The sequence below is a fragment of the Acinetobacter sp. AYS6 genome, from assembly GCF_025630795.1.
Lineage (GTDB): Bacteria > Pseudomonadota > Gammaproteobacteria > Pseudomonadales > Moraxellaceae > Acinetobacter.
This window is the reverse complement of the sequence record NZ_JAOTNV010000009.1, coordinates 1-57,671: the sequence shown is the minus strand read 5'-3', so window position 1 is coordinate 57,671 and position 57,671 is coordinate 1. Positions and strand designations below refer to the sequence as shown.

Annotated in this window: 49 protein-coding genes and 2 pseudogenes (1 of these 51 running past the window's edge); 29 read left to right on the top strand and 22 right to left on the bottom strand. The window is 39.7% G+C overall.

Annotated elements, in window-relative coordinates; all coding sequences use genetic code 11:
* On the bottom strand, nucleotides 1-2,803 hold the 5' portion of the coding sequence (locus tag OD757_RS14720) for a valine--tRNA ligase (protein ID WP_263032320.1). The gene continues 95 nt to the left of window position 1, outside the view; 2,803 of the gene's 2,898 nt are visible here — the first part of the coding sequence; the start codon lies at nucleotides 2,801-2,803; the stop codon falls past the left edge of the window.
* Between the two features lie 195 nt (nucleotides 2,804-2,998).
* On the opposite strand from OD757_RS14720, the gene OD757_RS14715 reads away from it, so the two are divergent.
* The 3 genes from OD757_RS14715 to OD757_RS14705 are packed head-to-tail and all read left to right on the top strand — an operon-like array spanning nucleotide 2,999 to nucleotide 4,991.
* Nucleotides 2,999-3,670 (top strand): hypothetical protein, encoded by a 672-nt coding sequence (locus OD757_RS14715; RefSeq protein WP_263032319.1) that lies wholly within the window; start codon nucleotides 2,999-3,001, stop codon nucleotides 3,668-3,670.
* Nucleotides 3,671-3,695: 25 nt separating this feature from the next.
* On the top strand, nucleotides 3,696-4,502 hold the full coding sequence (locus OD757_RS14710) for an SDR family NAD(P)-dependent oxidoreductase (RefSeq protein WP_263032318.1): 807 nt from the start codon (nucleotides 3,696-3,698) through the stop codon (nucleotides 4,500-4,502).
* A 54-nt stretch (nucleotides 4,503-4,556) separates the two neighbouring features.
* Nucleotides 4,557-4,991 carry a nuclear transport factor 2 family protein gene (locus tag OD757_RS14705; protein ID WP_263032317.1) on the top strand — a complete coding sequence of 145 codons (435 nt, stop codon included), beginning with the start codon at nucleotides 4,557-4,559 and terminating at the stop codon, nucleotides 4,989-4,991.
* Here the strand turns inward: OD757_RS14705 and OD757_RS14700 are convergent.
* The 8 genes from OD757_RS14700 to sdsA all read right to left on the bottom strand — a co-directional run bounded on the left by OD757_RS14700 (nucleotide 4,988) and on the right by sdsA (nucleotide 15,670).
* On the bottom strand, nucleotides 4,988-5,422 hold the full coding sequence (locus OD757_RS14700; RefSeq protein ID WP_263032316.1) for a YbjQ family protein: 435 nt from the start codon (nucleotides 5,420-5,422) through the stop codon (nucleotides 4,988-4,990). The two genes, OD757_RS14705 and OD757_RS14700, sit on opposite strands and share 4 nt — an antisense overlap.
* A 7-nt stretch (nucleotides 5,423-5,429) precedes the next feature.
* The gene (locus OD757_RS14695; protein WP_107881197.1) at nucleotides 5,430-5,780 is read right to left on the bottom strand and encodes a YbjQ family protein; all 351 of its coding nucleotides are present in this window, start codon (nucleotides 5,778-5,780) and stop codon (nucleotides 5,430-5,432) included.
* Nucleotides 5,781-5,889: 109 nt separating this feature from the next.
* Entirely contained in the window at nucleotides 5,890-7,344 is a 1,455-nt protein-coding gene (adeK, locus tag OD757_RS14690) for a multidrug efflux RND transporter outer membrane channel subunit AdeK (RefSeq protein ID WP_263032435.1), read from the bottom strand.
* Nucleotides 7,344-10,520 (bottom strand): multidrug efflux RND transporter permease subunit AdeJ, encoded by a 3,177-nt coding sequence (adeJ, locus tag OD757_RS14685; protein WP_263032315.1) that lies wholly within the window; start codon nucleotides 10,518-10,520, stop codon nucleotides 7,344-7,346. The genes adeK and adeJ overlap by 1 nt, the downstream gene beginning before the upstream one ends.
* Nucleotides 10,521-10,532: 12 nt before the next feature.
* A complete protein-coding gene (adeI, locus tag OD757_RS14680) occupies nucleotides 10,533-11,783 on the bottom strand; it encodes a multidrug efflux RND transporter periplasmic adaptor subunit AdeI (RefSeq protein WP_009389667.1) in 1,251 nt (416 codons plus the stop codon).
* A gap of 23 nt (nucleotides 11,784-11,806) precedes the next feature.
* A complete protein-coding gene (locus OD757_RS14675) occupies nucleotides 11,807-12,433 on the bottom strand; it encodes a phosphatase PAP2 family protein (RefSeq protein ID WP_263032314.1) in 627 nt (208 codons plus the stop codon).
* 184 nt (nucleotides 12,434-12,617) lie between these two features.
* Complete coding sequence (locus OD757_RS14670) at nucleotides 12,618-14,678, bottom strand: site-specific recombinase (RefSeq protein ID WP_263032313.1); 2,061 nt, start codon at nucleotides 14,676-14,678, stop codon at nucleotides 12,618-12,620.
* A 14-nt stretch (nucleotides 14,679-14,692) separates the two neighbouring features.
* Nucleotides 14,693-15,670 carry an All-trans-nonaprenyl-diphosphate synthase gene (gene sdsA, locus OD757_RS14665; RefSeq protein ID WP_263032312.1) on the bottom strand — a complete coding sequence of 326 codons (978 nt, stop codon included), beginning with the start codon at nucleotides 15,668-15,670 and terminating at the stop codon, nucleotides 14,693-14,695.
* A 443-nt stretch (nucleotides 15,671-16,113) separates the two neighbouring features.
* On the opposite strand from sdsA, the gene rplU reads away from it, so the two are divergent.
* The 7 genes from rplU to OD757_RS14630 all read left to right on the top strand — a co-directional run bounded on the left by rplU (nucleotide 16,114) and on the right by OD757_RS14630 (nucleotide 21,901).
* Nucleotides 16,114-16,425 carry a 50S ribosomal protein L21 gene (gene rplU, locus OD757_RS14660; RefSeq protein WP_004639133.1) on the top strand — a complete coding sequence of 104 codons (312 nt, stop codon included), beginning with the start codon at nucleotides 16,114-16,116 and terminating at the stop codon, nucleotides 16,423-16,425.
* 18 nt (nucleotides 16,426-16,443) lie between these two features.
* On the top strand, nucleotides 16,444-16,701 hold the full coding sequence (gene rpmA / locus OD757_RS14655; protein ID WP_002116037.1) for a 50S ribosomal protein L27: 258 nt from the start codon (nucleotides 16,444-16,446) through the stop codon (nucleotides 16,699-16,701).
* A 240-nt stretch (nucleotides 16,702-16,941) separates the two neighbouring features.
* Nucleotides 16,942-17,637 (top strand): outer membrane lipoprotein chaperone LolA, encoded by a 696-nt coding sequence (gene lolA, locus OD757_RS14650; protein WP_009389642.1) that lies wholly within the window; start codon nucleotides 16,942-16,944, stop codon nucleotides 17,635-17,637.
* Nucleotides 17,638-17,753: 116 nt separating this feature from the next.
* Nucleotides 17,754-18,554 (top strand): RsiV family protein, encoded by an 801-nt coding sequence (locus OD757_RS14645; RefSeq protein WP_263032311.1) that lies wholly within the window; start codon nucleotides 17,754-17,756, stop codon nucleotides 18,552-18,554.
* A gap of 117 nt (nucleotides 18,555-18,671) precedes the next feature.
* Entirely contained in the window at nucleotides 18,672-19,943 is a 1,272-nt protein-coding gene (gene serS, locus OD757_RS14640) for a serine--tRNA ligase (RefSeq protein ID WP_009389694.1), read from the top strand.
* Between the two features lie 67 nt (nucleotides 19,944-20,010).
* Nucleotides 20,011-21,384, top strand: coding sequence for a siroheme synthase CysG (cysG, locus tag OD757_RS14635; RefSeq protein ID WP_009389396.1), 1,374 nt, complete (start codon nucleotides 20,011-20,013; stop codon nucleotides 21,382-21,384).
* Nucleotides 21,385-21,427: 43 nt separating this feature from the next.
* Complete coding sequence (locus OD757_RS14630) at nucleotides 21,428-21,901, top strand: tRNA (cytidine(34)-2'-O)-methyltransferase (RefSeq protein ID WP_263032310.1); 474 nt, start codon at nucleotides 21,428-21,430, stop codon at nucleotides 21,899-21,901.
* Between the two features lie 57 nt (nucleotides 21,902-21,958).
* Here the strand turns inward: OD757_RS14630 and OD757_RS14625 are convergent, their stop codons facing one another.
* Complete coding sequence (locus OD757_RS14625) at nucleotides 21,959-22,339, bottom strand: winged helix-turn-helix transcriptional regulator (RefSeq protein WP_009389462.1); 381 nt, start codon at nucleotides 22,337-22,339, stop codon at nucleotides 21,959-21,961.
* A gap of 116 nt (nucleotides 22,340-22,455) precedes the next feature.
* Between OD757_RS14625 and OD757_RS14620 the strand changes: the two genes are divergently transcribed.
* Nucleotides 22,456-23,016, top strand: a complete 561-nt coding sequence (locus OD757_RS14620; protein WP_263032309.1) for a flavodoxin family protein — start codon at nucleotides 22,456-22,458, stop codon at nucleotides 23,014-23,016.
* A gap of 37 nt (nucleotides 23,017-23,053) precedes the next feature.
* On the opposite strand, the gene OD757_RS14615 is transcribed toward OD757_RS14620, so the two are convergent.
* The 6 genes from OD757_RS14615 to rpoD form a co-directional block, all read right to left on the bottom strand.
* Nucleotides 23,054-24,439 carry an APC family permease gene (locus OD757_RS14615; protein WP_009389722.1) on the bottom strand — a complete coding sequence of 462 codons (1,386 nt, stop codon included), beginning with the start codon at nucleotides 24,437-24,439 and terminating at the stop codon, nucleotides 23,054-23,056.
* A 266-nt stretch (nucleotides 24,440-24,705) separates the two neighbouring features.
* Complete coding sequence (locus tag OD757_RS14610) at nucleotides 24,706-25,890, bottom strand: iron-containing alcohol dehydrogenase (protein WP_009389415.1); 1,185 nt, start codon at nucleotides 25,888-25,890, stop codon at nucleotides 24,706-24,708.
* 1 nt (nucleotide 25,891) lies between these two features.
* Nucleotides 25,892-26,425, bottom strand: a complete 534-nt coding sequence (locus OD757_RS14605; protein ID WP_263032308.1) for a hypothetical protein — start codon at nucleotides 26,423-26,425, stop codon at nucleotides 25,892-25,894.
* Nucleotides 26,426-26,505: 80 nt separating this feature from the next.
* Nucleotides 26,506-27,159 (bottom strand): lipoyl(octanoyl) transferase LipB, encoded by a 654-nt coding sequence (gene lipB / locus OD757_RS14600; RefSeq protein ID WP_263032307.1) that lies wholly within the window; start codon nucleotides 27,157-27,159, stop codon nucleotides 26,506-26,508.
* 204 nt (nucleotides 27,160-27,363) lie between these two features.
* Nucleotides 27,364-27,651 carry a YbeD family protein gene (locus OD757_RS14595; protein ID WP_002116017.1) on the bottom strand — a complete coding sequence of 96 codons (288 nt, stop codon included), beginning with the start codon at nucleotides 27,649-27,651 and terminating at the stop codon, nucleotides 27,364-27,366.
* Nucleotides 27,652-27,748: 97 nt separating this feature from the next.
* Nucleotides 27,749-29,629, bottom strand: a complete 1,881-nt coding sequence (gene rpoD, locus OD757_RS14590; protein ID WP_034677868.1) for an RNA polymerase sigma factor RpoD — start codon at nucleotides 29,627-29,629, stop codon at nucleotides 27,749-27,751.
* Between the two features lie 358 nt (nucleotides 29,630-29,987).
* On the opposite strand from rpoD, the gene OD757_RS14585 reads away from it, so the two are divergent.
* Nucleotides 29,988-30,194, top strand: a complete 207-nt coding sequence (locus OD757_RS14585; protein ID WP_002116495.1) for a PA3496 family putative envelope integrity protein — start codon at nucleotides 29,988-29,990, stop codon at nucleotides 30,192-30,194.
* Nucleotides 30,195-30,268: 74 nt separating this feature from the next.
* Nucleotides 30,269-30,793, top strand: coding sequence for a YecA family protein (locus OD757_RS14580; RefSeq protein WP_263032306.1), 525 nt, complete (start codon nucleotides 30,269-30,271; stop codon nucleotides 30,791-30,793).
* Between the two features lie 128 nt (nucleotides 30,794-30,921).
* Here OD757_RS14580 and OD757_RS14575 read toward each other — a convergent pair whose 3' ends face one another.
* Nucleotides 30,922-31,854: a rhodanese-related sulfurtransferase gene (locus OD757_RS14575; protein WP_263032305.1), complete on the bottom strand. Its 933-nt coding sequence runs from the start codon at nucleotides 31,852-31,854 to the stop codon at nucleotides 30,922-30,924.
* 111 nt (nucleotides 31,855-31,965) lie between these two features.
* Between OD757_RS14575 and OD757_RS14570 the strand changes: the two genes are divergently transcribed.
* Nucleotides 31,966-32,451, top strand: a complete 486-nt coding sequence (locus OD757_RS14570; protein WP_009389337.1) for a DUF1289 domain-containing protein — start codon at nucleotides 31,966-31,968, stop codon at nucleotides 32,449-32,451.
* Nucleotides 32,452-32,531: 80 nt separating this feature from the next.
* Here OD757_RS14570 and gltA read toward each other — a convergent pair whose 3' ends face one another.
* Both gltA and OD757_RS18325 read right to left on the bottom strand, forming a co-directional pair.
* Nucleotides 32,532-33,806, bottom strand: a complete 1,275-nt coding sequence (gene gltA, locus OD757_RS14565) for a citrate synthase (RefSeq protein WP_004789414.1) — start codon at nucleotides 33,804-33,806, stop codon at nucleotides 32,532-32,534.
* A gap of 364 nt (nucleotides 33,807-34,170) precedes the next feature.
* Nucleotides 34,171-34,251, bottom strand: a pseudogene (locus OD757_RS18325) (hypothetical protein); the annotation flags it as partial.
* 497 nt (nucleotides 34,252-34,748) lie between these two features.
* On the opposite strand from OD757_RS18325, the gene sdhC reads away from it, so the two are divergent.
* The 5 genes from sdhC (at nucleotide 34,749) to OD757_RS14540 (ending at nucleotide 38,500) form a co-directional block, all read left to right on the top strand.
* On the top strand, nucleotides 34,749-35,150 hold the full coding sequence (gene sdhC, locus OD757_RS14560; RefSeq protein WP_003655453.1) for a succinate dehydrogenase, cytochrome b556 subunit: 402 nt from the start codon (nucleotides 34,749-34,751) through the stop codon (nucleotides 35,148-35,150).
* The gene (gene sdhD / locus OD757_RS14555) at nucleotides 35,150-35,515 is read left to right on the top strand and encodes a succinate dehydrogenase, hydrophobic membrane anchor protein (protein WP_003655454.1); all 366 of its coding nucleotides are present in this window, start codon (nucleotides 35,150-35,152) and stop codon (nucleotides 35,513-35,515) included. The genes sdhC and sdhD overlap by 1 nt, the downstream gene beginning before the upstream one ends.
* A 12-nt stretch (nucleotides 35,516-35,527) precedes the next feature.
* A complete protein-coding gene (gene sdhA, locus OD757_RS14550) occupies nucleotides 35,528-37,363 on the top strand; it encodes a succinate dehydrogenase flavoprotein subunit (RefSeq protein WP_009389358.1) in 1,836 nt (611 codons plus the stop codon).
* Between the two features lie 14 nt (nucleotides 37,364-37,377).
* Entirely contained in the window at nucleotides 37,378-38,088 is a 711-nt protein-coding gene (locus OD757_RS14545) for a succinate dehydrogenase iron-sulfur subunit (RefSeq protein ID WP_005310066.1), read from the top strand.
* Between the two features lie 283 nt (nucleotides 38,089-38,371).
* Nucleotides 38,372-38,500, top strand: a complete 129-nt coding sequence (locus OD757_RS14540) for a hypothetical protein (protein ID WP_002116082.1) — start codon at nucleotides 38,372-38,374, stop codon at nucleotides 38,498-38,500.
* A 20-nt stretch (nucleotides 38,501-38,520) separates the two neighbouring features.
* On the opposite strand, the gene OD757_RS14535 is transcribed toward OD757_RS14540, so the two are convergent.
* Nucleotides 38,521-38,679: a hypothetical protein gene (locus OD757_RS14535; RefSeq protein ID WP_227617080.1), complete on the bottom strand. Its 159-nt coding sequence runs from the start codon at nucleotides 38,677-38,679 to the stop codon at nucleotides 38,521-38,523.
* On the opposite strand from OD757_RS14535, the gene OD757_RS14530 reads away from it, so the two are divergent.
* The 6 genes from OD757_RS14530 (at nucleotide 38,658) to OD757_RS14505 (ending at nucleotide 47,780) form a co-directional block, all read left to right on the top strand.
* Complete coding sequence (locus OD757_RS14530) at nucleotides 38,658-41,498, top strand: 2-oxoglutarate dehydrogenase E1 component (RefSeq protein ID WP_009389715.1); 2,841 nt, start codon at nucleotides 38,658-38,660, stop codon at nucleotides 41,496-41,498. The two genes, OD757_RS14535 and OD757_RS14530, sit on opposite strands and share 22 nt — an antisense overlap.
* Entirely contained in the window at nucleotides 41,498-42,688 is a 1,191-nt protein-coding gene (gene odhB / locus OD757_RS14525; RefSeq protein WP_009389500.1) for a 2-oxoglutarate dehydrogenase complex dihydrolipoyllysine-residue succinyltransferase, read from the top strand. The genes OD757_RS14530 and odhB overlap by 1 nt, the downstream gene beginning before the upstream one ends.
* A gap of 61 nt (nucleotides 42,689-42,749) precedes the next feature.
* The gene (gene lpdA / locus OD757_RS14520) at nucleotides 42,750-44,183 is read left to right on the top strand and encodes a dihydrolipoyl dehydrogenase (protein ID WP_004789427.1); all 1,434 of its coding nucleotides are present in this window, start codon (nucleotides 42,750-42,752) and stop codon (nucleotides 44,181-44,183) included.
* Between the two features lie 147 nt (nucleotides 44,184-44,330).
* Nucleotides 44,331-45,497 (top strand): ADP-forming succinate--CoA ligase subunit beta, encoded by a 1,167-nt coding sequence (gene sucC, locus OD757_RS14515; protein WP_003655470.1) that lies wholly within the window; start codon nucleotides 44,331-44,333, stop codon nucleotides 45,495-45,497.
* 14 nt (nucleotides 45,498-45,511) lie between these two features.
* Nucleotides 45,512-46,402 (top strand): succinate--CoA ligase subunit alpha, encoded by an 891-nt coding sequence (gene sucD / locus OD757_RS14510; protein WP_003655479.1) that lies wholly within the window; start codon nucleotides 45,512-45,514, stop codon nucleotides 46,400-46,402.
* 646 nt (nucleotides 46,403-47,048) lie between these two features.
* A complete protein-coding gene (locus OD757_RS14505) occupies nucleotides 47,049-47,780 on the top strand; it encodes a hypothetical protein (RefSeq protein WP_263032304.1) in 732 nt (243 codons plus the stop codon).
* 281 nt (nucleotides 47,781-48,061) lie between these two features.
* Here OD757_RS14505 and OD757_RS14500 read toward each other — a convergent pair.
* Together OD757_RS14500 and trpS are read right to left on the bottom strand one after the other, a co-directional pair.
* A pseudogene (locus tag OD757_RS14500) lies at nucleotides 48,062-48,223 on the bottom strand (flotillin domain-containing protein); the annotation flags it as partial.
* 346 nt (nucleotides 48,224-48,569) lie between these two features.
* Entirely contained in the window at nucleotides 48,570-49,583 is a 1,014-nt protein-coding gene (gene trpS / locus OD757_RS14495) for a tryptophan--tRNA ligase (protein ID WP_263032303.1), read from the bottom strand.
* Between the two features lie 207 nt (nucleotides 49,584-49,790).
* Here trpS and OD757_RS14490 point away from each other — a divergent pair, with 207 nt between their 5' ends.
* From OD757_RS14490 to OD757_RS14475, 4 genes are all read left to right on the top strand, one after another.
* On the top strand, nucleotides 49,791-50,720 hold the full coding sequence (locus OD757_RS14490; RefSeq protein ID WP_263032302.1) for a DUF808 domain-containing protein: 930 nt from the start codon (nucleotides 49,791-49,793) through the stop codon (nucleotides 50,718-50,720).
* Nucleotides 50,721-50,746: 26 nt separating this feature from the next.
* Nucleotides 50,747-51,646 (top strand): neutral zinc metallopeptidase, encoded by a 900-nt coding sequence (locus OD757_RS14485; protein ID WP_263032301.1) that lies wholly within the window; start codon nucleotides 50,747-50,749, stop codon nucleotides 51,644-51,646.
* Between the two features lie 242 nt (nucleotides 51,647-51,888).
* Entirely contained in the window at nucleotides 51,889-53,391 is a 1,503-nt protein-coding gene (locus tag OD757_RS14480) for a cation:proton antiporter (RefSeq protein ID WP_009389368.1), read from the top strand.
* Nucleotides 53,392-53,848: 457 nt separating this feature from the next.
* Nucleotides 53,849-57,671: Ig-like domain-containing protein (locus OD757_RS14475; protein WP_263032300.1), on the top strand; the 3,823-nt coding region annotated here is incomplete at its 3' end.

Sequence of the window (57,671 nt, the reverse complement as noted above, 5' to 3'; positions counted from 1 at the left end):
CTGGTGCTTTAGATACAAAGCCTTCGTTTGCAAGTTTGCCCGCGATTTGGTCGTGTTGCTTTTGGATTTTATCTAAATCTTTTTGCAAACGAGCAAGCTCAGCTTTAGGGTCGATTAAACCTTTCATTGGTACAAATACCGATGCATGGCTAACAACGCTAGAGCAAGACAAAGGTGGTTCTTGGTCTTTATTCAAGAACTCAATGCTTTCAACTTTAGCCAATGCTTTGAACAATGCTTCAATACGAATGATTTGTTCACGTTCAGCATCAGATGTGTTTTGAAGTAATACTGGCAACAAGCGCGCATTACCTAAGCCTAACTCACCGCGAATGTTACGTACTGCGCCAATCAAACCTTGAAGCCATTGCATATCTGCTTCAGCTTGTTCATTGATTTTTGCTTGCTCAGGAATAGGGTATTGAGCAGTCATAATCGTTGGGCCGCCTTGACCAAGCATTGGTGCAAGAGTCTGCCAGATTTCTTCTGTCAAATATGGCATAAGCGGATGAGCCAAACGTAATGAAGCCTCCATTACTGCAAGCAATACACGGCGTACTTCAGCTTTACGCTCTTCAGACACTTCTGCATCGTTTAGAACTGGTTTAGTTAACTCAACGTACCAGTCACAGTATTCATTCCAGATAAAGTCGTAAATCGCTTGAGCAGCAAGGTCTAAACGATACGTTGCAAACGCTTGGTGTACAGCAGCTTCAGCTTTTTGCAGACGGCTCATAATCCATTGTTCTGGAAGTTCCCATAGATCAGGGCGCGCTTGTTGACCAACAGTTTGACCTTCAACATTCATCAGAACGAAACGGGTTGCGTTCCAGATTTTGTTACAGAAGTTACGATAGCCTTCAACACGTTTTAAATCGAATTTGATGTCACGACCAGTGTTTGCAAGCGCACAGAACGTGAAACGAACTGCGTCAGTACCATAAGCATTGATGCCTTCTGGGAACTCTTTGCGTGTTGATTTTTCAATCTTCGCTGCATCTTTCGGGTTCATTAGGCCAGTCGTACGTTTTGCGACTAAGCTTTCTAAATCAATACCGTCAATCAAGTCTAATGGATCAAGTACGTTCCCTTTAGACTTCGACATTTTTTGACCTTCACCATCACGTACCAAGCCGTGAACGTAAACAGTCTTAAATGGAACTTGCGATGAACCATCTTCATTTTTCATGAAGTGTAGGGTCATCATGATCATACGGGCAACCCAGAAGAAAATGATGTCAAAACCAGTCACCAACACATCTGTTGGGTGGAAGGTTTTTAAGAAATCATTTGCGGCATCTTTTTGTGCGTCGCCAGTCCAACCTAAAGTTGAGAATGTCCAAAGTGCAGATGAGAACCATGTATCAAGAACATCTTCGTCTTGTTTGAGTTCAACGTCAGCCGCGATGTTGTTTTTCGCGCGCACTTCTTCTTCGTTACGACCTACATAGATGTTGCCATTTGCATCGTACCAAGCTGGAATACGGTGACCCCACCAAAGCTGACGTGAAATACACCAGTCTTGAATGTCACGCATCCACGCCATGTACATGTTGCTGTATTGTTCTGGAACAAACTTAATACGACCATCTTGAACTGCTTCAATTGCAGGCTCAGCAAGCGGAGCAATTTTTACGTACCATTGATCAGTCAGTAACGGCTCAATGATCACACCTGAACGGTCGCCGCGTGGAGCTTTTAAATCATACGGTTGGATTTGATCTAACCAGCCTTCAGCTTCAGCTTGAGCAACTAATTTTTTACGTGCTGCAAAACGCTCTAAACCAGCATAGTCCGCAGGTGCAGTAATGGTTTTAGAAATCTGTTCGCCAGCTTTTGCAATATATTCAAACTCACCTAAAACTTCGGCATTTTTGTTGAAGATATTAATGATTGGCAAGCTATTGCGTTTACCTAGATCATAGTCATTGAAGTCATGAGCAGGGGTAATTTTTACACAGCCAGTACCGAAGTCTTTTTCAACGTAGTCGTCAGCAACGATCGGAATTAAACGACCCGTAATTGGCAATACAATGTTTTTACCAACAAGGTGTGCATAACGCTCATCTTCAGGATGAACAGCAACCGCAGTATCACCAAGTAATGTTTCAGGACGAGTTGTTGCAACGACTAAATAGTCTTTGCCGTCTTGAGTTTTAACTGATTTGTCTTCAAAGAAATATTTAAAGTGCCAAAGTGAGCCTTTTTCTTCTTTGCTTTCTACTTCAAGGTCAGAAAGAGCTGTTTGAAGTTTAGGGTCCCAGTTTACAAGACGTTTACCACGGTAAATTAAACCGTCTTCGTGCAAACGAACGAATACTTCTTTAACCGCGTTTGATAAACCTTCGTCCATCGTGAAGCGTTCACGTGACCAGTCTACAGATGAACCTAAGCGACGAATTTGTTTCGTAATTGTGCCGCCAGATTGCTCTTTCCATTCCCAAACTTTTTCGATGAACTTATCACGGCCCAAGTCATGACGAGTCACACCTTGTAAGCCAAGTTGACGCTCAACAACCATTTGAGTTGCAATACCAGCGTGGTCAGTACCCGGTTGCCACAAAGTGTTTTTACCCATCATACGGTTATAACGGGTGAGGGCATCCATAATGGCATTGTTAAAGCCATGGCCCATGTGCAAACTACCTGTGACGTTTGGTGGCGGAATCATGATACAGAATGATTCACCGTGACCAGAAGGTTTGAAGTAACCTTGTTCTTCCCACGTTTGGTACCACTTCTTTTCGATCTCGGTTGGATCGTATGTGGTCGCAATATTTTGAGCGGTTTGAGCGTCAGTCATAGTAGCTTAGATCGAATATGCATAAAAAATTGCACCTATTGTAGCAAAAAAATGCCTCGAAATTAATGTGCTGAAAACAGATAAACGGTTTTGTATTTTTTTCAAAAAACGGTAGATTTATGAAAGATGGATCACAATTTAATCGTGTAGACATACGGCACAAAAATTACAAAAGAATTGAAAAGGATGCTGCTCATGAGTTATGAAGTTTTTTTGAAAATTTCCGATTCAACTTATACCCAATTCGAAACCATTCGACAGAAATTGCATGATGGTGTCAGCCAAAGTCAAGCAAAACCTTTAGGCGATGTACTCTCTGATCTTTCTTGTGAAATTATTGAACAGGTTTTTTCTGTGCTTTTACAGTCAGGAAATGCAACTATGTCTCCAAAACAACAAGCTGAGTCTGAAAAAGTTATTCAGCAGGTTTTAGAGACTTTTCGAAAATACATGCCTTGGTCAGTTTCATTCTTTGGCAATGAGCGTCTTTTACCTTTAGTCGATTACATGACATCTCTGATGAAAGAGCAGGGCCAACAAGTTTATATTACCTATCCGGTTACGCTTCAACTCGTACAGCAAGCTCAAAACCTTACGCAGCAAATTCGTGATGGTAATATGCAAAGTATTACAGCGGCTTTTGAAACATTAATACAAATTGTAGATTTAGGCGTAACAAGCCTAGTACGTGAGCCTAAAAAGCGTTTAAAATTTAATTTAGTTGTCGATAAAACTCTTAACGGAGTAATCAACATGACGACGCATTTGGGCTATAAACGTTTGGAAAAGTTAGGGACACAGGTCGATCAGACCACAGCAACTCATTATATCAACCACTTTTTGGCCTTCATGCATCAAGCAGCATAATTTAAAAAGATAATAGGAACTTCACATGGCCAAACTTGATACTTTGCAAAATAAAGTGGTATGGATTACGGGCGCATCTTCTGGTTTGGGTAAAGCCTTAGCAGGTGAGTTGGCTTTGCAAGGTGCAGAAGTGATTTTGACCTCGCGTCGTTTTGATGAATTAGAAGTGGTTCGAGTGGGTTTATTAAACCCTGATCAACATTTATCAGTGGTTGCCGATATTACTGATGAAAAACAAGTTGAAGAGGCCTATAAGCAGATTTTAAAAGCTAAAGGGCGAATTGACTGGCTCATTAATAATGCAGGCTTAAGCCAACGTGCTTTGATTCAGGACACCACAATGTCAACCGAACGGGCCATTATGGAAGTCGATTATTTCTCACAAGTGGCTTTAACCAAAACTGTATTGCCGACCATGCTAAAACAAAAGTCTGGCCGAGTTGTATTTGTATCGAGTGTCGCGGGTTTATTAGGGACTCAGTACCGTGCAAGTTATTCGGCTGCTAAAGCGGCAATTCATATGTGGGCGAATAGTTTACGTGCCGAAGTCTCAGATCAAGGCGTCGAAGTTTCCGTTATTTTCCCAGGCTTTGTAAAAACTAATGTTTCTTTTAATGCGTTAAATGGTGCAGGTCAGCCTCAAGGTCATCAAGATGAAGCGATCGAGAATGGTTTAGAGGCAGACGTTTTTGCAGAGCAAGCTGTGAAAGCCTTAATGCATGGACAAGAATATATTGTTGTTGGTGGAACAAAAGAAAAACTGGGTGTAATGGTTTCTCGAATGTCACCAAAACTTCTTTATAAAATGATTCGGAAAACAAAAGTAAAATAAAAAACTGATTTTGCCGTGCTAAATTGATGGAAAAACCCGCATAGAAGGTTCACCATGGATCAAGATTATCACCGTATTTTAGAAGTCATTACGCGTTTTCAATTGGTTTTTGACCAGAAAAATTGGGACGCTTTTGATGAGTTATTGGCCGATCAACTTGAGGTAGACTATTTTCAGTTTAGGGGAGAGCCTTTATGTGTTGTGACTTGTCATGAATATAAAGGCTCACGGCAAGAGGCATTGTCGCATCTCAGGCTGCAACATAACTTAAGTAATCCACTTATCCGTATTGAACAAAATCAGGCATGGTTAGAATGTAATTATCAAATTTATCGTTTTTCAGAAAATGATTATTTTCATTCATTTGGTCGTTATTATTTTACTTTGGAAAAACAACAAGAGCGTTGGAAAATTACCGGAATTTGCCAACATTTAACTAAAAATATTGGCAATCCACGCATTCATTTTTCTTGTGTGGGGCAGCATTAATCTTTTACTGCTGTACCGTATGCAAATACTTCAACCATTCCGCCTTGCATTCCTAGTTCGGTTGTACTCAGCCGAACTCCCATAATATGGTTAGCTCCTGCGGTGTACGCTTGTTGTTTTAAGCGAACAATAGCTTCACGGCGAGCGCGCTCAACTACACTCTCATAACTGGTAAGCCGACCACCCAAAACATTCTTAATGGATGCCAGTACATATTTAAAGTAGTCATGAGAAATCACGACATTACTGCTAATAAAATGTCCTAACTGATCACTCGTCGCAAAACGATTGGTATCAATTCTGATATGGGCGAATTGCTGTTCTTTTTCTTGAAGTTCTTTCAAATGTTTTTGTTCAATATGGCGGCCAAAACCCCATCCAATACTGAAAAGAATGAGAAAAATAACAAGCTGAAAAATAAGATTGTCCATTTTCTACCTATGCACTAAATGGATCTGGTAGATGGGATGCTTGAGGTTGAACAACCACAGCCGTACCATATACGAATAATTCAGAAGCACCTTGGGCAATATTTGAAGTTGAAAAACGAATACCAACAATTGCATTCGCACCAAGTTGCTGAGCTTTGGCAATCATACGATCCATGGCTTCTTGGCGGGATTCTTCTAATAATTCGGTATAGCCTGTAAGTTCACCACCTACAATATTTTTTAAACTTGCCATCAAATCACGGCCAACATGCTTACTACGGACTGTACTTCCATAAACAACATCAAGTTGCTTTACAATCTGGTGGCCCGGAACACTTTCTAAATTACTCAGTAACATTGTTTTTTATCAATCTAAATTCTTAAGGTTTCAAGATAAAAAATATTCACATGAGATGCAATAAAAAAGCCCACCGAAGTGAGCTTTTATAAATTAAGTTATTTAAAACTTATTGCTTTTTAAGTTCAGCACTTGATGGCTGATTAACCACTGTATCTGAGGTATTTGCTTTTAAACCACCACCTAGAGTTTTGTATAACTCGATTTGGTTGTTTAAGTTAGCTTGTTGAAGCAACAATAAACCTTGTTCTGCTGAATAAGATGAACGCTGTGCATCAAGAACTGTCAAGTAACTGTCAATACCAGCACGGAAGCGGGCATTTGACAGTGTGTAGTTGCGGTTAGTTGCTTCTACTAGACGTTGTTGAGCTGTTAAACGCTCACCAATATTGGCACGAGTTGCAAGCGCATCATTCACTTCGCGGAACGCAGACTGAACTGATTTTTCATAATCAGACAATGCAATTTTCTGATCGGTTTCAGAAATTTTTACATTGGCTTTACGTGTACCCCAGTCAAAGATTGGTAAGTCTAAGCTTGGACCAATCGACCACACAAAGCCACCAGACTTAAATAGATCACTTAAGTCAGTTGATGCATAACCTGCAGAACCCGTTAAGCTAATTGTTGGGAATAAGCGTGCTTTTGCAGCACCAATATTCGCACCAGCAGCGCTTAAGTTATATTCGGCAGCTTTTACATCTGGACGGTTATTAAGCAAGTCACTTGGTAAACCAGCTGTATATACATTTTGTTGAGTAATGCGTTTTACAGGTTGGGTTGGCAACAAGTTTTGTGGAACAGATTGGCCCACTAACAAGTTCAACAAGTTTTGTGCTTGAGCAATCTGTGTTTTGTAGTTTGCTACATCATTACGCGCAGTTTCTACAGAAATCTGTGCTTGACGTAGTGGAACTTCACTGTCGATGCCCACATCAAAACGTTTTTTGTTGAGATTGTAAGAGTCTAGCTGTGCTTTAAGTGTTTGCTCTGCAAGTCTTAAATTCGCTGTTGCGAAAGAATAGTTCAACCACGCTTGTGCCACTTGACTGATCAGACTGATTTGAGTCGAATCACGTGCACTTTGCGTTGAAAGATAACTATCTAATGCAGCATCTTTTAAGCTACGTACGCGGCCCCAAAAATCAAGCTCATAGGCAGTTACACCCAGACCTACTTGATAAGTAGAGTAGGGGTTATTCGGATCACGGCTTTGAGAAACCTGACGAATTGCACTACCACTTGCTCCGATGGTTGGAAGCTGGTTGTTCTGCGTAATTCGATATTGCTGTTGAGCACGTTCAATATTGAGTGTTGCTGTACGTAAGTCGCGGTTGTTGGCAAGCGCCAAATCAATCACTCCAAGTAAACGAGGGTCAGAAAAGAACTGTTTGTAACCCTGTTCAGCAATAGACGTACCAGAAGCGCTGTTATATGCATAGCTTTGTGGTATATCGGTTTTCACGACTGGTTCTGGGCCGCGCATGCTTTGACAAGCTGCCAAAGCAAGCGCAAGTGCAGATACCGCAATGCTACGACCTGAAATAGACCATACTTTTTGCATCACGATTTATGCTCCTGAGTGTTTATGGTTTTTGGTTTGTACTTAAAGATACTACGAATCCACACATAGAATACAGGGATAAAGAAGATACCTAAGAACGTTGCACTGAGTACGCCACCGAGTACACCGAAGCCGACTGAGTGCTGACTTCCTGCACCAGCACCTGTTGAAAGGGCAAGTGGAAGTACACCGAAACCGAAGGCAAGGGTAGTCATGATAATTGGACGTAAACGCATTTTTGAAGCATGTAAGGTTGCATCAAGCAGGTCTTCACCTTTTTCCTGCAATTCTTTTGCGAACTCAACAATCAAGATCGCATTTTTTGCAGAAAGACCGATGACTGCAATCATTGCGACCTGGAAGTAAATGTTATTTGAGAGATTTGGATCTCCTTTAATAATCATACCCAAGTAAGTCAATACGATTGCACCAATAATACCAAGTGGTACTACAAGTAAAACCGAGAACGGAATAGACCAGCTTTCATACAATGCAGCTAAGCAAAGGAAAACGATTAACAATGAAAGCGCATATAAGAATGGAGCTTGAGCACCAGACTCACGTTCTTCAAGTGATAAACCTGTCCATTCATAGTCGAAACCTTGTAAGCCCATAGATGGTAACTTGGCAATAATTTCTTCCATAGCTTTCATGGAATCACCAGAACTTACGCCAGGTGCAGGAGTACCTTGAATGTTAACCGATGACACGCCGTTATAACGTTCAAGACGTGGAGAACCATATGTCCATTCGCCTGTAGCAAATGCAGAGAATGGTACCATTTCACCTTTGTTATTACGTACATACCACTTGTTTAAGTCTTCAGGCATCATACGGCTACCCGAATCACCTTGAACATAAACTTTTTTCACACGACCACGGTCAACGAAGTCATTAATGTATGAACCACCCCATGCAATACGCATCGTGTTGTTAATGTCAGCAATGCTAACGCCCATGGCACCCGCTTGAGCTTGATCTACATTAATTTGATACTGAGGCGTATCTTCTTGACCATTCGGGCGAACACCCACAAGACGTTTATCTTGTGCAGCTAAACCTAAAATTGTGTTACGTGCGGCAATCAGTTTCTCATGGCCTTGACCACTTGAATCTTTAAGTTGCAAGTTAAAACCAGCAGTTACCCCGAGTTCAGGCATTGCTGGAAGCTGTAATGGCATGATGTAAGATGCGTCTTTAACGATCATATTCAATGCCATACCACGCTGAATTAACGCACCAATTTGAGACTCTGGTGAAGTACGTTCACTCCAGTCTTTCAATTTAACGAAGCCAATACCAGCATTTTGACCAACACCTGTGAATGAGAAACCTGAAACGGTGAAAATAGATTCCACTGTGTCTTTTTCATTCATGAAGAAGTTTGTCATGGTATCAACAACTTTATTCGTACGATCAAGTGTTGCATTCGGTGGTAATTGAACAAGTGTCATAACCACACCCTGATCTTCTTCTGGTAAAAATGAAGATGGGAGTTTCTGGAATAAGAACACCAATAGCGCAATCACTACAGCGTAAAGTACGCCAGAGAAGATTTTGCCTTTAAGCATGCGACTAACACCATTTTGGTAGCTATGCGACATGCGGTCAAAACCGTTGTTAAAGCCTCTGAAGAAACGAGCAAAAATATTATTGCTTGGTTCTTTGTTTGGATCATGCTGTTTTAAAATTGTTGCACAAAGTGCTGGCGTAAAGGTTAACGCTACAATTAACGATAGAACCATTGCTGTTACAAGGGTAATCGAGAATTGACGATAGATCACACCAGTTGTACCGCCAAAGAATGCCATTGGTACGAATACCGCTGTCAATACGCTTGTGATACCAATTAACGCACCAGAAATCTGTTGCATTGATCGTGAAGTCGCCGTGACCGGATCGGTATGCTCTTCACTCATGACACGTTCAACGTTTTCGACCACAACAATGGCATCATCGACCAGAAGACCAATTGCCAATACCATAGCGAACATGGTTAAGGTGTTAATTGAGAAGCCAAAGATATTGATGACAGCAAATGTACCTAATACAACAACAGGTACAGCAAGTGTTGGAATAATCGTTGCACGCCAGTTCTGCAAGAACAAGAACATAACAATGAACACTAAAATTACCGCTTCAATTAATGTGTGTACAACACTTTCAATTGAAAGACGAATAAATGGAGTAGTGTCATAAGCCAGTTTATCTGCAAGGCCTGTTGGATAGTTCTTACGTAATTCAGCTAAACGGTGTTCAACAGCTTCAGCGGTATCAAGTGCGTTGGCACCCGTTGCAATTTTAATTGCAAGACCACCAGCAGGTTTACCATTAAACTTCGAATCGAACTGATAGTTATCAGAACCTAGTTCTACACGAGCAACATCTTTTAAACGAACCTCAGCACCTGATGCTGTGTTCTTTAAGAAGATATTTTTAAACTGCTCAGGTGTTTGCAACAAACTTTGCGCATTCACTGTTGCGTTAAGGACTTGTCCTTGTACCGCTGGTGCACCACCTAATTGACCTACAGCAACTTGTGAGTTTTGCGCTTGTAAAGCAGTCGCAATATCACTTGGTGTTAACTGATAGTTGGTTAGTTTTGCAGGGTCGAGCCAGATACGCATTGCGTATGAACCACCAAAGACTTGTACCTCACCCACACCAGCAACACGGCTAAGCGGTTCTTTAATTGATGAGTTTACGTAGTCTTTAATGTCTGAGTCTGAAAGGCTATTATCTGGTGAATAAAATGCAATAACTTGCAAGAAGCTTGCACCAGATTTGGTAACCGTTACACCTTGGCGTTGAACGTCTTCAGGTAAAAGAGCAGTTGCAGATTGCAGTTTGTTTTGAACCTGAACCTGTGCAATATCCGGATCAATACCTTGTTCAAAGTTTAATTGAATAGAGGCCTGACCGTTACCCGCACTGTTAGATGAAATATAACGTAAACCATCTAGACCATTCATTTGTTGTTCAATGATCTGGGTTACGGTGTTTTCAACAGTCTCAGCCGATGCACCAGGATAAGTTGCAGCAATTGTAACTGTCGGTGGTGCAATCGTCGGATACTGTGCAATAGGCATTTTTGTGAGCGTGAGAATACCCGCCAACATAATGACTAATGCAATCACCCACGCAAAAATGGGGCGATGAATAAAAAATTGTGCCATTCAATCTACCCCTTATGCATTTGAAGATGCTTTCTGTTCTGCTTGAGGTTTACCTGATTGAGCCGGTTTTGTAGCATTTGGAGCTGCACCTTGAGGGTTTGCTGGTTGAGCTTGGTAAGGTTTTGCTGAAACTTCTTGCCCTTCTTTAACTTTGGCAACACCATCAACAATCACTTTATCACCAGCTTTAAGACCGTTAGTCACAATCCAGTTTTGTCCTTGAACACCAGAGGTTTCAACAGGACGACTCTCAACAGCACCTTTTGCATTCACAGTCATCGCCATGGCTTGACCTGTCGGTAAACGGGTAATTGCAGCTTGAGGAATCAGATACGCATTTGGAACTACACCCTGAACAATCTGTGCAGTGGTATACATGCCCGGAAGTAACAGATGATTCGGGTTCGAGAATACGGCACGTAAAGTAACTGTACCTGTATCCTGGTTCACAGAAGCATCAGAGAAAGCAAGTTGTCCTTCGATTGGATAGGTTGAACCATCCTCGAGCTTCAATTTCACTTTCGTGTTGTTACTGTTGTTTAAACTGCCTTTGCTGAGCTGTTGACGTAAACGTAATAACTCGGCACTAGACTGGTTAATATCAACATAGATCGGGTCTAACTGTTGAATCGTCACTAATGGATCTGTTTGGTTTGCAGTGACTAAAGCACCAGCTGTTACAGAAGAACGTCCAGACTGACCAGAAATTGGTGAGCGAATTGTAGAATAACCAAGATCTACATTTGCATTCGTTACTTGAGCTCTCGCAGCAGAAACTTGTGCTTCGGCAACATTAACCTGACCAAGTAAATCGTCATATTCTTGTCTAGATACAGCGTTACTCGAAACAAGTTGCTTATAACGGTTGAGCTTGGTACGTAGTGAAGCTAGATTTGCCTGTTGTTGTAAAAGTGATGCTTTTGCATTTTCAAGCGTTGCACGGTTAGTTCTAGAATCCAGTTCATAAAGAGCCTGACCTTCACGAACATAACTTCCTTCAGCAAACAAGCGTTTTAAAATTACACCACTTGTTTGAGGGCGAACTTCAGAAATTTGATATGCTGAAGTACGGCCAGAAAGCTCAACGCTTTGTTCAACACTTTGTGGTTGAGCAACAATAACACCTACTTCAGCAGGCGGCATTTTCTGAGCAGCAGCAGCTTGCTGTTTCTCATCGGAGCCTTTGCCACAACCAACAAGTGCGATACTTGTTGCTAATGCGCAAGCAGTAAGGGCAGGAGCCCAAAGCTTAGCCGACATCATTGTTCCACCTCGTTAGATAAAATCTAAAAATATATTTGTTTTTTACTTAACCTACTTTGTGTTTGTAATAACCAGAGCCAAAGCAGTGCAATCCAAATAAAACCTATGCCCCAACCGGCGAGTACATCTGTTGGAAAATGAACTCCAGCATATATTCTTGAAAGCCCCATGCAGATAAACCAAAGACAGGAAATCAAAATGATATAAGGAGAGTTAGTGTTGGGCTTATGGCATAACATTATCATTGCCAGACAAGCCAGTGTTGATGCATAAACACTGTGTGCACTTGGGAACGATGCACCGTAACTTTCGACAATATGATATACCTGTGGGGGTCTTGGGCGGTCAACACACCATTTGAGCAGCCAACCCATGGTGATACTGCCAATAACTCCCACGCTAATGAAAATAACAGTAATATATTTTTTATACCATGCCTGATAAATACACACCAGAAAGGATAAAAAACATACAAAAGGCATACCACCTATACGTGCTAGAACGATCGTAATAGAGTTAAGATAATCTGAACGATATTCACTCAATATTTGAACGCTGAGAAGATCCAAAGATTGAAGTCTTGGTACAAAAAGACCAAGCACACCTAATCCTAAAAAAATACAACCAATAAAAAGCAACATATAGGGCATGTATATACCTTTGCTTAATTCAAGCAGTGTCCACTACTGAAAGCCGCTAAAAGTGTACTTGCCAGTACACTTTTTTTCAAGCCTGATAGATCATCGTAAATTCATTTTGAAAATTTTTTAACATTTGGAAAAACAATCACAACAAAATTGACGGAATTCACATTTTGTGTACAAAGCAAAATTCTTAGTGCTCCGTCTTTTTTCCACTATTTGTTGTCGTGTTTTCTTCAAGCTCTAGCGGTTGTTTTGGGGGCCAGAAAAAATCGCTTGGTCGAGTCAGAAAATGAGTCATCACCAGTTTGGCTAAAGGTTTCCATTGTTCAAAGCGAACTCGGCGGGCCCGTAGTGCCACAATAATGGTTAAGGTGAAACTCACGAATAAGTTAGTGAGACCAATACATAACACGCCTAAAAAGGACACAATAATCAGTCCGATATCTGGGCTGCCGTTAATTGTCATTAAACCTTGAATAAAGTTAGCCGAAGCAAAGGCAATATGGCGGATATCTAAAGGTAAACCTAAAATAAAGCCTATGGTGCCCATACTCCCTAACATAATCCCGAATAAGAAATTACCAGCTAAAGCGCCTAAGTTACGCTCAATATATTCAGCAAAACGATTGAGACGATCTTGACCAAACCAGTTTGCTAAACGGCGATGTGCTCTTAAGCGTGGACCAACTTTCCGGTAAACAGCCATGTTATCGAAGTATCCAGCAATGAGGCCGGACAAAAATAAGCAAACTCCGGCTACGGCTGCGTGTGGAATTGCCAAAGAGGTGAAAGGATTTAAGCTGTGCAATAAATAAGTTGCTTTAGTATGAGTTAATAAAGGCTCATCAAGATAGAACTGCCAAGCAAAAGTGATGAGTGCTGCAGTAGGGATCGCAATTGAAATATTGCCTAAAATCGCAATGAACTGTGTTCGAATAATATTAATAATAAGCGCTGCCAACTCTGCAATTTGAGCTGTTTTAGAACCTTTACGCTGTTGTACTGTTGCGGCAAGGGCAGCAGCGGTCATTGCAGGTTGTTTGGTTGCAACGGTGAAATGCAGAACATGAATTAGAATGAATCCTAGAGAATAATTCATACTGAAAGTAAAGGCCTGCATGAGCGGAGCCATTGTCATTCTTGCTGCAAGAATTTTTAAAGATGCCATACAAGCAATAATGACGCCCGCTCCAGCAGCAGCTTTATACATGCCCAAGAAACCTTTTGTATCAGTACTTACATAATGTTCACCTGTTCGGCTAGCATTTTCAGTCACTTGAAATGCAATAAGTTCACTTGTTGTGCTTAATAAAGAGCGAACACTTTTTTCACTGTAGTGTGCTTTGGTCAAATCGGAAATAAGATGTCCTAAAGAGACATATTTTCCTTTAGTGTTATCTACAACCAAATAAAGCAGTAATTCAATTCGATCGAGGCACTGTTCAAGTAATGACAATAAGTAAGTCAAACTTAAGCTGACCCCAATTCTTTTGGTAGCACGGCGAATTTTTAAAACGACATCCCGACACTGTTCCAGCATAACAAATGCTTGTGATGCATCCGGAGGGGAAGTGACCGCAATTTCGTGTTCAAAAAGTTCTTGTTTTTTATATTTCTCGATAAACTCAATAATTTCACGGTTCTGAACTAAAAATGGTGATTCATATTCAGTTAGTTCCGGTTGGGCATTAATAAATTCAGGATAAAGGCCGATTCCACTAATTCGATAAGATAAGACGGTAATTGCTTTAATCATTTCACTTTGAATGACAAGCTTTTCGTCTACATTACTTTGGCTTTGCCCAATAACACTGAATAAATTTGCCCAATCTTCATCATCAATATTATTGAGCCAGATTTTGTCACTTTCTAAATAGAAAATTCTACCAATCAATATTTTGAGTTGGCTTGCATCTTCGATTAACGGTAGAAAATGTGCTCCGAGTCTTTGCCCCAGCTGATTCCAGAAACCATCTAAAGACAAAATTCCGCTGTCGGCATATAAGCTAACTTGTTTATAGCGATTAATCAGACTTAATAAAAAAGTTTGTAGCAGGAAGGGAGCTGTAGGTGTGCGTAATAGGCTTTCAATTAAAGCCTGTATTTTTTGCTTAATCTCATCCGTATTATGAGGATCAGATGGACGAATATCATTGACTAACTCAATGAGTAGATTTTCGTCAATGACAGCTTGAGTATCCTCAAGCTGTTTCTGTATTTTTAAAAAATGATCTGAAAAATTTATATGCATAGGCAAAATAATATCTATTGTATTCGATGTAACGCAAGCTGAGTTAAGTTAATCAAAGCCTGACGATATGGTGTAACGGGTAAGTTTGATAGAGCTTGCAGTGCTGCTTCTGTTTCTTCTTGGGCACGTTGGTGGCAATAATCTAAAGCACCAGACTTCTGTACAATTTCGATGACCTGAGATAATTGGTCTACTCCACCAGTTGCAATACTGCGACGAATAATCGCATGTTCTTCACCTGTTGAGTGCGCTAATGCAGAAATTAACGGTAAAGTTGGCTTACCTTCCATTAAATCATCACCGATATTTTTACCTAATGTTTCAGCATCTGACGTGTAGTCTAAAATATCATCAATAATTTGGAATGCATTACCAAAATGACCGGCAAATAATCTTAATGGTTCACGGTACGCTTCTTGTCCAGCCAGAATAGCAGCGCCTTCTGTAGCCAACTCAAATAGGCGAGACGTTTTACCATGAATAATTTTTAAATAAGTTTCTTCTGTTGTATCAGGTTGATGTTGCGATTGAAGTTGGAGTACTTCACCTTCAGCAATTTCACATGTACCTGTTGAAAAGTCTTTCAATAAAGTCATGTTGTTTAAATCGACCAATAAATCAAAAGCACGTGCAATGAGGAAATCCCCGACTAGTACAGCTGTCTGATTGTTCCATGTCGCATTTGCTGTAGGTCGGCCACGACGAAGCCCGGATTCATCTACCACATCATCATGGACTAATGTCGCGGTATGCAACATTTCAATGATTGCGGCCAGACGCTGTGCGTTTGCCATGTTTTCTAAACCACATGCGCGAGCTGCGAGTAAACACATGATTGGACGCATACGTTTTCCGCCAGCCTCAACAACATGTTTGCTGACAGACATGACTAAACCGACTTTTGAGCTAATTCCTTCATTAATCAAGTGATCCATCGCAGCAAAGTCTGAGGCAACAGGCGCAAGAATATCTTGCTTGAAATCGATGACCATATGAAGAAAAACCCCGTATTGGTAGATAAGTGGCGTTAGTGTATCAACTAAAGATGTGTTGCACAGGTTAACAAGTGGCTGATATTAATCATTTCTATTGTCTTTTAGCGTTCTTTGTTTTTTATTTAAGCAAAACATGATATTTCCGGCAAAACAATAAATTTAATGACATCAGCATTAATACAACTTGTTCTTGTCGCAATTTGTGTCTGGAACTGTATTTTAATTTTCATTCAGAATCAATGAAAACTGCTAATTTCCAATCTAAGGTGTCTGTTGATTTTGTAAAAATAGGGGAATAGACGTCACTGATAAATAGAAAATACTTGTCGTTTGATCAAATTTCACTTAAAATCTGTCGCCTTATATAACCCCAGTGGCGATCGTTTTAAGATCGATATATCCCTTATCGGCACGACGACACGGGCTAATTGGAGTACATTATGTACGCAGTAATCCAAAGCGGTGGTAAACAGCACCGTGTAGTTGAGGGTGAAACCCTTAAAGTTGAATTATTGAAAGCTGAATCTGGCGCGACTATTACATTTGATGATGTATTAATGGTTGTAAACGGTGACAGCATTCAAATCGGTGCTCCAGTTGTAGCTGGCGCTAAAGTAACTGCAGAAGTGGTTGGTCATGGTCGTCACGACAAAATCCGCATTATCAAAATGCGTCGTCGTAAACACTACCGTAAACAACAAGGTCACCGTCAATGGTTCACTGAGTTGAAAATTACTGGTATTTCAGGCTAATCACGAGGAGTAAGAGACATGGCAACTAAAAAAGCCGGTGGATCGACGAAGAACGGTCGTGATTCAAACCCAAAAATGTTAGGTGTTAAAGTTTACGGCGGTCAAGCTGTAACTGCTGGTAACATCATCGTTCGTCAACGTGGTACTGAGTTCCACGCTGGTGCAAATGTTGGTATGGGCCGTGACCATACTTTATTTGCTACTGCTGACGGCGTAGTAAAATTCGAAGTGAAAGGTCAGTTTGGCCGTCGCTACGTAAAAGTTGAAACTGTATAAGTTTTAGCTTCAAAAAAAGCCCACATTTTGTGGGCTTTTTTTATGGAATCTAATCTGGTGTATCTTCATCATGATGAATGAAATTCTACAAACAACATGAATAACATAACAAAATATCTTATTTTCTCAATGATTAGCACAGAGTTTGTCGGTTAATATGAGTCTTGAATTAAGAGCTTGCTAAGTTTCATAACTTTGAAAGATGGCAAGTTGTCTTACAGCAACTAAAAAGGTGATGACATGAATATGCTTCGTAAAACTATGTGTGCTATTACACTCAGCGCGTCAGTGCTTGCTCCTGTAATGAGTACTACAGTGTTTGCTGCGCCTGTAGCAGCACCGGAGCAACAGGCAATTGGGAACCTGGTTAATCAGTTATCAGGTTTACAGCGTTTGACTGCCGATTTTGAACAAACAACTAAAGCCAATACAAAAACTGTGGCACAGAAAAAGAGTTTAAGTGCACAGCATATGAACCAGACATTTAAAGGCTCAATGAAAGTCGAACGTCCGGGGAAATTTTATTGGGAAACAGTAAGTCCGTCTAAACAAACAATTGTAACGAGCGGGAAAACAGTTTGGATTTATGATCCAGATTTACAACAAGCTGTACGCCAAAGTTTAGATGATCAGGTTGCAGATACACCAGCGCTATTACTCTCTGGTAACACCAATCAAATTATGAAGTCTTATCGTGTAACGCAACCCGATAAATCAAAGCTCTATTTCACATTATTTCCTAAAAAAGAAGATGGTGCTTTCCAAAGTTTAACTATTAGTTTTGGAGCAAATAAAGCACCTACGCTTATGGTATTGCAAGACTCATTGGGTCAGACCACCTATGTGCGCTTTAATAACGTGAAAGTAAATGCTTCAATTCCAGCATCAGTCTTTAACTTTACGCCACCAAAAGGCACAGATGTTATTGACCAATAATTAATCCTTCTCAAAAAAGCTACCTTTCACGGTAGCTTTTTTTTATATAAGAGAAATAGATACATTTTTTAACCCCGTCTTATTCTTACGCTTTGTATAGTGATAGAGGTAAATTCATGGGGATTATTATGCGACTTTACGATAAAAAAATTATTTGTATTCTTCCATTAATGGCGGCAATGGCAATTGTGAGTGGTTGCCAACCAAAGTCGGCAGCTAAAGAGGATCAGGCTGCTTCGACTGCAAAAGTTAAAGAAACTAAAGACGCTGGTGTTCCTGTAATTCAGGCAAAAGTAATCCCAGTAAAATTGCCGAAATCAAAAGTTTGTTTAGAAGATGGTTGTACTGAGTATGACTTTCAAACAGTACAAACCAATCAAAAGTGGATTAATGATTACTTTACCAATCGTATAAAGAAAGCAGATCCGAATGCTTTTGCAAATTTAGCTGATCAGCCGGTTGATGTACCTGAGGGTGAACCGCGCTCAAGTCAAAGTGCAATTTATGTTCGCTATTTAGGGCAAAATTATAATCTTGCAACCTTTGCATTCCAGACTTATTCGTACTCTGCTGGCGCAGCACACGGTATGTCTCATCAAGAATTTGTGAATTTTGATTTATTAAATAAAAAGCACATTACTGTTGCTGAACTGATTCAGCCAGATGTCGAAAAACAGTTAGTCGATGCACTTTTTGATGCGAATACAAATTGGCTTCAAGAGCACAATATCAGCCGTGAAAAACTGCAACTCAGCGATAATTTCTACTATGGCGCAAATGGGGTTGTTTTTGTTTACCCAATTTACGAGTTGGCTTCTTATGCAGAAGGGATGACTGAATTAACATTGCCATATTCTGAGGCAGCTAAGTTCATTAAATCTGAGTATTTGCCAAGTGTGCCAAACTATAACTTATAAAATAGGTGATCTATTCTACAATTGTGTGAAAGCTATTCGTTATGAAGATGATCACTATATTTTTTAGTGTTAAGGCCTTACACTATAGCCAGTTTTTTACCCATATTATGATTGATTATGATCGACCCTAAGTTACTCAGAAATAATATTGAAGCTGTTAATGCGGCTTTGGCAAAACGTGGTGTTCAATTAGATGTTCAAGAATGGGCTTCTTTAGAAACTCGCCGTAAAGAATTGCAATCAAAAACTGAAAAATTGCAGGCAGAACGTAATGCCGGTGCAAAACAAGTGGGTCAGATTAAAAAATCCGGTGGCGATGCATCTGAAATCATGGCACGTATGCAAGCGATTGGTGATGAAATCAAAGCTGCTGAAGTTGCCTTATCAGAGCTACAAAACGAGATTGAGCAAAAAGCGCTTAGCATTCCTAACTTACCAGATGAATCTGTTCCTGCTGGTAAAGATGAAGATGATAACGTTGAAATTTTAAAATGGGGTACACCTCGTCAGTTTGATTTTGAAATCAAAGATCACACTGATTTAGGCGAGTGGATGGGCGGTTTAGAGTTTGAAACTGCAACCAAATTAACTGGTTCACGTTTTAGCGTATTAAAGGGTTCTTTAGCGCGTCTACAACGTGCCTTAACGCAGTTCATGCTCGATACCCATACTTTAAAGAATGGCTATACTGAAGCTTATGTGCCTTACTTGGTAAATGCTGATTCACTTCGTGGTACAGGCCAATTACCAAAATTTGAAGAAGATTTATTTAAACTTCAGGGTGAAAAAGAATATTACCTCATCCCGACAGCAGAAGTGCCTGTTACTAACTTCGTGCGTGATGAGATTATTGATATTGAGCGCTTGCCATTAAAATATGCAGCGCATACACCATGTTTCCGTAGTGAAGCTGGTTCTTATGGTCGCGATACTCGTGGTTTAATTCGTCAGCATCAGTTTGATAAAGTTGAAATGGTGCAAATCGTTAAACCTGAAACTTCTATGCAGGCCCTTGAAGACCTTACTGCACATGCTGAGGGCATTTTGCAGGCACTTGGTTTGCCATACCGCAAAATTTTGCTCTGTGGTGGTGATATGGGCTTCGGTGCGACTAAAACTTACGACTTAGAAGTTTGGGTTCCAAGCCAAAATACTTATCGTGAAATCTCAAGCTGCTCTAATATGGGGGATTTTCAAGCACGCCGTATGAAAGCACGCTACAGAATGGATCAAAAGAAGACCGAATTGGTGCATACTTTGAATGGTTCAGGTCTGGCAGTTGGCCGTACTTTGCTTGCTGTAATGGAAAATTACCAACGTGAAGATGGTTCTATCGAGATTCCAGAAGTATTACGCCCATATATGGGTGGTTTAACATTTATTGATTAAGCTTTGCATCTAAATTGTGCACGGTTTTTGCTTAACCAAAATCAGATGATTAATGTAGAGGCTTAAGGTGGATATTTTTCCAATCTCTTTAAAGTTGCAAAAGCAACGTTGTCTGATTGTGGGTGGTGGGCATATTGCGCTGCGCAAAGCAAATCTATTAGCCAAAGCAGGGGCAGTAATTGATATTATTGCTCCAGCAATTGAAGATCAACTTTTAGAGTTGGTTCAGGCGACTGGAGGGCAGTATTTTGCCGAGACCTTTGCCGAAAATTTTTTAGATACACCTTATAGATTAGTCATTGCGGCAACCAACGATGCACAGGTCAACAAAGCTGTTTTTGAGCAATGTGAAGCGCGTAATTTACTGGTAAATAGTGTAGATGATATTCCACACTGCCGTTTTATGGTTCCAGCGATTATTGACCGTTCTCCATTGATCATTTCTGTTGCCTCAAATGGCGCATCACCAGTTTTATCCAGACAACTTCGTACTCAAATAGAAACGATTGTCCCGCACGGTATGGGTAAGTTGGCTGAATTTTCAGGCCAATGGCGTAAGCAAGTAAAAGAAAAAATTATTAACCCAGACGAGCGTCGAATCTTTTGGGAAAACTTATATGCCAGTCCATTAAAAGAACAAGTCTTTAATGACAATCTGGATGTAGCAAATGATTTGATTCAGCAAGCCTTAACAGAATGGACGGCACCCAAAGGTGAAGTTTATTTGGTAGGTGCTGGACCAGGTGATCCTGAACTACTGACATTAAAAGCATTGCGTCTTATGCAGCAAGCCGACGTTGTGATTTATGATCGTTTGGTGTCTGCACCGATCTTAGAGCTTTGTCGGCGTGATGCGACCAAAATTTATGTAGGTAAAGCCCGTTCAAATCACTCTGTTCCACAAGATGGGATCAATGCTTTACTGGTTGAATATGCTCAAAAGGGCAAGCGTGTCTGCCGTCTAAAAGGTGGTGATCCGTTTATCTTTGGGCGTGGTGGTGAAGAAATTCAAGAGTTAGTTGAGGCAAATGTCACTTTTCAAGTTGTGCCGGGTATAACCGCAGCATCAGGCTGTTCAGCTTATGCGGGTATTCCGCTAACACATCGAGATTATGCACAAAGTGTTCGTTTCTTAACTGGGCATTTAAAGGAAGGTTCACCTGAGCTCCCTTGGAATGAACTGGTTTATGAAAATCAAACTTTAGTTTTATATATGGGATTAGTTGGCTTGGAACGCATTTGTGAGCAACTTATTGCTCATGGGCAACGCGCTGATATGCCAGTTGCTTTAATCTCTAAAGGAACTACACCAGAGCAAAAAGTTATTGTTGGAACATTAGCTGATATTGCAACTAAGGTGTCTGAACATCATATCGTAGCGCCGACTTTAACCATTATTGGTGAAGTGGTAAGTTTACGTGAACAGTTAAAATGGCAATAAGTTCATCTGAATTTATTGTTTGCTATTAAAGTCGAGAAAATTTGTGATTCATGTTGTCCTATACGAGCCTGAAATTCCTGCCAATACAGGCAATATCATTCGTTTATGTGCTAATACGGGCGCACAGTTGCATTTAATCAAACCTCTAGGTTTTGAGTTAGATGATAAAAAGCTCAAAAGAGCAGGCCTTGATTATCATGAATGGGCGCGTATGCAAATTTGGGATAACATTGAATTGTGTCTTGCAGATCTAAAAGCCAAAGGTGTTGAACATGTTTTTCCACTCACCACTAAAGGTTCTGCAACTCCGCATACTGTTGATTTAAATAGACCTGTAGCTTTATTGATGGGGCCTGAAACACGCGGTTTACCAGAGCATGTTCGTCTAATGTTTCCGCAAGAACAGTGGATTCGTTTGCCGATGGCAGAAAATTCAAGAAGTTTAAATTTATCTAATGCAACAGCCGTTATTGTTTATGAAGCATGGCGTCAGCAAGGTTTTAAAAACTTGGGATAAGTTGTTAAATTTTAAAATAAAAATAAGGCCAGTAAGGGCCTTATTTTATTAATTTACTTAAGCTTGTTCTAGTACCTTTTCATCATAAACGATTTGAGCTGCTAAAACCTGTTCAATATTGGTTTCGGCCCATTCCTTTAATTGGAACGCCATCGCAGCTACATTTTGTCCTAAGGCAGTGAGTGAGTAATCAACACGAATCGGGGATGTATTTTGAATTTTTCGCTCAATGAAACCGTCTCTTTCCAGCATTTTTAGCTTCTGTGATAAGACCTTAGGGGAAATACCTTGAATATTCTTTTTGAGCAAATTGAAGTGCTGAGTTTCCTCTTCGAGAACATTTAAAATTAATAAAACCCATTTATCTGCAATTTTTTCAAAAAATAGACGAGCAGGGCAATGTTGTTGAAAAATATTATATTTTAGACATTCATTCATACCATTTACCTATAATTTTTTGAAAAATTACACTAGTTACCAGCTAGTAACTAATTGACACCTAGTTTCTAAAATATATCATAAAGTGGAATTTAATAAAACAAAGGTTCTCTCCCATGTCTAACTCTAATATCGCGGTTGTATATTTCTCTGGTTATGGCCATACCAAGGTAGTGGCTGAAACTTTTGCAAACGAAATTAATGCTCAGCTCATCCAGATTGATCAGGAAGGTAATATTACTGAACAGGATTGGCAGGTATTAAATGATGCGAAGGGGATTGTTTTTGGTGCTCCAACATATATGGGTACAGCGCCTTGGCAGTTTAAAAAGTTTGCTGATGCAACTTCTAAAGTGTGGTTTACGCGTGGCTGGCAAGATAAAGTATTTGCAGGTTTCACAAATAGCGCGAGCTTAAATGGGGATAAGCAAGTAACGCTTATTCAATTACAAACTTTAGCATCGCAGCATGGTGGGATTTGGGTAAGTCTTGGTTTATTACCTGCGAATACAAAAACTGCAACACGTGAAGATGTAAATAACTTGGGTGGTTCAGTAGGGCTTTTAGTTCAATCGCCTTCAGATGCAAGTGTAGAAGAAATACCGACAGGTGATCTTGAAACAGCAAAAGTTTATGCTCAACGTGTACAAAGCATTGTGAATAAAATTTACGGTTAATTTGACCATAAAAAAGGCGCTTAAAGCGCCTTTTTTATTACTCATGCTCGTTATGTTGCGGAGCATTATATTTGAAGCCTTTGGTTTTATAGGCAAGATAACCTACACCAATCACGGCCCAAGCTAAGCCAATTTGTAAGGCAAGCTTATCAATCTCTAACCACATCATAAATACACTGGCAAAACCAAGCGTTGGTATAACAATATAATTAATGATGTCTTTAAGCGATTTATTCTTACCATCTCTTAGAGCATAGCGAGAAACCACAGAGAAGTTAACGAAACTAAAAGCAGTTAAGGCACCAAAGCTAATTAAGTTAACAATATGCTCAAGATCTAAAAAGCCAGCAGATAAAGCAACTACACCAACAATAAGAATGTTGTAAGTCGGAGTATGCAATTTTGGACTGATATGACCAAATAATTTCTTGTTGATAACGCCATCGCGTCCCATCACATACATTAAACGTGATACACCCGCATGGGCAGAAATACCTGATGCCATCACAGCGACTACAGCAAAATATAAAACCAAAGTTTTAAACATCAAACTACCAATCGCAGCGACCATCACAGGTTGTGATTCATCTAAAGGATTGAAGTAAGTATTTGGGTTACTTGGGAAATATAATTGGATGAAGTAAGTACTAACAATGAAAATAATACCTGCAAGTAATGCTGTCGAAAAAATAGCTTTTGGTAGCGTTTTTTCTGCATCTTTTGTTTCTTCAGCAAGAGATGATAAAGCATCAAAACCGGTAAAAGAGAAGCAGAGTACAGTCGCGCCAGCAATTAAAGAACTGACAGACGTCATATCGTTCCAAAAAGGAGTGAGTGACCACAATGCAGCTTTATCTGGATTTAAAGTTCCATCTGCATATACACCTTGAGTAAGTAAAATATATACTTGATAAACAAAATAAAAAATTACGCCAAGCTGAATAATAACAATCGTACTGTTAAAACGTGCAACGAACCGTGCACCAAATAAATTAATAACAGTCATAAGCGTTGTTAAACCAATCACCCATAACCAGTTATTTACTTCTGGAAAAAGAGCTCTTAGGTAAATATCTGCCAAGATAATATTAACAAGCGGTGACAGTAAATAGTCTAACCAAGAAGACCAACCCACCATAAAGCCAACATTAGGATGAATTGATTTTTGAGCATACGTATAAGCTGACCCAGAAGAAGGGTAGCGCTTAATCATATGTCCATAACTGATCGATGTTAATAAGATTGCGACTAATGCAAAAATGTAGGAAGTTGGTACATGACCACCACTTCGCTCTGATACTAAACCAAAAGTATCAAATAACGTTAATGGCTGAATGTAAGCTAAACCAATAATAACAATATGCCAAAGCACAAGATTCTTTTGAAGCTTAGCTGTTGGTTTAGTCCCAGATAAATTTGTCAACGGCGTTATCCTCATAATCGTTGATCAAGGATCAGCTTGGTGTTAAGGATCGTTTGAGACGAACGATCCCCCCTACAGAAAAAGATAAAGTGCGCCAATCTATCCTAAATTGATATAAATTGTCAGTACTTTCATCTATTTTTTAGCAAATTTTTTGCCATATATTCCAAATAAAATAATGACTAAAAATTCTTAGTCATAAAAAAGGTCTGATTTAATATATAAATCAGACCTTTATGGAGTTTCTTGAAGTTTGGCTTATTGAATTACCAAGCTTTTTGTAAGATATCTCGGATATCTTTTAAGCTTGCTTCTTTTGGGTTGTAAATAATTGAGCCATCATTTAGTGCTTTTTCTGCCACTTCATCAAGTTGTGCTTCAGTTACTTTGCCTGTTTCACGTAAGGTGCGTGGTAACTTGGTTAAACTAAATAGGCGATCACGCATTGCCAAAATTGTCGCAATTGCTCTATCTGCACGCTGGGTTGCTGGAGTTTGTGCATAAATATCCGCACCAGCGAGTGGTAATAATAACTCACCAATTTTCTGACCATTCACTTGTTTGTTATATTCAAGTACATAAGGTAAGAATAAGTTCATGCATAAACCATGGGGGAGGTGAGCAACTGCACCTAAAGCATGTCCTAAAGAGTGTACAAGCCCTACCATTGAATTAGAAAATGCAATGCCCGCCATAGTTGAAGCTTGTGCTAACTCTAAGCGGCCTTGTGAGTCATTTGGGTTATCTAAGACATGAAATAGATTTTCACTGATCTTTTTAATTCCAGCACTTGCATAAGCATCACTTATTGGATTCGCGCCTAAACATGTATAAGCCTCCACACAATGCGTTAAAGCATCCATTCCTGTCATTGCGGTTAAATGCGGAGGTAGGGTAAGCGTCATACGTGGATCTAAAATTGCAGCATGTGGCATTAAATATGCAGAAGTGAAAGCTAATTTCACATTTCTTTGTATATCGGAAACAACTGCAACCATTGTAACTTCTGAACCTGTGCCTGAAGTTGTTGGAATTACAAAAAATGGTTTTAATGGTTTTGGTAAGTTATGCGCACCAGAATATTGCAGAAGATCATCTCCACCTTCTGAGACTAAAATATTCGTTGCTTTAGAGGTATCAATAACAGAACCACCACCTACAGCAATAATCGCATCACATTTATTGTTACGATAAGCTTCCGCTGCAAGACGAACGACTTCTAAACTTGAATCTGGTGGAACATCATCAAAGATATGACCAATTACAGCATCAGTCGTACTAAATGCAGCTTCAATAGGGTTTAGTAGGCCATTTGCACGGACACCTTTATCGGTAATGATAAGAGGACGCTTTGCACCTAAAGACGCAAGTTCAAACGGAATATGTTCTAACGCAGTATTGCCAGCAATGACTTTTACAGGACAAAAAAATTCGTAATATGGTTTGGCCATGTTATGCGCTCCGCTTGAAGTAAGACTTGGCTACTTTTAAATAAATATTGGCAGCTTCGTTAAATTTTTCTTTTAGGGTGAGTTCGGTTGGGTATTCTTTAACTGCGAGTGATGCTACCAATTTTGGTAAAATAAGAGATTCCATTCTATTTAAGCAACGAACAAAGCGAATCCCTGCTGATACATCTCCATCTGCAATCATACGGTCATGAGCATATGCTTGAGCTGTACTTTCCTGAAAAGAGAAAACCAGAAATGCATGAGTTACATGCTTAAAAGTAATCGTTAAGTCAGGTTTTCTTTCTGGTCTTTTAAGTAGCTCTAACTGTTTGTCTTCTGTCACTCGTGCAAAAAATGCTGGTCCATTCGGGAAAACATTCATTGAAATTACAAAGTGAACTGGAAATTTAGAGATTTCCTCTTGTATTTCACTATCTACTTGACTTGCCATGACTAAGCCACGCCCGATGACATCCATCATCAGCTTAACGTAGGCAAGTTGCAGAGTGGGCTTTACAGCTTTTGTTGAAATCACTTGCTATCCCTTCTTAAAATTATGCAAAAGTAATTTTAGAGTAATTACTCTAATCCATTTTTATTTCATCGCAAAGCGATTTATTCATATTTGACTTTAGGGTCATTAAAGTACCCAGTGCTATTAATATACTCAATAAAGTCTTGGCAAAGTTGACCAAATGATGGATAGGGAGTCACTAAATCTTGTATACGCACCATTTCTAAACCTGCATAACCACAAGGGTTGATAGTTTGGAATCCCTCTAAGGCACAGTCCAGATTTAATGCTAAACCATGGTAACTACGGCCACGACGAATTTTAAAACCTAAGGAACCAATCTTACGGCCATCAACATATACGCCGGGTGCATCGGGCTTGGCGTAAGCTTCAATTTCATATTTTTTCAAAATATCTATCATAAATTGTTCAGCAAAACTGACCAATGTACGTACGTTCCACTTTAGACGATTAAGATCGAACATGAAGTAGGCCACGAGTTGACCGGGGCCATGCCAAGTCACTTGTCCGCCACGGTCGGTTTGTACTACAGGAATGTCTGATGAAATTAGAATGTGTTCTGGTTTACCAGCTTGACCTTGTGTTAAGACATTGTGATGTTGAAGTAACCATAATTCATCAGGCGTATCTTGATCACGCTCATTTGTTAAGAGTTTCATGGTTTCAAATTTGCTTTGATAATCTTGTAAATCGTTCCATTGCCGAATAATCAAGTTTGGTTTATCAAGGCTCATCACAATATATTCCTATAAGTTAGTTTATGCGGCACCCAGTTAATAGCTGCAAGATAGAAGCCGAAAACCTTGTAATTTTAAAGGATTTTATAATAGGAGTTCTAAATATTTATATTGTTTTTTACTGTTGAATTGCTTAAAAATTTCCCAAAAAAATACCACAGTAAGAATATCTGACTGTGGTATTGATTGAAGAACTTAAAATTAAAGCGCAGTTCTAATCTGCGGACAAGCAGCCAAGTCAGCATAAAGTGCGTGAACTTGTTCTAATTCTTCAAAGCGCAATTGTGCTGTTAAAGAATGATACTTGCCGGTGCGAGATTCTTGAACTTTAAGTGTTGAGTGGTCGAAGTCGGGAAAATGTTTTACCAAAATATCAACTACAGCAACACGTAATTCTTCACCCGCATCGCCAATAAGTTTAATTGGATAATCCATCGGAAATACCCAAAGATGTTCTTGTAGTTCGCGAGATGGAGTGCGGTCTAACATAAGTTACCTCATGATTTGAAACGCCTGCATTATCGCAGGCGTTTATAGCTCTTTCTATTAAATGGGGCTTGGTTTTGAAATTTCAAGCTTTCAAAACTTAGTCATTTTCCAAGAAAGAACGTAAGTGTTCAGAACGAGAAGGGTGGCGTAATTTACGCAATGCTTTCGCTTCAATCTGACGAATACGTTCACGTGTTACGTCAAATTGTTTACCTACTTCTTCAAGAGTATGGTCGGTTGGCATATCAATACCAAAACGCATCTTCAATACTTTTGCTTCACGTTCAGTTAAGTTTTCAAGTACTTCGCGTGTTGCTTCTTTTAAGCCTTCTGAAGTCGCAGCATCAATTGGAGAAGTGATGTTTTGATCTTCAATGAAATCACCAAGATGCGAATCTTCATCATCACCAATAGGAGTTTCCATTGAAATCGGTTCTTTCGCAATTTTAAGTACCTTACGAACCTTCACTTCGTCCATTTCTAAACGTTCACCTAATTCTTCAGGTGTCGGTTCACGGCCCATTTCTTGTAACAATTGACGAGATACACGGTTGATCTTGTTAATCGTTTCAATCATATGTACAGGAATACGAATTGTACGAGCCTGATCTGCAATCGAACGGGTAATCGCCTGACGAATCCACCAAGTTGCATAAGTCGAGAATTTATATCCACGACGATATTCAAACTTGTCTACAGCTTTCATCAAACCAATGTTCCCTTCTTGAATCAAGTCAAGGAACTGTAAACCACGGTTGGTATATTTCTTCGCAATCGAAATTACCAAACGAAGGTTGGCTTCTACCATTTCTTTCTTAGCACGGCGTGCTTTCGCTTCGCCAATCGCCATACGCTTAGAAATATCTTTAATTTCAGCAACGCTTAAACTAAGTTCTTTCTCGATATCTGCAATCTTTTGCTGGAATGCTAAAACATCCGGACGAACCTTTTCTAAATGCACCTTGATTTCAGCAGGAGCTTTAGCAATTTGTTCATCTAACCAAGCTGGATTAGATTCTTGCTTAGGGAAAGAAGTACGGAATTGAGTACGATCCATACGGCCACGACGTACTGCATAACGCATAATTTCACGTTCGTTGGCACGAATTTGCTCATGTGTACCACGAATCATTTCAGAGATGATGTCAAATAAACGTGGTGTAAATTTAAACATCATGAATACAGTAGCTAAAGATTCTAAAGCTTCATCTGCTTCTGGGCTGTTACGGCCATGTTTCTCAATAACAGCTTTTGTTTTAGTCCATGCAGATTCAAGTTCATTAAAACGAACTTTTGCAACTTCAGGATCTGGACCAGACTCACCTTCAGAGTCGTCATCGCTTTCTGACTCTTCATCTTCTTCGTCATCGTCAAGCTTAACTTCTTTTGCTGGTGTTGCTGGTGCATCTTCCTCAAGTTCTGTTTCTTCTTCTAGAACCTCAGGAATATCTTCGTCAGTTTCCGGATCAAGATAGCCAGATAAAATATCGGCAAGGCGGCGTTCGCCAGTTAAGAAATCATTATATTCTTTTAATACAACTTCAACAGCATTTGGCCAGTACGCAATTGAATTAAGGACATCACGAATCCCTTCTTCAATACGTTTAGCAATGCTGATTTCACCTTCACGGGTTAACAGTTCAACTGTACCCATTTCACGCATGTACATACGTACAGGGTCTGTCGTACGTCCAGGCTCATTTTCAACCGATGCAAGTACGGCAGCAGCTTCTTCTTCAGCAACTTCATCGGCTGTGTCAGTTGACTCACCGAACATGGTATCGTCAGATTCAGGTGCACGCTCGTGTACAGGAATACCAACGTCTTGAAGCATTTGAATAATGTCTTCAATCTGTTCGCTTTCAGTAATCGAGTCCGGCAGATGATCGTTAACCTCAGCGTAAGTTAAGTAACCTTGTTCTTTGCCTCGGCTAATCAGAGCCGCTACTTGAGAAGTAGGGGAATGCATATCGCTCATCTTTGCTTACTCTTCGTTGAATCTGTGGCAGTGAAAAACCGTGCATGATAGCACAATTTGCTTGAAATGTTTTGGCTTTGGTCGGTAACCGTTAAATAAAAAATATCTTTGAATTCACGTCTGTTTTTTGAATATTGGGCTAAAATCATTTTTTTCAAGCTTAAATCATCGAAAAGATCATAGAATTTTTTCTTGATCAAAAAAATAGTTCAGTTTTATAAATACACAATTTTTCGGGTGAAAAAAAGTACAAATATGCAGTTTAATGAAAAAAATATAAATAAAACTTGACATGATTCTGTAAGAGCGATAAATAGCGCCTAGACCCATTCACATTTTTTCATTAGAGGTAGTTTTAGTGTCTTCTACAGATTTTGAACTAGATGATAACTACGGTGATGATGATGATGTCGGTTTTGATGAGTCATCAGGCAAAATCACTGCAAAAGAATCATTAGAAAAACGTAGATTAATTGATGATCTATTAGCTCAACGCCGTTTAGAGCGTGAGTTGAAAGATTTTGATTATGATTTAGACGATGATGATCTTGATGATGAAGACTAATCAAATCTGAATAGGGCATCGTCAGCTTAAATGCTATGCTATCGTAGATTTCTTTTTTATAGTCAGGTAACACAATGAGTGCGTTAGATTTAGACCAATTAAGTGAATATCTAGATGGAGACCACAATGAGTATGGTCTAGATTTCGCTGCGACTCATGGTTTTCTGTGTGCAATTGCAGTAGGCCCTAAGTTTGACCGTTGGTTAGATGAGCTGTTTGATAATAACCATAAAAAGGTTCCTGCTGAAATTATTCAGCAAATCAAGGCATGGTTAGAATCAATTAGACAAGACTTAGCAAATGAAAATGGAATTGCATTTCCATTTGAAATTGAAGAAGCTGATGTTGAATCTAGCTTAGGCGACTGGAGTGTGGGATTTGTTGATGCAATGTTCTTAAATGAAGAGGCATGGTTTGCCCCTGAATATGAAGAACAGTTAATTGATTTAACTTTACCAATGATGGTATTTAGTGGAATTGATGAAGAAGATCCACAGATGGAATCTTTCCGTCGCAATGGACAGTTAATGGATGAACTGGCAGAAGAAATTCCAGATAATTTGAATGAATTATACTTGATGTATCATACGCCAAATTAAACTTTAAAAATTTAAGTAAATAACGTCCTTTCTAGGGCGTTTTTTATTTAGAAAAATTTAATTATATAAAGATAAAAAAGGCATTTAGAAATCTAAATGCCTTCTGAAAACTTCCTAATAGTGTCGTCTTACAGACGTTTACGCTTTGCAGCAGCAATTTGTGATTGGCGCATACGGAAACCCGCTTTTTGTTTTTCAGTGGTCTTGTCTATGCAATATACGCAAGAAACACCATGTTCATAACTTGGTAAAGCAGACTCTTCTGGAGTTAATGGCCAACCACAAGCGTGACATTTAATATTTACGCCTTCTTCAACGCCATGAGTTACAGCAGTACGTCCGTCAAAAACGAAACATTCACCTTCCCATAAGCTTTCATCGGCAGGGGTTTCTTCTAAATATTTAAGAATTCCGCCTTTAAGGTGATAAACCTCTTTAAAGCCTTCTTGCAGAAGTAAAGACGTAGATTTTTCACAGCGAATACCGCCTGTACAGAACATGGCAATTTTTTTATCTTTATGTTGCTCTAATTCTTTCTTAACATATTCTGGAAACTCACGGAATGTCTCAGTTTTAGGGTCGATTGCCCCTTTGAAAGTACCCGCTTTATATTCATAATCATTACGTGTATCGATTAAAATTACGTCATCACGTGCAATTAAATCATTCCATTCTTTTGGATCAAGATAGTGACCAACTAAGTCACGAGGCTTAACTTCAACACCTAAAGTCACAATTTCATCTTTAAGTTTAATTTTCATTTTGCGGAAAGGCTTGTCAGAGCTATGGGATTCTTTATATTCCATAGAGGCAAAACCTTCATTGAGTAAAAATTGATAAAGGCTATCAATCGCTACACGGTCACCTGCAACAGTACCATTAATTCCTTCACCTGCTACAATCAGAGTTCCACAAAGGTTAATTGTTTTCACTAAGTCTAATAGACGTTGCTGAAGATCTTTAGGATCTTGAACTTCTTTAAATTGATATAGTGCTGCAACAACCCAACCCGCGGTCGCTTGCTGTTCTACAGGTGCAAGCTGTTCTACAGTAGCGTTCATGGAAAACTCCAAATGTATTAAGATATAAATTTAAGGCGCATATTTTAGCGCGAAAATGTGTAATAAGCGAGAAAACCATAAAAAGTATATGGTTTATTTAAGGAGTTTGTTTTGAGTAATGATCATCGAATGCTCTCTCTCACCCCATGTGCAGGGCGTTGTTCAACAGTTTTTGGTGATCAGGTTTGCCGTGGTTGTCGTCGTTTTAACCACGAAGTGATTCAATGGAATACTTATACAGCAGAGCAACGCTTGGCTGTGTGGAAGCGCTTAGATGATCAGTTGAATCAAATTTTAGTACCTATGTTACCTCATGCGAACTTACAGCATGTAGAGGGATTTATTTTAAGTAAGCGTGTTCGGTTGATGGAAGGGGCGAGTAAAGGCCGCAAGCTTTATCATGCTTTGAAAATATGTGAAAAAAATAAGCATCTGGCAACAGAAAGTGGTTTGGGTATTTCAGAGTCTCAAGTCAAAACAATATGGGTTGAATTTGAAAGACGTGTTCTAGCTTTGGCCAAAGCGAGTTATGAGTTGGCTTGGTTGAGGGCTGATGGAATTAGTCATCATTTATTAAGTGTGTTTGACGAAGAATAAGTTTTTAAATTGAATTGAAAATACCACAATAAAAAAGCTGCCAGAAGGCAGCTTTTTTATCATTAATTTTCTTTCGAATATTAACGTTTGATGTCGCGCTGAGTCGGGCCAGTGTAAAGCTGACGAGGACGACCGATTTTGTATGGTGCGCTGTGCATTTCTAACCAGTGGCTGATCCAACCTACTGTACGTGCAAGTGCAAAGATTACCGTAAACATTTCTGTTGGGATACCAATCGCTTTAAGGATGATACCTGAGTAGAAGTCTACGTTAGGGTAAAGTTTACGTTCAACAAAGTACGGGTCGTTCAATGCAATACGTTCAAGTTCCATAGCAAGCGCTAATTGAGGATCATTGATATTTAATGCTTCAAGAACTTCGTCACAAGTTTGTTTCATGACTTTAGCACGTGGGTCGAAGTTTTTGTACACACGGTGACCGAAGCCCATGAGTTTAACTTCTTTGCGTTTTACTTTTTCCATGAACTCAGCAACGTTTTCTACACTGCCGATTTCATCAAGCATCTTAAGAACAGCTTCGTTTGCACCACCGTGAGCAGGTCCCCAAAGCGCAGAAATACCTGAAGAGATACATGCGTATGGGTTTGCACCAGTAGAACCAGCAAGACGTACTGTAGATGTCGAAGCATTTTGTTCGTGATCAGCATGAAGCGTGAAGATACGATCCATTGCGCGAGCAAGAACAGGATTTACTTTGTAATCACGGTCAGCAGGAGTAGCAAACATCATGTGTAAGAAGTTTTCCGCGTAATTTAAGTCATTACGTGGATAGATGAATGGTTGACCTACTGTGTATTTGTAACTCCAAGCAGCAAGCGTTGGAATTTTTGCAATTAGACGAATCGCAGTGATTTCACGGTGATTGATGTCTTCAATGTCAAGATTGTTGTGATAGAACGCAGATAATGCACCAACAACACCAACCATGATTGCCATAGGATGAGCATCACGACGGAAACCATTGAAGAAACGGCTAACTTGATCGTGAACCATCGTATGAGCACGAACTTTGGCATCAAATTCTGTTTTTTGTTCAGCAGTTGGGAGCTCGCCATTTAATAATAAATAACAAGTTTCAAGATAGTCTGCTTGAGTTGCTAACTGATCAATTGGGTAACCGCGGTGTAATAAAATACCTTTGTCGCCATCAATGAACGTAATTTTAGACTCGCATGCAGCTGTCGCCATAAAACCAGGATCGAAAGTAAAATGACCTTCTTTCAATATGCTGCTGACATCAATTACATCTGGACCTAAAGTGCCACTGTAGATTGGTAATCCAATTTCTTTGCCATCAAGATGTAATACGGCTTTTTTGCCATTTGCTTCAGACATTCAATAGATCTCCTGTCCTGGTGAATGTTGATCTGACCCGAAATCCTAATGTTCTCATGTGCGAATCAGACGGTGTCAAAATTTGCTATAAGATTAGTGAGTACTGAAATTTTGTCAATTATACTTATGGATAAAAAATGACGATCCCACAGAGAGTTAGTCATCAAGACCCGAGAAAAAAAGTCAGTAAAATCACTGCATCGGGATGGTATAATAAGTCAATTCAACAACAACGTGCAGAAAAAAAATGAAGTATGAGTACAATTGTAAGCAAATTTTAAAATTAAGATGAGAAATGATAAGGCGGTAGAAAATGCCAATCCAATTAAAAAAATCATAAAACTCATGGTGTAATTTCAAATTGCTAATCAAAAAAAACTCTGTTTTTATTTAGTTGTAACAAAGAATATTGCTGATTTTTTAAGTTTAATTGTATAAAAAATAGCTAATTGAACGGCGTTAAAATAATAATTATTCTTATTTTCGGTAAAAATTGCTTTCCCCATCGTATTTTAGATTGACTGATTTGAGTTGAATATAAGTACCTTCACTTATTCGAATTGTAGCTTTTATTGAAAATATGAGGTGTTACTAACATTTTTTTATTTATATGTTGAATTTATAACTTTATCTTTAGTCTAAAACTTACTTATTTAAAAGAAATTTCAGAAAAAATGAAATTAAATAAAAAGTTATTTTAAACAATAACATGATAGAACTATGTATACCTTTTTAATAGAGTTAATAGGGTGATATCATTGTTAATGATTCTTATTTAATTGTTTTTTGCTTAAATGGTAAAGTGGATTGTTTGTATTTTGATACTTCGCGTTTTATAATTCAGTGTCGTTTATAGGTTAGGCATGAGCTGTGCTTGCCTAACAATGCCAGCTTTCCTTGGAATTAATTCAACAAACTCCGGTCGGAGTTTCTACCTACAGGATGCCCGCTGTGAAAAGCAACAGACCTGTCAATTTGTCCATGGGTCAGGTGTTAGCGGTAAATTTACGCTCACCCGTGGCTATTGCATCAATTTTACACCGTTTATCAGGTGTCATCGTTTTCTTATTAGTACCAGTTCTCTTATGGATTTTAGATAAATCATTATCTTCACCAGAAGGATTTGACTACGTTAAAAATGTCGTGTTTGGAAATATCCTTGTACGTTTTATCGTTTGGGTATTTGTAGCCGGCTTGCTATTCCACTTTATTGCTGGAGTGAAGCACTTACTTGCAGATTTAGGTTTTGCTGAAGAACTGCAAAGTGGTCGTATTGCAGCGACAATTTCATTGATCTTATCTGTGGTAGCTATTATCGCAGCCTTTGTATGGATTATGTTCTAATGAAAAGTGCTACAGGTTTAACTGGTTCAGGTTCTCGTGATTGGTTTATCCAGCGTGTAAGTGCGGTTGTACTAGCAGCCTATACTGTTGTTCTTTTGGGTTGGATTCTCTGCAAAGGTGGATTTGACTATCAACAATGGGCTGGTTTCATGATGACATTACCAATGAAGATTTTTTCTTTATTGGCAATTTTATCGCTTATCGCACACGCATGGATTGGTATGTGGCAAGTTTTTACTGACTATGTCACTACTCGTCAAATGGGTCCTTCAGCGAAAGGTTTACGCCTTGTACTGACGACGGCTGTCATTATTGCAGTGTTTGTGTACGCAATCTGGGGTATCCAGATTTTCTGGGCGAATTGATAGGAAGACATCATGGGCGCGATAACCCCTAAAGAAGATTATTCAAATATTCAAAACCTCACTTTCGATGCAGTTATCGTTGGTGGTGGTGGTTCTGGTATGCGTGCATCTTACCAACTCGCTCAAGCGGGTTTGAAAGTTGCAGTACTCACTAAAGTTTTCCCTACACGTTCGCACACTGTAGCTGCTCAAGGTGGTATCGGTGCGTCGTTAGGTAATATGCAAGAAGATAACTGGCATTTCCATTTTTACGATACAGTAAAAGGTTCTGACTGGTTAGGTGACCAAGACGCAATTGAATTTATGTGTCGTGAAGCACCAAAAGTTGTGTATGAACTTGAACACATGGGTATGCCGTTTGACCGTAACGCCGATGGTACAATTTACCAACGTCCGTTCGGTGGTCACTCTGCTAACTATGGTGATAAGCCAGTTCCACGTGCTTGTGCTGCTGCTGACCGTACAGGTCATGCGTTATTGCACACGCTTTATCAAAGCAACGTGAAAATGGGTACACAGTTCTTCGTTGAGTGGATCGCTCTTGACTTGATCCGTAACGAAGCTGGTGATGTGCTTGGTGTAACAGCGATTGACCAAGAAACTGGTAACATTTCAGTATTCCAAGCAAAAGCGACATTATTTGCTACTGGTGGTGCTGGTCGTGTTTACCGTGCATCAACAAATGCTTATATCAACACTGGTGATGGTCTTGGTATGGCTGCTCGTGCTGGTATTCCATTACAAGATATGGAGTTCTGGCAGTTCCACCCAACGGGTGTTGCGGGCGCTGGTGTATTGTTGACTGAAGGTTGTCGTGGTGAAGGTGCAATCCTTCGTAACAAAGACGGCGAACCGTTCATGGAACGTTATGCACCGACTTTAAAAGACTTGGCTCCACGTGACTTCGTTTCACGTTCTATGGACCAAGAAATTAAAGAAGGTCGTGGTTGTGGTCCAAAAGGTGATTATATCTTACTTGATATGACTCACTTGGGCGCTGAAACAATCATGAAGCGTTTACCATCTGTATTTGAGATTGGTAAAAAATTCGCGAACGTTGATATCACAAAAGAAGCGATTCCTGTAGTACCAACAATCCATTATCAAATGGGTGGTATTCCTACGAATATGCATGGTCAGGTGTGTTTACCTGAAGTGGGTACAGACAACTACACTAAACCTGTAAAAGGTTTCTATGCAATTGGTGAATGTTCTTGCGTATCTGTACATGGTGCAAACCGTTTAGGTACTAACTCACTTCTTGACTTGGTTGTATTTGGTAAAGCTGCTGGTGAGCACATTATCGATTACGTAACTAAGCATCATGGTGATGAATATGCACCACTTCCAACAGATGTATTAGAGCAAACACTAGCTCGTGTACGTAAGTTGGATGACTCAACTTCTGGTGAAAATGCTCAAGAAGTCGCTGATGCAATTCGTGATATCGTTCAAGATCACGCTGGTGTATTCCGTACTCAAGCATTGCTTGATAAGGGTGTAAAAGAGATTCTTGCTCTTGAGCCACGTGTACGTAACATTCACTTGAAAGATAAATCTAGAGTATTTAACACTGCACGTGTTGAAGCGCTTGAAGTTGAAAACTTGTATGAAGTTGCAAAAGCAACTCTGATTTCAGCTGCTGCGCGTAAAGAGTGTCGTGGTGCGCATACTGTAGTTGATTATGAATTACCAGCTGATCACCCAACTTATTCATACGGTCGCCGTGATGATGAGTGGATGAAACATACGTTATGGTATTCATCAGACAACCGTTTGGAATATAAGCCTGTGCGCTTCAAACCGTTGACTGTTGATGCAATTCCGCCAGCACCACGTACATTCTAATCGGGAGTATAAAGATGAGTAGAGGTACTCGTACATTCGAAATCTACCGCTATGATCCTGATAAGGATAAAGCGCCGTACATGCAAACTTTCAAGCTTGAATTGACTGATAAGCACCGTATGTTGCTTGATGCATTGCTTGCATTGAAAGTTCAGGACGAAACGTTAACATTCCGTCGCTCTTGCCGTGAAGGTATTTGTGGTTCGGATGGTGTGAATATCAATGGTAAAAATGGTTTGGCTTGTTTAGAAAACCTAAATGATTTACCAGAGAAAATCGTAATTCGTCCTTTACCAGGTTTGCCGGTAGTTAAAGATTTGGTTGTTGATATGAACCAATTCTATGATCAATATGACAAAATTCAGCCATTCTTGATCAATAACCAACCAGCTCCACCTAAAGAACGTTTACAATCTCCAGAAGAGCGTGAACACTTAAATGGTTTGTATGAATGTATTCTTTGTGCATGTTGTTCAACTTCATGCCCATCATTCTGGTGGAACCCTGACAAGTTCTTGGGTCCTTCAGCATTGTTGAATGCATACCGTTTTATTATTGATTCTCGTGATACTGCTACTGCAGATCGTTTGGCTCGTCTTGACGATCCATTCAGTTTGTTCCGTTGTAAAGGTATCATGAACTGTGTGTCAGTATGTCCTAAAGGTCTAAATCCTACAAAAGCAATCGGTCACATCCGTAATATGCTATTAGATCAAGCGGGTTAATTCTGCACAAATAGAAAACGCACATCCTTGATGTGCGTTTTTTTTTAACTTTATAATGTAAACTTTAGACTATGGTCGAAAAAGATGAGTTTTTTATATATTGCACCATATATTAAAAGATAAAATCGCATATGTATTTCGCCAATTTATAGATGGTATGTGTCAAAAAAATCAATCGTTCGTTAAGAACATGATACGATTTGCCACAAAGTTATAGGTGAAAAAAGCGTATACTAGTGAAATTAATTTAAGTAGCACGATCTTAGATCTGTGCTTAATTTTTATGGTTAAAGTCATTTTAGAAAAGTTAATTTTAAAGTTAATTTTTCTAAAAAGATTTGCAAAAAATTGCTCGGTTTTAATCGAGTATAAGGTGAGTGATGATGCCATTGAGGGTGTTGTGATTCATTAATTACCTATGGAGTTTTCTCTCTAGGTAGTATGACGCCCCATGGTCGTAAAGACCTGTTGGGTAAGTAATGCCTTTTTTACCAATTCGGCATTATGCATCATGGGTGTGCTTAAAAGGCAGCCTGTAATATTTTTTGCAATAGGAAATGGGTCCACAAATGCAAGAAGTTGCTGACGCATTGCGTCTTGACACTGAACTTTCCGCTGATAGTGCAGCGTATATTGAAGAACTTTACGAGCAGTACCTGACTTCCCCAACCTCTGTAGCTGAGGACTGGCGCCAATATTTCGATAAATATCCAAAGGGTGACCAACCACACAGCGCTGTGCGTGAGCAATTCCTATTACTAGGACGTAATGCTAATCGTGTTCAACCTGTTGTACAAAGCACTGTAAGTACTGAGCATGAACGTCGTCAAATTGGCGTTTTACAACTTATTGCTGCTTATCGTAATCGTGGACATCAAAAAGCTAAATTAGATCCATTGGGTCTTGCTAAGCGTGAAGATATTCCCGATTTAGATCTTTCAGCACATGGTTTAACCAAATCAGATTTAGACACAGTATTCAACACTGGCAATCTTGAGATTGGCAAAAGCGAAGCAACGCTTGCTGAAATGATTGAAGCAATGGAAGCAATCTATTGTGGTTCAATCGGTGTTGAATATATGCATATCGTGGACACTAAAGAAAAGCGTTGGATTCAACAGCGTCTTGAAAGTGTTCGTGGTCAGCTTAATTTTACAAATGATCAAAAGAAAGGGTTCTTGGAGCGTTTAACCGCTGCAGAAGGGCTTGAAAAATACCTAGGTAATAAATACGTTGGTGCTAAGCGCTTTGGTGTAGAAGGTGGTGAATCTTTTATTCCTATGGTGAATGAAATCATTCAACGTGCTGGTGCTGTTGGTTGTAAAGAAGTTGTTATTGGTATGCCACACCGTGGCCGTTTAAACCTTCTTGTTAATATTATGGGTAAAAACCCTGCAGACTTGTTTGGCGAGTTTGAAGGTAAGGCCATTCATAAGAAAGGTTCTGGTGACGTTAAATACCATCAAGGTTTCTCAAGTAATGTAATGACCCCAGGTGGCGAAGTTCACTTGGCATTAGCATTTAACCCATCTCACTTGGAAATCGTTGGTCCTGTAGTTGAAGGTTCTGTGCGTGCACGCCAAGTGCGTCGTAGAGACATCGGCGGTGATGATGTATTGCCAGTGATTGTTCATGGTGACGCTGCATTTGCAGGTCAAGGTGTGAACATGGAAACCTTCCAAATGTCACAAACTCGTGGCTATACGGTTGGTGGTACTGTACATATTATCGTAAACAACCAAGTTGGTTTTACAACTTCTGATCCACGTGATGCACGTTCTACTGAATATTGTACTGACGTTGCAAAAATGATTCAGACGCCAATCTTCCATGTGAATGGCGATGATCCTGAAGCAGTAATCTTTGCTACTCAATTAGCACATGATTTCCGTCACGAATTCCGTAAAGATGTTGTGCTTGACTTGTTCTGTTACCGTCGTCGTGGTCATAACGAAGCAGATGAGCCATCTGGTACTCAACCATTGATGTATCAAGTGATTGCTAAAAAAGCAACAACTCGTACTCTTTATGCAGATCAACTTGTTCAACAAAAAGTAATTGATCGTGCTGAAGCAGACCAAATGGTTGAAGATTACCGTGCAGATTTAGAAGCCGGGAACCATGTGGCAAACGCTTTAGTACTTGAACCAAATACAAAAATGTTTGTTGATTGGACGCCTTATTTGGGTCATGACTATACAGACGATTGGGATACTTCATTTGACTTAAATCGCTTAAAAGAATTAGGCGAGGGCATGAGCAAACTTCCGGAAGGATTTGTTATGCAGCGTCAAGTGCAAAAAGTAATTGAAGATCGTGTGAAAATGCAAACTGGTGAAATTGCATTGAACTGGGGTGCTGCTGAAACTTTAGCTTACGCAACCTTAATTGATGAAGATTACCTTGTTCGTATTACTGGTGAAGACGTTGGGCGTGGTACTTTCTCACACCGTCATGCAAAATTGCATAACCAAGTAGATGGTTCAACGTATATTCCACTTTGTCATGTCAAAGAAAATCAACCACGTTTCGCAATTTACGATTCTTTGCTATCTGAAGAAGCTGTTCTTGCATTTGAATATGGTTATGCGACTACAATTCCTAAGAGCTTAATTATTTGGGAAGCACAATTTGGTGACTTCGTAAACTGTGCGCAGGTTGTAATTGACCAGTTCATTGCTTCTGGTGAGACTAAGTGGGAACGTGTTTGTGGTTTAACAATGTTGTTACCACACGGTTTCGAAGGTCAAGGTCCAGAACACTCATCAGCTCGTTTAGAACGTTTCTTACAGTTATGTGCTGAAGATAACATGCAAGTGATCACTCCAACGACACCTGCACAGATTTTCCATGCTTTACGTCGTCAAGCTGTACGCCCAATTCGTAAGCCATTGATCGTAATGTCACCGAAATCTTTACTTCGTCATAAACTTGCAACTTCTACTTTAGAAGAGCTTGCAAATGGTTCATTCCAAACTGTAATTGACGAAATCGATCAAATTAATAAGTCAGATGTAACTCGTCTTGTACTTTGTGGTGGTAAAGTTTATTACGACTTACTCGAAAAACGTCGTGAACAAAACTTAACTAACGTAGCAATCGTACGTATTGAACAGTTATATCCATATCCAGAACAACGTCTTGCGGAAATCTTGGCTGCATATCCAAACGTGAAAGAACTTGTTTGGGCACAAGAAGAGCCGAAGAACCAAGGCGCTTGGTTATTTATCGCACCGCGTTTATACGACGATATCTTAAAATCTGGCAAACAAATCCGTATCAGTTTTGCAGGTCGTGAAGCTTCTGCTGCACCAGCTTGTGGCTCACCGTACTTGCATGCAAAACAACAAGCTCAGCTAATTAATGATGCATTGGCAATCGAAGCTGAACAATCAGGAGATTCTCAATAATGGCAACCGAAATTAAAGCACCGGTATTCCCAGAGTCTGTTGCAGATGGAACCATCGCAACTTGGCACAAAAAGGTGGGTGAACCTGTATCACGTGATGAAGTGATCTGTGATATTGAAACCGACAAAGTTGTTTTAGAAGTGGTTGCTCCTGCAGATGGTAGCTTAGTTGCAATCATTAAAGGTGAAGGCGATACAGTTCTTTCTGACGAAGTGATTGCTCAATTTGAAGCTGGTGCTGGTGCAGCGGCTGCTCCTGCAGTAGAGCAAGCAGCAGCTCAAACTCAAGCTGGTGCAGCTCCTGTTGTTGAGCGCACAGAAACTGTATCTGATCAAGCTCCTGCGGTTCGTAAAGCTTTGTCTGAAACTGGTATTGCTGCTGCTGACGTACAAGGTACTGGTCGCGGTGGTCGCATCACTAAAGAAGATGTAGCAAACCATCAAGCTAAACCAGCTGCTAACGTTACTCCGTTAAGTGTAGCTGTTGGTGAGCGTATCGAAAAACGCGTTCCAATGACTCGTTTACGTAAGCGTGTAGCTGAGCGTCTTCTTGCTGCAACTCAAGAAACTGCAATGTTAACTACATTTAACGAAGTTAACATGAAGCCAATCATGGAATTGCGTAAGCAATATAAAGATGCGTTCGAAAAACGCCATGGGGCTCGTTTGGGCTTCATGTCATTCTTTGTTAAAGCTGTAACTGAAGCACTTAAGCGCTATCCTGCGGTAAATGCTTCAATTGATGGCGATGATATTGTTTATCATGGTTACTATGACATCGGTGTTGCAGTATCTTCTGATCGTGGTCTTGTTGTTCCAGTATTACGTGATACTGATCGTATGAGCTATGCAGAAGTTGAAGCAGGTATTGGTGCTTATGCTGCTAAAGCGCGTGATGGTAAATTATCTATCGAAGAAATGACTGGTGGTACTTTCACTATTACTAATGGTGGTACTTTCGGTTCATTACTTTCAACTCCAATTTTGAATCAGCCACAAACTGGTATCTTGGGTATGCATAAAATCCAAGAGCGTCCTATGGCAGTAAATGGTCAAGTTGAAATTTTGCCAATGATGTATTTAGCGCTTTCTTATGACCACCGTATGATCGATGGTAAAGAAGCAGTAGGTTTCTTGGTAGCAATCAAAGAATTGTTAGAAGAACCAGCTAAACTCATCCTTGATCTTTAATTTCTTCGAATAATATTACCGAGATAGAGTGATCCTCTATCTCGGACCATGGAGATAAACAATGTCTCAACAATTTGATCTTGTTGTTATTGGCGGTGGTCCTGGTGGTTATGAAGCTGCAATTCGTGCTGCTCAACTAGGTTTTAAAGTCGCTTGTATCGAAAAACGTATTCACAACGGTAAGCCATCTTTAGGTGGTACATGCTTAAACGTAGGTTGTATCCCTTCTAAAGCATTACTTGACTCTTCACATCGTTATGAAGATACAGTGCATCATTTAGCTGATCACGGTATTACTACAGGTGAAGTGAATTTTGATCTTGCTAAGCTTCTTGCTCGTAAAGACAAAATTGTTGACCAATTAACTGGTGGTATCGATCAATTGCTTAAAGGCAATGGTATTGAGTGGTTAAAAGGTACTGGTAAATTACTTGCTGGTAAAAAAGTTGAGTTTGTTTCACACGAAGGTGAGACTCAAGTTTTAGAACCTAAATACGTAATTCTTGCGTCTGGTTCTGTACCTGTAAATATTCCAGTAGCTCCTGTAGATCAAGATATTATTGTTGATTCAACTGGCGCATTAAACTTCCCAGAAGTACCTAAACGTTTAGGTGTTATTGGTGCGGGTGTAATCGGTTTAGAGCTTGGTTCAGTTTGGCGTCGTCTTGGTGCTGAAGTTGTTGTATTTGAAGCAATGGATGCATTTTTACCAATGGCTGATAAAGCTTTGGCAAAAGAATACCAAAAACTTTTAACTAAGCAAGGTCTTGATATTCGTATTGGCGCTAAAGTTGCTGGTACTGAAGTTAATGGTCGCGAAGTGACTGTTAAATACACTCAAGGTGGCGAAGAAAAAACTCAGACTTTTGACAAATTAATCGTTTGTGTAGGCCGTAAAGCTTATGCAGAAGGATTATTGGCTGATGATTCAGGCATTAAATTGACTGAACGCGGTCTAGTTGAAGTAAACGATTACTGTGCAACTTCTGTAGAAGGTGTATATGCAATTGGTGACTTGGTTCGTGGTCCAATGCTTGCTCATAAAGCAATGGAAGAAGGTGTAATGGCTGTTGAGCGTATCCACGGTCATGCAGCTCAAGTGAACTATGACACAATCATTTCTGTTATCTATACACATCCGGAAGCGGCATGGGTTGGTTTAACTGAAGAACAAGCTAAAGAAAAAGGTCATGAAGTTAAAACTGGTCAATTCGGTTTTGCTGTAAATGGTCGTGCTTTAGCTGCGGGTGAAGGTGCTGGTTTTGTTAAGTTTGTTGCTGATGCAAAAACTGACCGTTTATTAGGTATGCATGTCATTGGACCTGCTGCATCTGATATCGTACACCAAGGTATGATCGCACTTGAATTTGTATCTTCTGTTGAAGATCTTCAGTTAATGACATTTGGTCATCCAACATTCTCTGAAGTTGTTCATGAAGCTGCACTTGCTGTAGATGGTCGTGCAATTCACGCGATTCAACGTAAGCGTAAATAAAATAAAGAGCGGTTCTCCGCTCTTTTTCACATTTGATGGTGTGATTAAAAAAACATCAAGATGATAGAGGTAGACAGCAATTTGCATATACAACATGAGAATGTTGCGCAAATTGAAGACAACAAACAAAGTTAAGTAGGTAACTAAATGAACTTACATGAGTATCAAGCTAAAGCGTTATTGAAAGAATATGGTATGCCGGTACAAGAAGGTATCTTGGCAACCAATGCAGACGAAGCAGTTGCTGCATTCGAACAGCTTGGTGGTAAATTCGCTGTAATGAAAGCGCAAGTTCATGCTGGTGGTCGTGGTAAGGCTGGTGGCGTTAAAGTTGCAAAATCTAAAGAAGATGTTATCGAGTTTGCAAATAACATTATTGGTACTCGTCTTGTAACGTATCAAACAGATGCAAATGGTCAACCAGTAAACAGCATTATTGTTGCTGAAGACGTATACCCAGTTGAGCGTGAGCTTTACTTAGGCGCGGTTGTAGACCGTTCTAGCCGTCGTATTACTTTCATGGCTTCTACAGAAGGTGGTGTAGAAATCGAGAAAGTTGCAGAAGAAACTCCAGAAAAAATTATCAAAGTTGAAGTTGATCCATTAGTTGGCTTACAACCATTCCAAGCGCGTGAAGTTGCGTTTGCTTTAGGTTTGAAAGACAAGCAAATCAGCCAATTTGTTAAAATTATGGCTGCTGCTTACCAAGCATTTGTAGAAAATGACTTTGCATTATTTGAAATTAACCCACTTTCAGTTCGTGAAAATGGCGATATTTTATGTGTAGATGCAAAAGTTGGTATCGACTCTAATGCGCTTTACCGTTTACCTAAAGTTGCTGCTTTACGTGATAAATCTCAAGAGAATGAGCGTGAATTAAAAGCATCTGAATTTGATCTTAACTATGTTGCTTTAGAAGGTAACATCGGTTGTATGGTTAACGGTGCTGGTCTTGCAATGGCAACAATGGACATCATTAAACTTTATGGTGGTCAGCCTGCAAACTTCCTTGACGTTGGTGGCGGTGCAACTAAAGAACGTGTAATCGAAGCGTTCAAAATCATCCTTGCTGATACATCAGTACAAGGTGTTTTAATTAACATCTTCGGTGGTATCGTACGTTGTGACATGATTGCTGAAGCGATTATTGCAGCGGTTCAAGAAGTAAACGTAACTGTTCCAGTTGTTGTTCGTTTAGAAGGTAACAACGCTGAGTTAGGTGCTAAATTACTTGATGAATCTGGTTTGAAATTAATTTCTGCGAACGGCTTGTCTGATGCCGCAGAAAAAGTTGTAGCTGCAGTTAAAGCGTAAGGGGAGTATCAATCATGAGCGTATTAATTAATAAAGACACTAAAGTATTGGTACAAGGTTTTACTGGTAAAAACGGTACTTTCCACTCTGCACAAGCTTTAGACTACGGTACAAAAGTTGTTGGTGGTGTTACTCCAGGTAAAGGTGGTACTACTCACCTTGATTTGCCAGTATTCAACACAATGAAAGAAGCTGTACGTGAAACAAATGCAGATGCATCTGTAATTTATGTACCAGCTCCATTCGTTTTAGATTCTATCGTTGAAGCGGTTGATTCAGGTGTTGGCCTAATCGTTGTGATCACTGAAGGTGTTCCAACAATTGACATGCTTAAAGCAAAACGCTACTTAGAAACTAACGGTAACGGTACTCGTTTAGTTGGTCCTAACTGCCCAGGCGTGATCACTCCGGGTGAATGTAAGATTGGTATTATGCCTGGTCACATTCACCAACCAGGTCGTATTGGTATCATTTCACGTTCAGGTACATTGACTTATGAAGCTGTTGCTCAAACAACTAAGCTTGGTTTAGGTCAGTCTACTTGTATCGGTATTGGTGGTGACCCAATCCCAGGTATGAACCAAATCGAAGCTCTTCAATTGTTCCAAGACGATCCAGATACTGATGCAATCATCATGATCGGTGAGATCGGTGGTACAGCGGAAGAAGAAGCTGCTGAATTCATCAAATCTAACGTGACTAAGCCTGTAGTAGGTTACATTGCTGGTGTAACTGCACCTAAAGGTAAGCGTATGGGTCACGCTGGTGCGATCATTTCTGGTGGTCAAGGTACTGCTGAAGAGAAATTCGCTGCGTTTGAACGCGCGGGAATGGCTTACACTCGTAGCCCAGCTGAGCTTGGTTCAACAATGTTGCAAGTTTTAAAAGAGAAAGGTTTAGCGTAATTCGTTAGATTTTGATCTTTAAAAAAACCCCAATGGAGACATTGGGGTTTTTTATTAAAATGAAATGATATTAATTCTAGTAGGACATTGAATAATTAACATAATTAATTCAAGGGAAAAATAAATGAGTAGAGAAGAATTAATTTATTGTATCGAAAAATTTATAGATAAAAATGATATCTCTATCAAGAATACACAAAGAATAGAAGTTCTTCTTGATGACTTAAATTCAGAGGAAGAGATAATAGAGAGTATGATTCTAATTCTAGTGTTATATGTCCTGAAGGTGATGAGTACTTGTATGGTGAAGATGAAGTGCTTTTAGAATAGAAAAAAATATTAATTTTTTTGAATGATATTTAAATTCCACATATTGTCTATTCTCATTCTTTAAGATGAAAGAGAAGAGCTTTATGACTAATACCAATTTTCATAAATAACTTAATATTCAATCGCTTATAAATATTCCCCTTTTAAAGAGAAATGTTTAGCCTCATTCATTAGATTTTAATCTTAAAATTCCAATGGAGATATTGGTTTTTTTACTGGGAAATATAATTGGAGTATTCATGGACTTAGTCTACTAAATTAAATCTAGTAGACTAGTTGTATCTTTATAAAAATATCAATGACAAAGGCAATCGTCATGTATGTGAAAATATCTAGTGTGATTCTCTTCTGCACTTTAATTTCGGGGTGTGCCACAAATCCGGAAAAGTTACAGACACCAGTTGAACTTACTTGTATCTTCCTCAAAGAGCCACTTTCAACTACAGGGCTCTATGGTCCACTAAATGTGGAGTGGACCACTCGTCTAGAACGGGGACCATATTGGTCAGAAAAGATAGATGAAAAGGGCACGTTCTTTCGAGGGGCACCTGGTAGTATTTCAATTCGAAGCCCAGACTATCCATCAATTCCAGGACAACCTGCAGCAACTGATGGTGGCTTTTACTTACCAAAAGACCCTAAGGAACCAGTCAAAATTTATCGCTACTTTACAACAAAGGCAGTACCTGTTGAAGTTCCATCTGACAATGTGACGTGTAATACTCTAGCTTATACTAAAGAACCTGCATCCCATAAGGTTAGTGTAGTATCCTTTGCCACAGCTGGCGCAGTAGGAGGTGCTACTGGTGCCATAATTGGTAAGAACATTTCCTCAGGAAATATGAGCTACGGTCAAGCCACAGGAGCTGGCGCTGCAGGGGGAGCAATCGGTGGATTGATTGTTGCTGCTATCATCAACGCTGAAGTAGGGAAAATCATGGGTGGTCTACCAATAAAGGAATCTAGTTTTATGGAAAAGCTTCGCGAACTTGGGGCAAAACGCGAGCCTCTTAAACAAATTTCTTTACTACCAGCTTCTAGTCCATAAAGCTTAGTCCCACACGTTTATTCATCCATCGAGAGGTCGCTAGTAGTCAGCGCCCCTCTTATTAAACGTTGGGAATCTGTTTCGCTATACTTTTTCAACGCGTGATTTAATTCAAGGGGAGAGATGCCCTGTTTGATATTTTGCTAACCTTATACTGAACTTGGTATCTAATTACTCATTTTCACCATAGGAATGGGTGAAACGAAAGATGAAAATTGTAGATCGAACATTTAGCATTTCGGTCTACATTGAAATAGGAGTACTAAACAGAGTGTATCCCCTTACTCAGCTTTTGGTTTCAACCCTTGAGACAAACTATTGACATCACCACCTTGTAAGCCCAACTCATTCATTAAGTTATCAATCAAAGGCGCTTGTGAGCGATAGCGTAGCGCGCTATTCACCACTTGATCAGACAAAGAAGTTTGAGCATTTTCAACAGAAGCATTACTGTAACTCAGTTGAATTTCAACCTAAATTGCCAACATTATTATAGGCAAAAAAATACGCAATGATTGGGGTGATCATTGCGTAGAACAACGAATCTGTAAAAACAGTTTCGGTTTAAGGAGAAATGTCGTGAGGTTCATATAATGTAACCTACACGATGAATAATAGAGATAGTTAAGAAATTCTTCATCGCTATTAGCGTTAATAAGTGTTACTTCACGTTAATAGGGTAAAAGCATGTGAATGATAGTAGATATATTAGTTATTCTAAAAAAATTAATGTGATGAATTAAATAAGCATAAAAAAAAGCCCCGTAGGGCTTTTAATTTATAAGAGAATTAGAATTTGAATAATCCTAAACCATCTTTAACTTCATCTAAAGTTTGCTGAGTTATAAGACGACACTTATCTGTACCTTGGCGTAAAACATCCATAATGTAATCAGGATCTTTAGCAAGTTCTTCACGACGTTCACGGATAGGGCTGATCAATTCTTTCAAAACACCTTCAAGGCGTTTTTTAACAGTTCCATCACCTAAACCACCGCGACGATAATGCGCTTTTAATTCTTCAACTTCTTCTTTATTTGGATCAAATGCATCTAAGTAAGTAAATACAATATTTCCTTCCACCTGACCTGGATCTTCAATACGAAGATGATTTGGGTCGGTATACATTGCGTTTACAGCTTTTTTGATGTCTTTATCAGACGCATTTAAAACAATAGTATTACCTAATGATTTAGACATTTTTGCTTTACCATCAAAACCAGGTAAACGTGCCATATTTGAAAGCAAAGCTTTACATTCAGGTAAAAGGTCTTGGCTAATCTGACGGTTTATTCGACGTACAATTTCATTGGTTTGTTCAATCATTGGAATCTGATCTTCACCCACTGGAACCACTGTCGCTTTGAAAGCCGTAATGTCGGCAGCTTGCGCAACAGGGTAGCAGAGGAAGCCAGCCGGAATGTCACGCTCGAAACCGCGCATTTGAATCTCAGACTTAATGGTCGGGTTACGTTCTAAACGTGCAACCGTCACGAAGTTAAGATAGAGCATGGTGAGCTCATTCAGTGCTGGCAAGCATGATTGTACGCAAATCGTGGTTTTTGTTGGATCAATGCCTACAGCTAAATAATCTAGAGCAACTTCCAAAATATTGCGACGGACTTTATCTGGATTATCAGCGTTGTCTGTTAAGGCTTGAGCATCTGCTAACAAGAGATGTTGATGATGGCTATCCTGTAAACCTACACGAGAACGCAAAGAACCGACAAAATGCCCAAGGTGAAGTTGTCCGGTTGGGCGGTCGCCTGTCAAAATAATTGGACGCTGATCAACATTACTCATTATTTATTCCACTGTCTTATTGGCTTAATCAGGGGTAGTAAGCCCTGCAATATAAAAGATTGGCATTATTGTACGGGAAATAAAAAAAATTCGTCAGCGATTGGGTAAACTTTTCTTAAAATAATATTGTGAATTTATTCAGTAAAATTACAGAAATTAAAAAAATTCATCTTACAATAGCCTAATAAATACAAACTTGGATAAGAAATGGCAAGTGGCTTACTTTTACTACTAGATGATATTGCATCAATTTTAGATGATGTTGCTTTAATGAGCAAAATGGCAGCAAAGAAAACTGCTGGTGTGTTAGGTGATGATTTAGCTTTAAATGCGCAGCAAGTCACAGGGGTTCGTGCTGATCGCGAACTACCAATTGTTTGGAAAGTGGCTAAAGGCTCATTTGTTAATAAACTTATTTTAGTGCCTTTAGCATTGTTAATTAGTGTGATTGCCCCTTGGCTGATTAATCCACTATTAATGTTGGGAGGCTTATTTTTATGTTATGAGGGAGTAGAAAAAGTTCTTCATACCATTATGCATAAAAAGCCCTCTACATCAGAAGAAGCGAAAGCAGAATTTGATAGTGAAGAATTAGATTTAGCAAATTTTGAAAAAGAAAAAGTAAAAGGAGCTGTTCGAACAGATTTTATTTTATCTGCTGAAATTGTTGTTATTTCTTTAGGTACAGTAGCAACAGCGACTTTAATGACCAAGGTTAGTGTACTTAGTATTATTGCAGTCATCATGACAATTGGCGTTTATGGCATCGTTGGCATGATTGTTAAAATTGATGATTTGGGATTATATTTAACTAAGCAAACTGCCTCATTTAAGCAAACTATAGGTCGAGGCTTATTAGCTTTTGCACCTATTTTGATGAAATTACTTTCGATCGTGGGCACTATTGCAATGTTTTTAGTTGGGGGCGGGATTATTAATCATACGATTCCGTTACTTCATCACTTAACTGAAAACACAGTGGACCATGTTGAGACGATACCAGCGGTAGGAAATATCATTGGTGCTTTAACACCAACACTGATTAACTTTGGAATAGGACTAGTTGCGGGTGCAATTGTTCTATTAATTGTAAGTTTAATACAAAAAATGTGGCCAAAAAAAGCATCGGGTTCATGATGCCATTCTAAAATAAGAGGGAAATTATGCGCTGGAAAGGTCGTCGAATTAGTACCAATGTGGAAGACCGTCGAGGTGGTGGCGGTGTTAGAGCAGGTGGTATCAGTATTATTGGTTTGGTTGTTGCATTTGTTGCGTGGAAGTTTTTTGGGGTTGATCCACAACAAGCTTATCAGGCAACTCAGCAGGTCACTGCATCACAGCAGTCAAATGCAACTGCACCAGAAAGTTTAACAGCCGAGCAAAAAGAAGCCTCTGATTTTGTTGGAACTGTTTTGGCTGATACAGAAGATACGTGGACACCTATATTTAAACAGTTAGGTAAAACATATACACCACCAAGATTGGTGTTGTTTAGTGGAATGATTCAGTCAGGATGTGGTACTGCCCAATCTGCAATGGGACCATTTTATTGTCCAGCAGATCAGAAGGTTTATATCGATACAGAATTCTTTAAAGATATGCGTCAGCAAATGGGAATTTCTGGTGAACAAAACCAAACTGAACTTTCAAGACAAGACCAGGCAGGTGATTTTGCTCAAGCTTATGTTGTCGCACACGAAGTAGGGCACCATGTTCAGACCTTACTTGGTATTTCTTCACAAGTGCAACAAGCTCGTGCGCAAGCGAGCCAAAGAGAAGGCAATCAATTATCTGTTCGCCAAGAATTACAAGCCGATTGTTTAGCTGGTATTTGGGCGAGTCATAATCAGCAACGTACTCAATTTTTAGAGCAAGGTGATATTGAAGAAGCAATGGATGCTGCTCAAAAAATTGGAGATGATTATTTACAGAAGCGCTCTACTGGTCAGATTGTTCCAGATAGCTTTACGCATGGGAGTAGTGAACAGCGTATGCACTGGTTTCAGGTTGGTTTAAAAACTGGCGATATTAACCAATGTGATACTTTTAACAATCCAGTTTAGGATTTTATAGGATGAGTCTTGTTAAATATAAATTAATAAGCTCATCCTTTTTTCTTTAACTCATAACTATAAATAATGTTAAGAAATTTAACAGAGTGATAGATTGTTCATTCAATTCGTTAAACTTGTGTCCTAATTTCTGTTTTTATGATTATGGCATTCTTCATGCCAGTTTTTTATTAACTTTGGTCGATCTAACAAAGTTTCTCTTATTTGGTCGTTGACCCAGAAGAAGGGTATTCATGGGTAATTTTTTTCTACTACAAGCATTCACAGTGGTTTTTGCGCTATCAATAGCAACCACGATCTTTAATAAGCGAATTTTAGGCTTTCCACAGGCTATTGGTGTGCCGCTGGTCTCAGCAATTTTTGTCTTTATATTGCAATGGGGCGCAAGCCTCTTAAACGGTAACCAGTTTATTACCATTAATATTCATAATATTGAAGAAGCCGTGCGCCATATCGATTTTTATGACTTTTTAATTAATGGCGTTATTTGTTTTATTCTAACCTCTTCAGCACTTAAATTTAAAATTTCTGATTTAAAAAGTTACTGGAAGCAAATTAGTATTTTGGCCACCATTGCATTAGTCATTTGCGCCGTTTTATTTGGTGGATTGCTCTATGGGTTCCAACTGCTGGTTGGATATCATGTGCCAATTTTGGTGCTGTTACTTTTAGGCGCAGCTTTAGGTGCAACAGACCCTATTGGTATTAAAGGTGTACTTAGTTCGATTCGTGCACCACATCATTTGATCGTTAAGCTAGAAGGCGAATCACTCTTTAATGATGCAATGTGTATTGCATTATTTATGACTCTGCTCAATGTTTTACAGGGTGAACATTTCTCGTTGATGGCGACACTAGAAGCTCTACTCTATGAAATTGTTGTTGCGGTCGGGATTGGTTGGGCATTTGGGGTAGGGGTGTTGCGTCTATTACGCGGTAAACACGAAATGGAGTCCCTGATTTTGACAACAGCTTTGCTTGCGAGTGGAGCATATTTAGTAGCTTTGTTTGCCCATGCATCAGCACCGATTGCCTGTGTAATAGGTGGTTTGATTGTTGGAAACAAATGGAAAGAAATACGAGAAGAGCGAGAGATTCAAGAAGTTAATCATTTTTGGCACACTGTAGAAGGAATCATCAACTCATTCCTGTTTACTTTAATTGGTCTAGAGTTATTTATTCTTGATTTAAACTTTAGCCTAATTTTAGGCGGTATTGTTGCTTTCTTTATTCTACATATTTCTCGTTTTGCGGCCAACTTCATGGCTTTTGCCTTTTTCCCGAACATGCGGAAAATGAAAAGTTATAACGGTAGTTTAACTATTTTATCCTGGGGTGGGGTGCGAGGGGGGATTTCACTTGCATTGATTTTGGCAGTTGCCAATATTCCTGCCTTAAGTCCCTATAGCAGTATCCTGATTGGCTATACTTTTATTAGTGTGTTGTTATCCGGCATTGTTTGTGGTTTAGGTCTACCAGCTGTGATGAATGCTTTTTATTACAATCCGAATGAAGAAACTGAGGGCTTAAAAGGTTTCTATCAGAGATTGTGTCATAAAATGAACCGAAGAGGCTTTCAATATATTGTGGGTGAAGATGCGCTGGGTAGAGAGACAATCACTGTTTTTAACCCAGATATTCTGGTAGACCAAAAAACTGAAGATGGAATTGCAACGATGCATGACCCTAATAAGTTACAAGAAGTAAAACGATTTGAGAGTCCCGATAATTTCTAAATATAAACACTTTTAAATTTTATCAACCATTTAAAAATTAGGTTTTAGTGTAATAGTAAAATATTACCTAAAGCCTTTTTTATCTATATATATCATTAATAATATATTTTATTTTATTAAGATATTAATAATTGTTATATGAATATTTTAATTAAATGAAATTTCAACAAATGGTAAATAACAAAATATTAAATTTGTTTTATATATAAAACGTTTAATGCGATTTTTCATTAAATTAACACAAGAAAAACCTAATAAAGACTTATATATAATTTGTATTAATTAAAATTTTTTCTATAGGTACTTTAGTATTTGTTTTTTTTATTTTAAAGTGGTTAATGTAAAAATGATCACATTACTTAATGTTTTTAAGTTGTAGGTCAAAAACTTGAAAACATTAAGTAAAAAGAATTATACATAAAATCATTTAAATCAATAATATAAAAGGAATACAGATATGCCTGAAATACAAATTATTGCTAAGGACAATCATAAAACCTTAGTAACAACAGAGGGAACTTCCGCATCGCTTACAGAAGCATCGGTTGTATTGGTAAAAGTGGCTGCCAGTGATGTATTGGTAGTGAATAGGGAGGGAACCAATGCAGTCATTCGCCTTAAAAATGGCGAGACTATTGTTATTGAAGGCTTTTTTAGTGGAACAGCTGAGCCTAAAGATAACAGCCTTGTTTTTCAAGACGAAAATGGACAGTTAATCTGGGCAAAATTCAAAGATGCTGAAAATGATGCAGACGCCGATGCAGACGCTGATGCGGATGCTGACAGTGATGTTGAGCCACAAGCACTTGTAGCTGAAGATTTACCAGCCGCGTTACCTGCAGAGGCACCACAAGAGTTGGTGTCTGATGTTATTTATCAGCCTATTTCTTCAATTGAACCATTGCTTTATCATGATGGGGGCATAAATCCATGGTTATGGGCTATCCCATTAGTTGCGGGTGGTATTATCGCAGCAGCATCAAACCATGATAGTAATAACGACTCTTCAACACCTGCCGATACCACTCCACCAAATACGGATGGCGTAACTTTCTCTGTTAATTCCGTTACATCTGATAATGTACTAAATGCATCAGAAGCAGCAGGTAATGTCACCATTACTGGTATTTTGAAAAATATTCCAGCAGATGCGACAAATACAGTGGTTACTGTCCTTATTAATGGGGTAACTTACACTGCAACTGTAGATAAAGCAGCGGGTACCTGGACAGTAAGCGTACCGGGCAGTGGTTTAAAAGCAGATGCGGATCAAACAATTGATGCAACTGTAACGTTTACAGATGCAGCAGGTAATAGCAGTACTGTTAAAGATACACAAACTTATACAGTGGATACTACTGCACCAAATGCGCCAGTGATTGACCCAGTGAATGGGACAGACCCAATTACAGGTACAGCAGAACCAGGTTCAACAGTGACAGTGACTTATCCTGACGGAAGTACGAAAACTGTTGTAGCAGGACCAGATGGTAATTGGTCAGTAGATAATCCTGGTCTTAATGATGGTGATAAGGTAACAGCCGTAGCAACTGACCCTGCAGGTAATACATCAGGACCAGGAACTGCTATTGTTGATGCGGTTGGGCCGAATACAGACGGTGTCAACTTTGCAGTTGATTCAGTAACTGCTGATAACGTAATTAATGCCTCAGAAGCATCGGGCAATGTCACTATTACAGGTGTCTTGAAAAACGTTCCGGCAGATGCGACGAATACAGTTGTTACTGTTCTTATTAATGGGCAAACATATACTGCAACAGTAGATAAGGTAGCAGGCACCTGGACAGTAAGCGTACCTGGTAGCGGCTTAGTTGCTGATACAGATAAAACCATTGATGCGAAAGTAACGTTTACAGATGCAGCAGGTAATAGCAGTACTGTTAACGATACACAAACTTATACGCTTGATACATCAGCACCGACAGTAGCCCTTGATGATGTATCAACTAACGACAGTACGCCTGCGTTAACTGGCACAGTGAATGATCCAACAGCAACTATTGTGGTAACTGTCGATGGGGTGGATTACCCGGCAACTAACAATGGTGACGGTACTTGGACACTTGCAGACAATACACTGCCTGCATTAACTGATGGCTCACACACTATTACCGTGACTGCAACAGATGCTGCAGGTAATGTGGGTACCGATACAGGTGTGGTGATAGTTGATACTGCAGCACCAAATACAGGATCAGTAAATTTTGCGATTGATTCAGTAACATCTGACAACGTGATTAATGCCTCAGAAGCATCAGGTAACGTTACCATTACTGGTATTTTGAAAAACGTTCCGGCAGATGCGACGAATACAGTGGTGACTGTTCTTATTAATGGGCAAACATATACTGCAACGGTAGATAAGGTAGCAGGCACCTGGACAGTAAGCGTGCCGGGTAGTGGTTTAGTTGCTGATATAGATAAAACTATTGATGCTAAAGTAACGTTTACAGATGCAGCAGGTAATAGCAGTACTGTTAACGATACGCAAACTTATACAGTGGATACCACTGCACCAAATGCGCCAGTGATTAACCCCGTTAACGGGGTAGACCCAATTACAGGTACGGCAGAACCTGGTTCAACAGTAACAGTGACCTATCCTGACGGTAGTACAGCAAGTGTTGTAGCAGGACCAGATGGTGACTGGTCAGTACCAAACCCGGGTGATCTTAAAGATGGTGACAAGGTAACAGCAATCGCAACAGATCCAGCAGGTAACCCATCGTTACCTGGAACAGGTATTGTTGATGCGGTTGGGCCGAATACAGACGGTGTGAACTTCACGGTTGATTCAGTAACATCTGACAACGTGATTAATGCCTCAGAAGCATCAGGTAACGTTACCATTACTGGTGTGTTGAAAAACGTTCCGGCAGATGCGGCAAATACAGTGGTTACTGTCCTTATTAATGGGCAAACATATACTGCAACAGTAGATAAGGTGGCAGGCACCTGGACAGTAAGTGTACCTGGTAGCGGCTTAGCTGCAGATGCAGATCAAACTATTGATGCGAAAGTAACGTTTACAGATGCAGCAGGTAATAGCAGTACTGTTAACGATACGCAAACTTATACAGTGGATACCACTGCACCAAATGCGCCAGTGATTAACCCCGTTAACGGGGTAGACCCAATTACAGGTACGGCAGAACCTGGTTCAACAGTAACAGTGACCTATCCTGACGGTAGTACAGCAAGTGTTGTAGCAGGACCAGATGGTGACTGGTCAGTACCAAACCCGGGTGATCTTAAAGATGGTGACAAGGTAACAGCAATCGCAACAGATCCAGCAGGTAACCCATCGTTACCTGGAACAGGTATTGTTGATGCGGTTGGGCCGAATACAGACGGTGTGAACTTCACGGTTGATTCAGTAACATCTGACAACGTGATTAATGCCTCAGAAGCATCAGGTAACGTTACCATTACTGGTGTGTTGAAAAACGTTCCGGCAGATGCGGCAAATACAGTGGTTACTGTCCTTATTAATGGGCAAACATATACTGCAACAGTAGATAAGGTGGCAGGCACCTGGACAGTAAGTGTACCTGGTAGCGGCTTAGCTGCAGATGCAGATCAAACTATTGATGCGAAAGTAACGTTTACAGACGCAGCAGGTAATAGCAGTACTGTTAACGATACACACACTTATACAGTGGATACGGTTGCACCAAATGCACCGGTGCTTGATCCAATCAATGCCACTGATCCAGTGACAGGTACAGCAGAAGCGGGATCAACCGTGACTGTGAGCTTCCCGGATGGTACGACTGCAACAGTTGTGGCAGGCACAGACGGCACATGGTCAGTACCAAACCCAGGTGACTTGACCGATGGTCAAACGGTTACAGCAACCGCAACTGACCCGGCAGGCAACACTTCATTGCCAGGTACAGGTACAGTTTCAGCAGACATCACAGCACCTGTGGTGGCACTTGATGATGTGTTAACCAACGACAGCACACCAGCACTCACTGGTACAGTGAACGATCCGACTGCAACTGTGGTGGTGAATGTAGATGGCACAGACTATCCGGCAGTCAACAATGGTGACGGTACCTGGAGTCTTGCAGACAATACACTTCCAACACTCGCAGACGGTCCACACACCATTACTGTGACTGCAACAGATGCAGCAGGTAATGTGGGTAGCGACACTGGTGTGGTGACCATTGATACGGTAGCACCAAATGCACCGGTCCTTGATCCGATCAATGCCACTGATCCAGTGACAGGTACAGCAGAAGCGGGATCAA

What these genes read in the sequence shown, in the direction of transcription:
- sdsA (WP_263032312.1), bottom strand. Translation starts at nt 15,670, where the DNA reads ATGGTCATCGATTTCAAGCAAGATATTCTTGCGCCTGTTGCCTCAGAC.
- sdhA (WP_009389358.1), top strand. Translation starts at nt 35,528, where the DNA reads ATGGGCGCGATAACCCCTAAAGAAGATTATTCAAATATTCAAAACCTC.
- OD757_RS14695 (WP_107881197.1), bottom strand. Translation starts at nt 5,780, where the DNA reads ATGTTACTGAGTAATTTAGAAAGTGTTCCGGGCCACCAGATTGTAAAG.
- OD757_RS14505 (WP_263032304.1), top strand. Translation starts at nt 47,049, where the DNA reads ATGTATGTGAAAATATCTAGTGTGATTCTCTTCTGCACTTTAATTTCG.
- adeJ (WP_263032315.1), bottom strand. Translation starts at nt 10,520, where the DNA reads ATGGCACAATTTTTTATTCATCGCCCCATTTTTGCGTGGGTGATTGCA.
- sdhC (WP_003655453.1), top strand. Translation starts at nt 34,749, where the DNA reads ATGCCCGCTGTGAAAAGCAACAGACCTGTCAATTTGTCCATGGGTCAG.
- OD757_RS14540 (WP_002116082.1), top strand. Translation starts at nt 38,372, where the DNA reads ATGGTTAAAGTCATTTTAGAAAAGTTAATTTTAAAGTTAATTTTTCTA.
- lipB (WP_263032307.1), bottom strand. Translation starts at nt 27,159, where the DNA reads ATGAGCCTTGATAAACCAAACTTGATTATTCGGCAATGGAACGATTTA.
- OD757_RS14625 (WP_009389462.1), bottom strand. Translation starts at nt 22,339, where the DNA reads ATGAATGAATGTCTAAAATATAATATTTTTCAACAACATTGCCCTGCT.
- sdhD (WP_003655454.1), top strand. Translation starts at nt 35,150, where the DNA reads ATGAAAAGTGCTACAGGTTTAACTGGTTCAGGTTCTCGTGATTGGTTT.
- serS (WP_009389694.1), top strand. Translation starts at nt 18,672, where the DNA reads ATGATCGACCCTAAGTTACTCAGAAATAATATTGAAGCTGTTAATGCG.
- OD757_RS14645 (WP_263032311.1), top strand. Translation starts at nt 17,754, where the DNA reads ATGGGGATTATTATGCGACTTTACGATAAAAAAATTATTTGTATTCTT.
- OD757_RS14610 (WP_009389415.1), bottom strand. Translation starts at nt 25,890, where the DNA reads ATGGCCAAACCATATTACGAATTTTTTTGTCCTGTAAAAGTCATTGCT.
- sucC (WP_003655470.1), top strand. Translation starts at nt 44,331, where the DNA reads ATGAACTTACATGAGTATCAAGCTAAAGCGTTATTGAAAGAATATGGT.
- OD757_RS14535 (WP_227617080.1), bottom strand. Translation starts at nt 38,679, where the DNA reads ATGCGTCAGCAACTTCTTGCATTTGTGGACCCATTTCCTATTGCAAAA.
- OD757_RS14575 (WP_263032305.1), bottom strand. Translation starts at nt 31,854, where the DNA reads ATGAACGCTACTGTAGAACAGCTTGCACCTGTAGAACAGCAAGCGACC.
- adeI (WP_009389667.1), bottom strand. Translation starts at nt 11,783, where the DNA reads ATGATGTCGGCTAAGCTTTGGGCTCCTGCCCTTACTGCTTGCGCATTA.
- adeK (WP_263032435.1), bottom strand. Translation starts at nt 7,344, where the DNA reads ATGCAAAAAGTATGGTCTATTTCAGGTCGTAGCATTGCGGTATCTGCA.
- lolA (WP_009389642.1), top strand. Translation starts at nt 16,942, where the DNA reads ATGAATATGCTTCGTAAAACTATGTGTGCTATTACACTCAGCGCGTCA.
- OD757_RS14700 (WP_263032316.1), bottom strand. Translation starts at nt 5,422, where the DNA reads ATGGACAATCTTATTTTTCAGCTTGTTATTTTTCTCATTCTTTTCAGT.
- OD757_RS14545 (WP_005310066.1), top strand. Translation starts at nt 37,378, where the DNA reads ATGAGTAGAGGTACTCGTACATTCGAAATCTACCGCTATGATCCTGAT.
- OD757_RS14490 (WP_263032302.1), top strand. Translation starts at nt 49,791, where the DNA reads ATGGCAAGTGGCTTACTTTTACTACTAGATGATATTGCATCAATTTTA.
- lpdA (WP_004789427.1), top strand. Translation starts at nt 42,750, where the DNA reads ATGTCTCAACAATTTGATCTTGTTGTTATTGGCGGTGGTCCTGGTGGT.
- OD757_RS14675 (WP_263032314.1), bottom strand. Translation starts at nt 12,433, where the DNA reads ATGCCCTATATGTTGCTTTTTATTGGTTGTATTTTTTTAGGATTAGGT.
- rpoD (WP_034677868.1), bottom strand. Translation starts at nt 29,629, where the DNA reads ATGAGCGATATGCATTCCCCTACTTCTCAAGTAGCGGCTCTGATTAGC.
- OD757_RS14620 (WP_263032309.1), top strand. Translation starts at nt 22,456, where the DNA reads ATGTCTAACTCTAATATCGCGGTTGTATATTTCTCTGGTTATGGCCAT.
- gltA (WP_004789414.1), bottom strand. Translation starts at nt 33,806, where the DNA reads ATGTCTGAAGCAAATGGCAAAAAAGCCGTATTACATCTTGATGGCAAA.
- OD757_RS14580 (WP_263032306.1), top strand. Translation starts at nt 30,269, where the DNA reads ATGAGTGCGTTAGATTTAGACCAATTAAGTGAATATCTAGATGGAGAC.
- OD757_RS14705 (WP_263032317.1), top strand. Translation starts at nt 4,557, where the DNA reads ATGGATCAAGATTATCACCGTATTTTAGAAGTCATTACGCGTTTTCAA.
- OD757_RS14530 (WP_009389715.1), top strand. Translation starts at nt 38,658, where the DNA reads ATGCAAGAAGTTGCTGACGCATTGCGTCTTGACACTGAACTTTCCGCT.
- OD757_RS14715 (WP_263032319.1), top strand. Translation starts at nt 2,999, where the DNA reads ATGAGTTATGAAGTTTTTTTGAAAATTTCCGATTCAACTTATACCCAA.
- OD757_RS14485 (WP_263032301.1), top strand. Translation starts at nt 50,747, where the DNA reads ATGCGCTGGAAAGGTCGTCGAATTAGTACCAATGTGGAAGACCGTCGA.
- rplU (WP_004639133.1), top strand. Translation starts at nt 16,114, where the DNA reads ATGTACGCAGTAATCCAAAGCGGTGGTAAACAGCACCGTGTAGTTGAG.
- sucD (WP_003655479.1), top strand. Translation starts at nt 45,512, where the DNA reads ATGAGCGTATTAATTAATAAAGACACTAAAGTATTGGTACAAGGTTTT.
- OD757_RS14670 (WP_263032313.1), bottom strand. Translation starts at nt 14,678, where the DNA reads ATGCATATAAATTTTTCAGATCATTTTTTAAAAATACAGAAACAGCTT.
- rpmA (WP_002116037.1), top strand. Translation starts at nt 16,444, where the DNA reads ATGGCAACTAAAAAAGCCGGTGGATCGACGAAGAACGGTCGTGATTCA.
- OD757_RS14710 (WP_263032318.1), top strand. Translation starts at nt 3,696, where the DNA reads ATGGCCAAACTTGATACTTTGCAAAATAAAGTGGTATGGATTACGGGC.
- OD757_RS14480 (WP_009389368.1), top strand. Translation starts at nt 51,889, where the DNA reads ATGGGTAATTTTTTTCTACTACAAGCATTCACAGTGGTTTTTGCGCTA.
- trpS (WP_263032303.1), bottom strand. Translation starts at nt 49,583, where the DNA reads ATGAGTAATGTTGATCAGCGTCCAATTATTTTGACAGGCGACCGCCCA.
- OD757_RS14595 (WP_002116017.1), bottom strand. Translation starts at nt 27,651, where the DNA reads ATGTTAGACCGCACTCCATCTCGCGAACTACAAGAACATCTTTGGGTA.
- odhB (WP_009389500.1), top strand. Translation starts at nt 41,498, where the DNA reads ATGGCAACCGAAATTAAAGCACCGGTATTCCCAGAGTCTGTTGCAGAT.